This is a genomic window from Streptomyces sp. NPDC087270 (genome assembly GCF_044744625.1).
GTDB lineage: Bacteria > Actinomycetota > Actinomycetes > Streptomycetales > Streptomycetaceae > Actinacidiphila.
The window spans coordinates 113,668-169,526 of record NZ_JBIUYR010000021.1 but is presented as its reverse complement, the minus strand read 5'-3'; the positions used below and the strand labels follow the sequence as shown (position 1 = coordinate 169,526).

At 72.4% G+C, this 55,859-nt stretch carries 52 protein-coding genes and 1 pseudogene (2 of these 53 only partly in view); 36 read left to right on the top strand and 17 right to left on the bottom strand.

What is annotated here, in order from left to right:
- On the bottom strand, positions 1-1,238 hold the 5' portion of the coding sequence (locus tag ACIPAE_RS33310; RefSeq protein ID WP_329368090.1) for an ABC transporter ATP-binding protein. Its footprint begins 157 nt before the window's first position; only the first 1,238 of its 1,395 coding nucleotides appear in the window; the start codon lies at positions 1,236-1,238; its stop codon lies off the left edge, out of view.
- A 215-nt stretch (positions 1,239-1,453) separates the two neighbouring features.
- Between ACIPAE_RS33310 and ACIPAE_RS33305 the strand changes: the two genes are divergently transcribed.
- The 4 genes from ACIPAE_RS33305 to ACIPAE_RS33290 all read left to right on the top strand — a co-directional run bounded on the left by ACIPAE_RS33305 (position 1,454) and on the right by ACIPAE_RS33290 (position 5,976).
- The gene (locus ACIPAE_RS33305; protein WP_402450404.1) at positions 1,454-2,218 is read left to right on the top strand and encodes a DedA family protein; all 765 of its coding nucleotides are present in this window, start codon (positions 1,454-1,456) and stop codon (positions 2,216-2,218) included.
- Entirely contained in the window at positions 2,109-3,812 is a 1,704-nt protein-coding gene (locus tag ACIPAE_RS33300; RefSeq protein ID WP_402450401.1) for a threonine/serine exporter family protein, read from the top strand. The genes ACIPAE_RS33305 and ACIPAE_RS33300 overlap by 110 nt, the downstream gene beginning before the upstream one ends.
- A gap of 175 nt (positions 3,813-3,987) precedes the next feature.
- Positions 3,988-4,599 (top strand): TetR/AcrR family transcriptional regulator, encoded by a 612-nt coding sequence (locus ACIPAE_RS33295; protein WP_329368094.1) that lies wholly within the window; start codon positions 3,988-3,990, stop codon positions 4,597-4,599.
- A 72-nt stretch (positions 4,600-4,671) separates the two neighbouring features.
- Positions 4,672-5,976, top strand: a complete 1,305-nt coding sequence (locus tag ACIPAE_RS33290; protein ID WP_402450398.1) for an MFS transporter — start codon at positions 4,672-4,674, stop codon at positions 5,974-5,976.
- Between the two features lie 126 nt (positions 5,977-6,102).
- Here the strand turns inward: ACIPAE_RS33290 and ACIPAE_RS33285 are convergent, their stop codons facing one another.
- Complete coding sequence (locus ACIPAE_RS33285; protein ID WP_402450396.1) at positions 6,103-7,227, bottom strand: hypothetical protein; 1,125 nt, start codon at positions 7,225-7,227, stop codon at positions 6,103-6,105.
- Between the two features lie 409 nt (positions 7,228-7,636).
- Between ACIPAE_RS33285 and ACIPAE_RS33280 the strand changes: the two genes are divergently transcribed.
- The 3 genes from ACIPAE_RS33280 to ACIPAE_RS33270 all read left to right on the top strand — a co-directional run bounded on the left by ACIPAE_RS33280 (position 7,637) and on the right by ACIPAE_RS33270 (position 9,862).
- On the top strand, positions 7,637-8,662 hold the full coding sequence (locus ACIPAE_RS33280; RefSeq protein WP_402450395.1) for a C45 family autoproteolytic acyltransferase/hydolase: 1,026 nt from the start codon (positions 7,637-7,639) through the stop codon (positions 8,660-8,662).
- Between the two features lie 81 nt (positions 8,663-8,743).
- Complete coding sequence (locus ACIPAE_RS33275; RefSeq protein WP_328465322.1) at positions 8,744-9,085, top strand: YkvA family protein; 342 nt, start codon at positions 8,744-8,746, stop codon at positions 9,083-9,085.
- A 123-nt stretch (positions 9,086-9,208) separates the two neighbouring features.
- Entirely contained in the window at positions 9,209-9,862 is a 654-nt protein-coding gene (locus tag ACIPAE_RS33270; protein ID WP_402450392.1) for a hypothetical protein, read from the top strand.
- Between the two features lie 85 nt (positions 9,863-9,947).
- Here the strand turns inward: ACIPAE_RS33270 and ACIPAE_RS33265 are convergent, their stop codons facing one another.
- The 3 genes from ACIPAE_RS33265 to ACIPAE_RS33255 are packed head-to-tail and all read right to left on the bottom strand — an operon-like array spanning position 9,948 to position 12,415.
- Entirely contained in the window at positions 9,948-10,448 is a 501-nt protein-coding gene (locus ACIPAE_RS33265) for a hypothetical protein (protein WP_402450390.1), read from the bottom strand.
- Between the two features lie 11 nt (positions 10,449-10,459).
- A complete protein-coding gene (locus ACIPAE_RS33260) occupies positions 10,460-12,058 on the bottom strand; it encodes an alpha/beta hydrolase (protein ID WP_402450388.1) in 1,599 nt (532 codons plus the stop codon).
- 45 nt (positions 12,059-12,103) lie between these two features.
- The gene (locus ACIPAE_RS33255) at positions 12,104-12,415 is read right to left on the bottom strand and encodes a hypothetical protein (RefSeq protein WP_402450386.1); all 312 of its coding nucleotides are present in this window, start codon (positions 12,413-12,415) and stop codon (positions 12,104-12,106) included.
- Between the two features lie 400 nt (positions 12,416-12,815).
- Here ACIPAE_RS33255 and ACIPAE_RS33250 point away from each other — a divergent pair, with 400 nt between their 5' ends.
- From ACIPAE_RS33250 to ACIPAE_RS33235, 4 genes are all read left to right on the top strand, one after another.
- Complete coding sequence (locus tag ACIPAE_RS33250; RefSeq protein WP_402450385.1) at positions 12,816-13,673, top strand: helix-turn-helix domain-containing protein; 858 nt, start codon at positions 12,816-12,818, stop codon at positions 13,671-13,673.
- Positions 13,649-13,867: a DUF397 domain-containing protein gene (locus ACIPAE_RS33245; RefSeq protein WP_366412882.1), complete on the top strand. Its 219-nt coding sequence runs from the start codon at positions 13,649-13,651 to the stop codon at positions 13,865-13,867. Before ACIPAE_RS33250 ends, ACIPAE_RS33245 begins: the two co-directional genes overlap by 25 nt.
- Before the next feature lie 110 nt (positions 13,868-13,977).
- Entirely contained in the window at positions 13,978-14,652 is a 675-nt protein-coding gene (locus ACIPAE_RS33240; protein ID WP_366412883.1) for a maltokinase N-terminal cap-like domain-containing protein, read from the top strand.
- Between the two features lie 24 nt (positions 14,653-14,676).
- Positions 14,677-15,567, top strand: coding sequence for an RNA polymerase sigma-70 factor (locus tag ACIPAE_RS33235; RefSeq protein ID WP_402450383.1), 891 nt, complete (start codon positions 14,677-14,679; stop codon positions 15,565-15,567).
- A 30-nt stretch (positions 15,568-15,597) separates the two neighbouring features.
- On the opposite strand, the gene ACIPAE_RS33230 is transcribed toward ACIPAE_RS33235, so the two are convergent.
- The gene (locus ACIPAE_RS33230; protein WP_402450380.1) at positions 15,598-16,062 is read right to left on the bottom strand and encodes a hypothetical protein; all 465 of its coding nucleotides are present in this window, start codon (positions 16,060-16,062) and stop codon (positions 15,598-15,600) included.
- Between the two features lie 185 nt (positions 16,063-16,247).
- Between ACIPAE_RS33230 and ACIPAE_RS33225 the strand changes: the two genes are divergently transcribed.
- On the top strand, positions 16,248-17,018 hold the full coding sequence (locus ACIPAE_RS33225) for an SDR family oxidoreductase (protein ID WP_402450377.1): 771 nt from the start codon (positions 16,248-16,250) through the stop codon (positions 17,016-17,018).
- A gap of 358 nt (positions 17,019-17,376) precedes the next feature.
- On the opposite strand, the gene ACIPAE_RS33220 is transcribed toward ACIPAE_RS33225, so the two are convergent.
- On the bottom strand, positions 17,377-17,928 hold the full coding sequence (locus ACIPAE_RS33220) for a hypothetical protein (RefSeq protein WP_328465294.1): 552 nt from the start codon (positions 17,926-17,928) through the stop codon (positions 17,377-17,379).
- Between the two features lie 356 nt (positions 17,929-18,284).
- Here ACIPAE_RS33220 and ACIPAE_RS33215 point away from each other — a divergent pair, with 356 nt between their 5' ends.
- The 3 genes from ACIPAE_RS33215 to ACIPAE_RS33205 all read left to right on the top strand — a co-directional run bounded on the left by ACIPAE_RS33215 (position 18,285) and on the right by ACIPAE_RS33205 (position 21,955).
- Positions 18,285-19,292 carry a hypothetical protein gene (locus tag ACIPAE_RS33215; protein ID WP_402450375.1) on the top strand — a complete coding sequence of 336 codons (1,008 nt, stop codon included), beginning with the start codon at positions 18,285-18,287 and terminating at the stop codon, positions 19,290-19,292.
- Positions 19,293-19,408: 116 nt separating this feature from the next.
- A complete protein-coding gene (locus ACIPAE_RS33210) occupies positions 19,409-20,029 on the top strand; it encodes a TetR family transcriptional regulator (RefSeq protein ID WP_402450373.1) in 621 nt (206 codons plus the stop codon).
- Positions 20,030-20,191: 162 nt separating this feature from the next.
- Complete coding sequence (locus tag ACIPAE_RS33205; RefSeq protein ID WP_402450371.1) at positions 20,192-21,955, top strand: MFS transporter; 1,764 nt, start codon at positions 20,192-20,194, stop codon at positions 21,953-21,955.
- A gap of 118 nt (positions 21,956-22,073) precedes the next feature.
- Here ACIPAE_RS33205 and ACIPAE_RS33200 read toward each other — a convergent pair whose 3' ends face one another.
- Complete coding sequence (locus ACIPAE_RS33200; RefSeq protein ID WP_328465286.1) at positions 22,074-22,568, bottom strand: inorganic diphosphatase; 495 nt, start codon at positions 22,566-22,568, stop codon at positions 22,074-22,076.
- A 114-nt stretch (positions 22,569-22,682) separates the two neighbouring features.
- Here ACIPAE_RS33200 and dacB point away from each other — a divergent pair, with 114 nt between their 5' ends.
- From dacB to ACIPAE_RS33125, 15 genes and pseudogenes are all read left to right on the top strand, one after another.
- Positions 22,683-24,098, top strand: coding sequence for a D-alanyl-D-alanine carboxypeptidase/D-alanyl-D-alanine-endopeptidase (dacB, locus tag ACIPAE_RS33195; RefSeq protein WP_402450369.1), 1,416 nt, complete (start codon positions 22,683-22,685; stop codon positions 24,096-24,098).
- 743 nt (positions 24,099-24,841) lie between these two features.
- Positions 24,842-26,020 carry a zinc-dependent metalloprotease gene (locus ACIPAE_RS33190; protein ID WP_329368136.1) on the top strand — a complete coding sequence of 393 codons (1,179 nt, stop codon included), beginning with the start codon at positions 24,842-24,844 and terminating at the stop codon, positions 26,018-26,020.
- A gap of 318 nt (positions 26,021-26,338) precedes the next feature.
- Complete coding sequence (tilS, locus tag ACIPAE_RS33185) at positions 26,339-27,433, top strand: tRNA lysidine(34) synthetase TilS (RefSeq protein ID WP_328465280.1); 1,095 nt, start codon at positions 26,339-26,341, stop codon at positions 27,431-27,433.
- A 28-nt stretch (positions 27,434-27,461) separates the two neighbouring features.
- On the top strand, positions 27,462-28,016 hold the full coding sequence (gene hpt / locus ACIPAE_RS33180; RefSeq protein ID WP_328465278.1) for a hypoxanthine phosphoribosyltransferase: 555 nt from the start codon (positions 27,462-27,464) through the stop codon (positions 28,014-28,016).
- Between the two features lie 220 nt (positions 28,017-28,236).
- Positions 28,237-30,282, top strand: coding sequence for an ATP-dependent zinc metalloprotease FtsH (ftsH, locus tag ACIPAE_RS33175; RefSeq protein WP_329368139.1), 2,046 nt, complete (start codon positions 28,237-28,239; stop codon positions 30,280-30,282).
- Between the two features lie 200 nt (positions 30,283-30,482).
- A complete protein-coding gene (gene folE, locus ACIPAE_RS33170; protein ID WP_329368141.1) occupies positions 30,483-31,091 on the top strand; it encodes a GTP cyclohydrolase I FolE in 609 nt (202 codons plus the stop codon).
- A 235-nt stretch (positions 31,092-31,326) separates the two neighbouring features.
- Entirely contained in the window at positions 31,327-33,147 is a 1,821-nt protein-coding gene (locus tag ACIPAE_RS33165) for a phosphatidylglycerol lysyltransferase domain-containing protein (protein ID WP_402450365.1), read from the top strand.
- 61 nt (positions 33,148-33,208) lie between these two features.
- Complete coding sequence (gene folP / locus ACIPAE_RS33160) at positions 33,209-34,108, top strand: dihydropteroate synthase (RefSeq protein ID WP_328465270.1); 900 nt, start codon at positions 33,209-33,211, stop codon at positions 34,106-34,108.
- Positions 34,105-34,566 (top strand): annotated as a pseudogene (locus ACIPAE_RS33155) (nuclear transport factor 2 family protein); the annotation flags it as partial. The gene folP and the pseudogene ACIPAE_RS33155, both read left to right, overlap by 4 nt.
- A gap of 305 nt (positions 34,567-34,871) precedes the next feature.
- Positions 34,872-35,231 carry a dihydroneopterin aldolase gene (gene folB, locus ACIPAE_RS33150; protein WP_328465268.1) on the top strand — a complete coding sequence of 120 codons (360 nt, stop codon included), beginning with the start codon at positions 34,872-34,874 and terminating at the stop codon, positions 35,229-35,231.
- Complete coding sequence (gene folK / locus ACIPAE_RS33145) at positions 35,228-35,866, top strand: 2-amino-4-hydroxy-6-hydroxymethyldihydropteridine diphosphokinase (protein ID WP_329368147.1); 639 nt, start codon at positions 35,228-35,230, stop codon at positions 35,864-35,866. The genes folB and folK overlap by 4 nt, the downstream gene beginning before the upstream one ends.
- A gap of 95 nt (positions 35,867-35,961) precedes the next feature.
- Complete coding sequence (locus ACIPAE_RS33140; RefSeq protein WP_328465264.1) at positions 35,962-36,456, top strand: DUF3180 domain-containing protein; 495 nt, start codon at positions 35,962-35,964, stop codon at positions 36,454-36,456.
- 330 nt (positions 36,457-36,786) lie between these two features.
- Positions 36,787-37,413 (top strand): cysteine dioxygenase, encoded by a 627-nt coding sequence (locus tag ACIPAE_RS33135; RefSeq protein ID WP_402450362.1) that lies wholly within the window; start codon positions 36,787-36,789, stop codon positions 37,411-37,413.
- A 5-nt stretch (positions 37,414-37,418) separates the two neighbouring features.
- Positions 37,419-37,892, top strand: coding sequence for a rhodanese-like domain-containing protein (locus ACIPAE_RS33130; RefSeq protein ID WP_402450360.1), 474 nt, complete (start codon positions 37,419-37,421; stop codon positions 37,890-37,892).
- A 183-nt stretch (positions 37,893-38,075) separates the two neighbouring features.
- The gene (locus ACIPAE_RS33125) at positions 38,076-39,107 is read left to right on the top strand and encodes a hypothetical protein (RefSeq protein ID WP_402450359.1); all 1,032 of its coding nucleotides are present in this window, start codon (positions 38,076-38,078) and stop codon (positions 39,105-39,107) included.
- A gap of 58 nt (positions 39,108-39,165) precedes the next feature.
- Here the strand turns inward: ACIPAE_RS33125 and ACIPAE_RS33120 are convergent, their stop codons facing one another.
- Complete coding sequence (locus tag ACIPAE_RS33120; protein WP_402450357.1) at positions 39,166-40,308, bottom strand: NADH-quinone oxidoreductase subunit D; 1,143 nt, start codon at positions 40,306-40,308, stop codon at positions 39,166-39,168.
- An 85-nt stretch (positions 40,309-40,393) separates the two neighbouring features.
- Between ACIPAE_RS33120 and ACIPAE_RS33115 the strand changes: the two genes are divergently transcribed.
- Positions 40,394-41,380 (top strand): NAD-dependent epimerase/dehydratase family protein, encoded by a 987-nt coding sequence (locus ACIPAE_RS33115; RefSeq protein WP_366412895.1) that lies wholly within the window; start codon positions 40,394-40,396, stop codon positions 41,378-41,380.
- Between the two features lie 87 nt (positions 41,381-41,467).
- On the opposite strand, the gene ACIPAE_RS33110 is transcribed toward ACIPAE_RS33115, so the two are convergent.
- Entirely contained in the window at positions 41,468-43,690 is a 2,223-nt protein-coding gene (locus ACIPAE_RS33110) for a serine/threonine-protein kinase (RefSeq protein WP_402450354.1), read from the bottom strand.
- A gap of 163 nt (positions 43,691-43,853) precedes the next feature.
- Positions 43,854-44,816 (bottom strand): SAM-dependent methyltransferase, encoded by a 963-nt coding sequence (locus ACIPAE_RS33105; protein ID WP_402450419.1) that lies wholly within the window; start codon positions 44,814-44,816, stop codon positions 43,854-43,856.
- A gap of 194 nt (positions 44,817-45,010) precedes the next feature.
- On the opposite strand from ACIPAE_RS33105, the gene ACIPAE_RS33100 reads away from it, so the two are divergent.
- The gene (locus ACIPAE_RS33100; protein WP_329368161.1) at positions 45,011-46,060 is read left to right on the top strand and encodes a carbohydrate-binding protein; all 1,050 of its coding nucleotides are present in this window, start codon (positions 45,011-45,013) and stop codon (positions 46,058-46,060) included.
- A gap of 53 nt (positions 46,061-46,113) precedes the next feature.
- On the opposite strand, the gene ACIPAE_RS33095 is transcribed toward ACIPAE_RS33100, so the two are convergent.
- The 3 genes from ACIPAE_RS33095 to ACIPAE_RS33085 all read right to left on the bottom strand — a co-directional run bounded on the left by ACIPAE_RS33095 (position 46,114) and on the right by ACIPAE_RS33085 (position 49,393).
- The gene (locus ACIPAE_RS33095; RefSeq protein WP_402450352.1) at positions 46,114-47,049 is read right to left on the bottom strand and encodes a 1-phosphofructokinase family hexose kinase; all 936 of its coding nucleotides are present in this window, start codon (positions 47,047-47,049) and stop codon (positions 46,114-46,116) included.
- 200 nt (positions 47,050-47,249) lie between these two features.
- Positions 47,250-48,461, bottom strand: coding sequence for an N-acetylglucosamine-6-phosphate deacetylase (gene nagA, locus ACIPAE_RS33090; protein WP_402450351.1), 1,212 nt, complete (start codon positions 48,459-48,461; stop codon positions 47,250-47,252).
- Positions 48,461-49,393 (bottom strand): ROK family protein, encoded by a 933-nt coding sequence (locus ACIPAE_RS33085; RefSeq protein WP_402450350.1) that lies wholly within the window; start codon positions 49,391-49,393, stop codon positions 48,461-48,463. The genes nagA and ACIPAE_RS33085 overlap by 1 nt, the downstream gene beginning before the upstream one ends.
- 295 nt (positions 49,394-49,688) lie before the next feature.
- On the opposite strand from ACIPAE_RS33085, the gene ACIPAE_RS33080 reads away from it, so the two are divergent.
- The 3 genes from ACIPAE_RS33080 to otsB all read left to right on the top strand — a co-directional run bounded on the left by ACIPAE_RS33080 (position 49,689) and on the right by otsB (position 52,302).
- Positions 49,689-50,978 carry a sugar ABC transporter substrate-binding protein gene (locus tag ACIPAE_RS33080; protein WP_329368169.1) on the top strand — a complete coding sequence of 430 codons (1,290 nt, stop codon included), beginning with the start codon at positions 49,689-49,691 and terminating at the stop codon, positions 50,976-50,978.
- Positions 50,979-50,992: 14 nt separating this feature from the next.
- Entirely contained in the window at positions 50,993-51,310 is a 318-nt protein-coding gene (locus ACIPAE_RS33075) for a DUF3263 domain-containing protein (protein WP_402450348.1), read from the top strand.
- Between the two features lie 143 nt (positions 51,311-51,453).
- Positions 51,454-52,302, top strand: a complete 849-nt coding sequence (otsB, locus tag ACIPAE_RS33070; RefSeq protein ID WP_402450345.1) for a trehalose-phosphatase — start codon at positions 51,454-51,456, stop codon at positions 52,300-52,302.
- 31 nt (positions 52,303-52,333) lie between these two features.
- On the opposite strand, the gene ACIPAE_RS33065 is transcribed toward otsB, so the two are convergent.
- Positions 52,334-53,203, bottom strand: a complete 870-nt coding sequence (locus ACIPAE_RS33065; protein WP_402450342.1) for a nuclear transport factor 2 family protein — start codon at positions 53,201-53,203, stop codon at positions 52,334-52,336.
- Between the two features lie 119 nt (positions 53,204-53,322).
- Here ACIPAE_RS33065 and ACIPAE_RS33060 point away from each other — a divergent pair, with 119 nt between their 5' ends.
- Positions 53,323-53,940, top strand: a complete 618-nt coding sequence (locus ACIPAE_RS33060) for a TetR/AcrR family transcriptional regulator (RefSeq protein ID WP_329368177.1) — start codon at positions 53,323-53,325, stop codon at positions 53,938-53,940.
- Positions 53,941-53,972: 32 nt separating this feature from the next.
- On the opposite strand, the gene ACIPAE_RS33055 is transcribed toward ACIPAE_RS33060, so the two are convergent.
- Both ACIPAE_RS33055 and ACIPAE_RS33050 read right to left on the bottom strand, forming a co-directional pair.
- The gene (locus ACIPAE_RS33055; protein ID WP_402450339.1) at positions 53,973-54,974 is read right to left on the bottom strand and encodes an ArsR/SmtB family transcription factor; all 1,002 of its coding nucleotides are present in this window, start codon (positions 54,972-54,974) and stop codon (positions 53,973-53,975) included.
- Positions 54,975-55,340: 366 nt separating this feature from the next.
- Positions 55,341-55,859 carry the 3' portion of a trehalose-6-phosphate synthase gene (locus tag ACIPAE_RS33050; RefSeq protein WP_402450337.1) on the bottom strand. 906 nt of this gene lie beyond the right edge of the window, so only the last 519 of its 1,425 coding nucleotides appear in the window; the start codon falls outside the window, past its right edge; its stop codon occupies positions 55,341-55,343.

Here is a 55,859-nt window from a genome sequence, read left to right as displayed (position 1 = left end):
GTCTCCGGAGACCCCGCGGGCCGGTCGATCACGGCGGCCGGCGCTTGGCTGGGCCGGGGCGGTACCCCGTCCCCCGCACCGTCGCGCGCCGGTATCGACGCCTGGATGCGCCGGGCCGCCTTCTGCGCCAGCTTGCCGATGCCGCCACCCCCGCCGCCGGAACCGTTCGCGGCGCGGCGGCTGCCGGTCCTGGGCGCGGGTGCGGGCCGGGGCGCCTCCAGCTCGGGCACCACCGCGGGCCGCGACCCCGTGTTGAGGTGCACCAGCGACTCATGGCCCTGGTACTCCACATGCTCGACGATCCCGCTGATCACGACCTCGCCGGAGTGCGCCTGGCTGGGCTGGGCGATCCGTACCGCCTCCGAGCGCAGGCCGACGATGATCGGCCGGCCCTGCTGGATGCGCAGCATCTGGTGGTCGTAGCTGAGCGGCTCGGGCAGGCCCAGTCGCTGGCGGCCGAAGTCGATCCACATCCCTCCGCTGAGTGGAGCGATCACGGTCGCCTGGAGCAGGTTGATCCTGGGGGTGCCGACGAACGCGGCCACGAACACGTTCTCCGGCAGGTGATACGCGTCACGGGGGCTGCTGAGCTGCTGGAGCACCCCGCTGCGCATGATCGCCACCCGGTCGCCGAGCGACATCGCCTCGGCCTGGTCGTGGGTGACGTAGACCGTGGTGACGCCCATGCCGTGGGTGAGGCGGGCGATCTCGGCGCGCAGGTGCGCGCGCAGCTTCGCGTCGAGGTTCGACAGCGGCTCGTCCATCAGGAAGACCGAGGGGTGCCGGGAGATCGCCCGGCCCATCGCGACGCGCTGGCGCTCACCGCCGGACAGCTGCCCGGGGTAGCGGTCCAGGATCTCCTCGATCCCGAGGATGCGGGCGGTCTCGTCCACCCGGGGCCCGGGCTCCTCGCCGGGCATCTCGAAGCGCAGCGGGAAGCCGATGTTCTCCCGGCTGGTCATGCTCGGGTAGAGAGCGAAGTTCTGGAAGACCATGGCCATCTTCCGGTCGCCCGGAGCCAGGTCGTTGGAGTACTCGCCGTCGAGCAGCAGCTCGCCGGTGGTGATGTCCTCCAGGCCGGCGATCATCCGCAGGACGGTCGATTTTCCGCAGCCCGAGGGGCCGAGCAGCACCAGGAACTCACCAGGTGCGATGTCCAGCGAGAACCGGTCCACGGCCGGCGACGGCTGCTTCGGGTAGTACTTGGAAACTTCGTGCAGAGTGATGGCGCGAGTCATAACGGGAGCCGCCAGGTAGTTCGGGCACGGTGACGGGGCACGTGGGGGGAGGTTTTGCTCACAGGCGCCACACAGGTGCCGGTTGGGTGTGACGTGTGTGGCCTGCGTGACTTGCCAGACTTGCGAAGATGCGTGGTTGACGCTGCGCAGACGGTAGTGCACTACTCGTAGGTTGCGGAACGCTTGTATCAACACTGGATTGATACTTTTGACTCGTGACGAACCTCGCGCTCGGCCCGAGCTGGCTCGACCCGAACCATCTGATCAACACCTACGGCCTGTGGGGCGTGCTGTTGGTCGTGTTCGCCGAGTCCGGACTGCTGATCGGCTTCTTCCTGCCCGGTGACTCCCTGCTGTTCACCACCGGGCTGCTCGTCGCGTCCGGCACCCTGCACCAGCCGCTGGCCGTGGTCGCGGCGCTGATCGCGGTGGCGGCGGTGGTGGGGGAGCAGACCGGGTACTGGTTCGGCCGCAAGGTCGGCCCCTCGCTCTTCTCCCGGCCGGAGTCCCGGCTGTTCAAGATGGAGAACATCGAGAAGGCGCACGCCTTCTTCGAGCGGCACGGGCCGAAGGCGATCGTGATGGCCTGCTTCGTGCCCATCGTGCGGACCTTCACCCCGATCGTGGCCGGCGTCAGCCGGATGAACTACCGCACCTTCGCGACTTTCAACATCATCGGCGGGACGCTGTGGGGCGCCGGCGTCACCCTGCTGGGGTACTGGCTCGGACAGATCGCGTTCGTCCGCGACAACATCGAGGCGATTCTCGTCCTCGTGGTGCTCGTATCCGTGGTCCCGGTCGCCATCGAGTTCCTGCGCTCGCGCAAGAAGTCCGCTGCGGGTGAGGGTGCCGGGGCGGGTACGGGCACGGGTGCCGGCCTGGAGACCGGCGACGGGGCCGCGCCGGCCGCCGACCTGGGTGCCGAGTCGATCGCCGCCACCGCCTCCCGCGGTGGGCGGCACCGCGCGACGAAGCGCTGACGCCTTGGGCGAGGAGCAGCGGGGCCCGTCCGGCGGGTCACCGGAAGGGCCGGGACAGCCGGAAGGGCCGGGACAGCCGGAAGGGCCGGGACAGCCGGAAGGGCCGGAAGGCCCTGGGACCGACCCCGGCCCCGTCGATCTCGGGGCCGCGCTGACGCCCGCCGACGGCATACCCGTGATCACGCTGCCGCCCGAAGGCGGACTGTGGCAGGACCGGATGCGGGCGATGCTGCGGCTGCCGTCGACCGAGCGGCCCGCGCCGCCCGCGGACCGGCCGGGGGCGGCGGGCACGGCGAGCGGCGGTTCGGTGCCGCGCGTGCTCGACCTCACCCTGCGGATCGGGGAGCTGCTGCTGGCCGGCGGCGAGGGCGCCGAGGACGTCGAGGCGGCGATGTTCGGGGTGGCCTTCGCGTACGGGCTGGCCCGGGTGGAGCCGACCGTCACCTTCACGCTGCTGGGCATCTCGTACCAGCCGTCGCTGACCGAGACGCCGCACACGATGAGCCGTACGGTGCGCCGGCGGGGCACGGACTACACCCGGCTGGCGGCCGTCTTCCACCTCGTCGACGGGATCACCGCGCACGAGGTGACGCTGGAGGAGGCGTACCGCAGCCTCGCCGACATCCGCCGCAACCGGCACCCGTACAGCTCGTGGGTGCTCACCGGCGCGGCCGGGCTGCTGGCGGGGGCGGCGAGCGTGCTGGTCGGCGGCGGTCCGCTGATCTTCGTACTGGCCGCGCTCGCCGCGATGCTCGGCGACCGGCTGGCGTGGCTGCTGGCCGCGCGGGGGCTGCCGGAGTTCTACCAGTTCGCGGTCGCCGCGATGCCCGCCGCCGCGATGGGCGTGCTGGTCGGGCAGTACGGCCACTGGATACCGGGCGCGACCAACGTGCAGTCCTCGGCGGTGATCACCGGTGGGCTCTTCGCGCTGCTGCCCGGGCGGGCGCTGGTCGCCGCCGTCCAGGACGGCCTCACCGGGTTCTACATCACCGCCTCCGCCCGGCTGCTCGAAGTGGTCTACCTCATCGTCGGCATCGTGATCGGGGTCACCCTCGTCCTCTACGCGGGGGTCCACTCCGGGGCGCGGCTCAACCCGGACCAGGCGCTGCGGGCGTACGACCGGCCGTGGGTGCAGCTGCCCGCCGCGATGGTGCTCACGCTGGCGTTCGCGGTCCTGCTCCAGTGCGAGCGGAAGGTGCTGCTGGTCGCCACGCTCAACGGGGGCGTCGCCTGGACCGTCTTCGGGGTGCTCCATCAGCGGGCGGGCGGCAACCAGGTCGCCGCGACCGCCGCGGCCGCGGGGCTGGTCGGGCTCTTCGGGCAGCTCATGGCCCGCTACCGCTTCGTCTCCGTCCTTCCTTACGTCACCGCCGCCATCGGGCCGCTCCTGCCCGGTTCCGCGACCTACTTCGGGCTGCTCGCGCTCACCCAGCACCACCAGTCCGCCGCGCTCAGCCAGCTCACGAAGGCGGCCGCGCTCGCGCTCGCCCTCGCGATCGGGGTCAATCTCGGCAACGAGGTCGCCCGGCTCGCGCTCCGTGCGCCCGGGGCTTCCGCCCCCCGCCGCGCCGCGAAACGTACCCGCGGGTTCTGAGGGTGCCCCTGCCCCTCCGGGGTGGTGCGTTCCGTCGGTTCGGGGGCCACCTGTCGGTGGTGGCTCGGCCGCGCCCCCGCGCAGGTGCGGCTCCTTCCGCACGGGCGGGAACCGTGGCGGCGGGTTGCCGTACGCTCGGTGAACGTGGCGTTCAGTAAGGGTGGAGGGCGGCCGGATGGACGTGGAGGAGCTGGGGCACCCGGGGCGGACCGGCCGGCCTCGCAGCGAGAAGCGCAAAGCGGCGATCCTGGCGGCGGCGGGCGACCTGATGATGGAAGGCGGGCTGAAGGCGGCGACGATGGAGGCCATCGCCGCGCGCGCGGGTGTCGGCAAGGCGACGGTGTACAAGTGGTGGCCGTCGCGCGGCGCGGTGGCCCTGGAGGGCTTCATGCTCCGCGCGGCGGATTCGTGGACGCTTCCCGAGGGAGCCCCGGCCGCGGAGGCGCTGCGGGTCATCGCGGTGGCCGCGGTGCGGCTGTTCACGCGGAGCCCGGCGGGCCCGCTGATGCGCGCGCTCGCCGCGGACGCGCAGTCCGACCCGGAGATCGCGCAGGCGCTGCGCGAGCAGTGGCTGTCCCCGCGCCGCGCGGTGACGGCCGAGGTCCTGCGGGAGGGCATGCGTACGGGGGAGTTGCGGGCGGACCTCGACATCCCGGCGACGCTCGACCTGATCTTCGCGCCGGTGTACTTCCGGCTGCTGTTCGACCATGAGCCGCTGGACGAGGAGTTCGCGGAGCGGACCGTGCGGCAGGTGTTCGCGGGGATCGCCGCCGGCGGGAGGGAATAGCCGGCTCCGGATCGCCGTTGGCTCAAACTGAACGAAGCGTTCAGTAATAACCGAGCACCGGAGAGCCCCCGTATGACGACCAGCGGCCCGTCCCCGTCTGCCGCCCACGCCGCCCACGCCGCCGACGCAGCCCTGACCGAGTCCGAACCCGAACCCGAACCGGTGCCCATAGCCGGGGCCACCGCCGAGCCGGGGCGGGCGCTGCGCTGGGTGATCATCACCCTCGCCTTCGCGTGCGGCGCCAGCGTCGCGAACCTCTACTACGCGCAACCCCTGCTCGGCCTGCTCAGCAACTCCTTCGACGTGAGCAAGGGCACCGCCACCGTCGTGGTGACCGCCACCCAGATCGGTTACGCGCTCGGCCTCGCCCTGCTGATTCCGCTCGGCGACCTCCTGGAGAACCGGCGGCTGGCCTCCCGCACGCTGCTGATCACCGCGGTCGCGCTGGCGGTGGCCGCGTTCGCCCCGGACTTCTGGGTCTTCCTCGCGGTGTCGGTGCTGATCGGCGTCACCTCCGTGGTGGCGCAGATCCTGATCCCGCTCGCGGCGCACCTCGCGCCGGCCGAGTCGCGCGGGCGGCTGGTCGGGCAGGTGATGAGCGGGCTGCTGCTGGGCATCATGCTGGCCCGCTCCGTCGCCAGCTTCGCCGCCGCCGCGTGGGGTTGGCGCAGTATCTACGCCATCTCCGCCGTCGTCATGCTGCTCACCTCGCTGGCGCTGCTGAAGGTGCTGCCGGTCCGCAAGCCCGACCACTCCGCCCGCTACGGCACCCTGCTCGCCTCGGTGGCCGGCCTCGCACGCAGCGAACCGGTGCTGGTGCGGCGGGCGTTGACGCAGGCGTGCATGTTCGGCGCGTTCACCGCGTACTGGACGGCGGTGGCGTACGAACTCGCCGACCGGCATCACATGTCGCAGAACGGCATCGCGGTCTTCGCGCTGGTCGGCGCGGCCGGGGCGGCCTCCGCACCGGTCGCCGGGCGGCTCGGCGACGCCGGGCGCGGGGTGCCCGGCCGGGCCGTGGCGATCCTGCTCGGCCTGGTGGCCATGGTCGTGGCGGGGTTCGGTGTCGACAACCTCGTGCTGCTCGCGATCGGCGGCGTGCTGCTGGACTTCGCCGTCCAGGGCCACCAAGTGCTCAGTCAGCGCGACATCTACGCCCTGCGGCCCGACGCCCGCGCCCGCGTCAACTCCGTCTACATGACCACCGTCTTCCTCGGTGGTGCCGCCGCGTCCGCCGCGACCGGCGCGGTCCACTCCGCGTGGGGCTGGACCGGCGTCACCGTGATGGGCGCCGCCCTGACGGTGGTGGCGTTCCTGCTGTGGTCGGTCGAGCGGTTCCGCCCGGCGGCGGCTCGGAGCAGGGTGAACTCCCTCTAGAACACGGCCGGTTGGAGAGCTGCGGGGGCTGGACGCCGGAGGGGCCGTGTGCCCGCTGTCGCGGACGCACGGCCCCGGGTGGTGCTGACGCGCGGTCGCGGAATCGCGGCGCGGGCGTGCGGTTCGTCAGTTCTGGTACTGGAGCAGGACCGGTCGGGGCGCCTGCTCGCCGCCCGCGCCACCGCCGGCGATCACCGTGTCGGTGCGCGGGTCCGCGGCGATCGCGCGGACGTCGATCGGCGACGGGTCGGAGACCGCGGGCAGCGGCGACTTCGTCCACACGCCGTTGTCCAGGCGCAGGACGGTCTCGGCGACGCTGAGCCAGACGGTTCCCCCGGAGTACGCGGCCCCGCTGGTGTAGTCGGAGACCGCGGGGAGGGAGACGCCGGTGTTCTCCTTGTGCCAGGTCGTGCCGTCCCAGCGCAGGTAGCCGTTGGCCGTCGTGAAGTCGAAGACGTATACCTCGTTTGAGGACACCGTCACCGCGGACTGCTCGCTGTTCTTCGACGTCCAGGTCGACGGCAGCGTGGACTGGACCCACTTGGTGCCGTTCCAGTGGTAGGCGAGCGGGCCGAAGGGCGACGTGTTCGACGAACCCATGAGCCACAGGTCCTTGCCCGAGGTGCCCGTCACGATATCCGGGCTCGACACCGTGTCGGGCAGGGCGACGGTGTTCCACGAGGTGCCGTCGAAGTGGTGCGCGTAGTGGTAGCTGAAGTCCCACATGTCGTTCGCGGCGAATGCCTGGAAACGCATGGAGGGATAGGTGTCACCGGTGAGGGTGTGCTGCCACGTGGTGCCGTCCCAGTGCCACCGCCCCGGAGCGGTGTCGGCGCTCAGGGACTCCTGGTCGTAGATGTAGAAATCCGAACAGGAGATGCCGCCGAGGGAGGCGATGTAGTCGCTGTTGTGCATCTGCGGAATTCCGGGCTTGGGCACGACCTCCCAGCCCGTGCCGTTCCAGCAGCGGATGTCCTGCCCCGGGTCGGTGGCCAGCACATCGCCCGACACCGTCGACACGACGTCGTGGAAGGCGTGCATCTTGGCCGGCGTGGTGCCGACGTTCACTTCCTGCCAGTTTCCCGTCGCGGTCGTGGTCGCGGTCGCGGTCGCGGTCGCGGTCGGGTCGGTGGCCGCGGCCGGCTGACCGCCGTGGGCCTCGTCTGCCTGTGCTGAGGGCAGCAGGGCCGCAAGGCCCACGAGCAGTCCTGCCGCGGCGACGGCCGCACGACCGATATGGCTTCTTCGCAAAGCAGTCTTCTTTCATCCGGAATGAGATGATCCGCATCCGAAGGGAAGTGTTTCCATCTGCGATCGACCGCTACGCCTGCGGTCCGGCGTTCACTCGACCCGTGAAGTGGGATCGCGTGAAAGAGACGCGAGAGCGCACGTGGACCGATGCGAGAGCGCGTCGCTTGAGCGGAATGGCTGATTCCGTGGCGGGCCGGCGCAGGCCAAGCGTGATCGACGAAAAAATGTTCCCCGTGTGATTGGCTTCCGATCCTGCTTGGCTGTGAATTGCTTGTCAAATCACCAGTGGCCAGGGGGGATTCGCGCGCTCCTGGCACAAGGCGTGCCCGTAATGGCGAACAAATGCCGACATGGCGAAATCCCTCTACCATGGGGGGCGTTGGCGAAGTGCCGAGGGCAGGGGGATGCCATGCTGGATCATGCGGGCCGGGTCGAGAAGACGTTCAAGGCCGTGGACGTCGGTGACGGTGGGGACGGGCGCTGGGCGGCGCGGGTGCGGGAGGTCGCGAAGGAGAGCGACCCGGCCAAGTGGCTTGCGGACGAGGGCCGGACGCCGGAGGGAGCGGTGCGGGCGAAGGAGCTGTTCGCACGGCACATGCCCGAACTCCTGCCGGTGCTGGAGCGGTTGGCCGCGCAGGTGCCGGAGATGCGTGCCGGCGAGACGCTGTTGACGCACGCGGCGGCGAAACCGTTCTGGAGCGGCTGCACGCAGACCGCCCGCCCCGGACGGCTGCTGCGCAACTACGACTTCCCGCCCGAGGCGTGCGAAGGCACCATCGTCCGCTCGCACTTCCTGCGCCCGGTGATCGGGATGCAGGATGGCGCGTGGGGGCTGCTCGACGGGATGAACGACGCGGGCCTCGCCGTCTCCCTCACCTTCGGCGGTCGCTTCGTGCACGGTCCTGGCCTGTCCATCCTGATCGCGCTGCGCTACCTGCTGGAGACGTGCACCACGGTGGACGAGGCCGTCGAGCGCCTGCGCGCCCTGCCCATCTGCATCCCGCAGAACGTCACGCTCACGGACCCGGACCGCGCCGTCACCGTCCAGGTCGGCCCGGACATCCCGCTCACCGTCGACCCCGACCCGGTGGCGTGCGCCGCCAACCACCAACTCGCCGCGCCCGTCTCGCCCGAGCAGGAGGCCGGCAGCCGCACGCTCGCCCGGGTCGCGGCGATCCGCGCCGCCGGTCCTGACACCCCCGTCGCCACGATGCTGCGCCCGCCGCTGCACCGGCGGGAGTACGACGAGGGGTTCGGCACCCTCTACACCGCGGACTATCGCCCCACCGACGGGGAAGTCGGCTATCACTGGCCCGACACCGAACCCTGGACGCAGTCCTTCGCCGCCTTCCACGAGGGCGCCCGCACGATCGAGCTCGCTCCGGCGCCTGCCCTTCCCGAGCCCGCGGTCACCCCTGCCTCGTCGGCCGACTAGGGCCTTTCGAAAGCGGGTTCGGGGAGATTCGGGGCACGCGAGGGGGAGGAATGGTGCCTCGAATGTGGAGGGAGATGGTGGGTGGTGGATCGGGCGGAAGTGGGATGGCTGGTCGCCGCCGTGGTGGTCGTGGGAGTGGTCACGGCCGTGATCGCGGTGCGGACGCTGCTCAAACTGGTGCGGGCGCGACGGATGTTGAAAGCGACCGGGATGCCGCTGTCGACCAAGGCCATGTTCTGGGGCTCGATCGCGTATCTGATCTGGCCGGTGGATCTGCTGCCCGATCCGATCTACGTGGACGACATCGGTTTCCTGATGCTGGCCCTGCGTTCGGTGCACGCGGCGGCCACGCGGCTATCCGCGGAGCGGGCCGTCACCGGCGGCCGGGAAATCCGTACCAATCGGCATAAACGCGGTCGCTAAAGGGGCGGTTGGCCCCGTGTATAGTGGCCAGCTGTTGTCAGTATTCAAGTGAATGCGGCGACTTCGGGGGAGGCAATGGGGGCCGATTTCGATGCGCGCGCATTCGAAACGGGGTAGTACATCATGCGTGTTCGGGTTCATCCCAGTCTTCCGGTCATTGCCGCGATACTCGTCGGCGGCGCGCTGCTCACTGCGTGCAACGACGACTCCAGCTCGTCCGACGACGCGGGCTCCACGCCCTCGACCTCGGCCGCCGCGCCGACCACCACCAGCGCCGCGCCCACGACGAGCGCGTCCGCGACGACCGACGGCGGCGACGGCGGGTCGTCCGCCAGCCCGGTCACGGTGAACAAGTCGTTCACCGACGACGTGATGGGCGAGAAGGCGACCGTGCTCAAGTACGTGAGCGGGTACCAGCCGTCGGCCGCGTCCAGGAGCAAGTACTCGGCCCTCGCGGACGAGAAGGTCGTCCTGGTCAACGTGAAGGTGACCGCCAGCAGCAAGTACTACGACACCTTCGGCGCCGACTCCTTCTACCTCACGGGTATGTCCAACGGGATCGACCAGGCGAGCACCACGATCCTCGACGACGAGATCAAGGCCGCCGGCTACCCGCCGCTGCCCGACGCCGAGACCGGCAAGACCACCACCGGCTGGGTCGTGTTCACTCCGACCAAGGACACGACGAAGCTGGTGCTGCGCTACAAGCGGCTCGCCGCGAAGGCGTCGAACGGCACGAACATCACCGCGAAGAACTTCGACATTCCGCTCAACTGATCGACGTAAGTTCCCGACGGCCCGCCGGAATTACCCGGCGGGCCGTTTTGGCTCACCACCCCGAACGCAATTGCGAACGGCCGTCTCAAGCCTTCGTCTTGGGGTCGTGCCGGGTGAAAACGCAGTCGGAGTCCACTTCCAGGAGCAGCACTTTGGAGGTGCTGAGACCGAGTGCGACGGTCCACGTGGACTTGGGGATCGTTGCGCCGGCATGGCGGTCAGGGTAGGGCGTGTAGTCGGACTTGTAGCCCTCTTTGGCGAAGTAGGCGTGAGCTGCGGTGATAGCGGGCTTGACCTGGTTCGGCGCGACGGTCAGCTTCAGGATGTAGTCGTACTCGAACCGGTGCTGGCCGGGCGTCTCGGTCGTGCACTTGCTCCACCTGTCGCTGTAAACGCTGGTCGGTGCCGCGCCCGTCGAAGGGTGGATCGCGTCGAGGGTCTGCTGAGTGAGGGTGTGGGCTTTCTTCTCGACGGCGTCGGGTTGGACGTCGCCCTTGTCCACTGCCCCGCAGGCGCTGGTGAGGCTGAGGAGCAGGGCGACGACCGGCGTTGCGGCCATGCTTCCTGCGCGCGTGGTTCTGGTCATCGCTCCTGCTACTAGAAGAAGTCGGTCACGGTGTCGACGACGTTCTTGCCGCTGTCCACGACCGAGCTGCCCGCGTCCTTGAGGTCGTCCAACGTGCCGCCCGGATCGCCGGAGACGAGGTCGGTGACCGAGCCGAAGATGTCGTTCTGGGCCTGGCCCGCGTCGTGAAGCGCGTCCCCGGTGTCTTCCAGCGGTCGTCCCCAGTATCCGCCGATCGCATGACCGGCGTTCTGAAGACCTGCGCCCGCGAACTCCTGAAAGGTCGCCACCGGATCGGTGACGATGTCGGCGACATTCGGCAGCGGACCAGTCTTGTCCTCGGTCGGCATCTTGCTGACCTTGTCGGTCTGTCCGGTCACGATGTCGGTCATGTTGTCCAGGGACGGTCCCGCGTCCCAGTACTCGCTGTGCGCGTGCTTCACCGCGCTGCCGGGGCCGGAGTCGAAGGTCTTCGCTCCGAACTCAGTGGAGGTCGGGTCATTGCCGAACCGGTCGCTGTGGTCGTCGAGCCAGTGCAGTGGGTCGAGCGGCAGGCCGATCGGCGGGACGGGATCGAACTTCTTCTTGCTCGCCCAGACGTGGTCGGCCCCGATGCCGAGCTGTGATGCCTTCCCGGCCGTGACTCCCGGCGAGCCGACGAAGACCACATCATTGGGCCGCATGCCGAAGTGGGCGCATGCGTCACCTACGAGCGTGCTGCCGTAGCTGTGCCCGATCACCGTCAGGTGGCCACGGCCGGTGTGATTGGACTGCAAGGACTTCACGAACGCGGTGAGCTTGGGTGCGCCGTCGTTGGCGAAGCCCTGCAGTGTGGGGCCGCCGGGGAGCTCGCCGAGGCTGGGCGCGTCGTAGCCGAGCCAGAGAACAGAGGCAGTTGAGCCTGGCTTCTGTTGATTCGCTGATGTGTACAGCGTCATGGCGCGGTTCATGTCTCCCTCCGCGCCATTCAGGTCAGCGCCGGTGCCGGGTACGTAGACCGCGGTACTGGTAGCCGTGTCCGGGTTGCCGAACGACGCTGCGACGTGTCCGTTGCCCTTGGTGTCGAACCCGAGCAGATATACGTCGGTGGCGGTCTGCTTGTCCAGGTACGCAGACAGCTTCTTCAGCGAATCCGGGCAGTCCTTCTCCTTGAGGCGCTCCGCCAGTCGCAGCCGGTTCAACTTGTCCGCATCAGTGGCTGGTAGTCCCTGGAACGCGCTGATGTCGTCCGGGGACGCATCGGCGTACGCCGTGAGGAAGGCGGGGTCGTTCAGGTTCTCGCTCAGATCGCTCTTCACCAGGGCGAGGCCGGCCGCGTCGTGGTCCTTCGTCGCCTGCTGGAAGAGGTAGGCGTCGGCCGCCGCGACGGAGATCGGTTCCGGGACCTGGACGTGGTCGCCCCCTGCGCCGATGTGCACGGCGAGCGCGTGTCGCCGGCGTAGGTCGGGGAGTTGGTCGCGGGTCCAGGAGGCGATGGCGCTGAGCTTGCGCAGGTTCTCGGTGTCGAGCCCGTACTTGGCGAACTGGCCGCTGAGCGAGGCGCAGTGGGTGGACAGTGCCTGTGCGCCCGTGTCCATCTGCTGGATGGCGTGGGCGAGTACCGCAACGTCCACGGCTGCGATCTTGGTCATGTTCCCCCCCGGGAGTGGTGTTGAGGCGAGGGCCGCGGCGATGCGTCACCAGTCGTGCTGATGATCCATCTGCATCTGCCGGGCCTGGCTTTCCGTGACCTTCAGCGGCTCGGCACGGAGCGCGTCGGCGACGACGTCCCGTAGCCCGTTGGTCAGGGTGTGGACGGAGCTCTTGCGACCCGTGATCTCGGCCTGGAACTTGGTCGCCGCCTCCGTCCCGATCCACGCCTTGCCGCTGCCGAAGTCGGCGGCGGGCTTGTCGAGTACGGGCCGCATGGCCTCAAGCGTCGCGTCCATGGTGGACAGCAAAGTCTGGAGCCAGGCGCGCCGCGGGTTGTCGACCATCTGTCCGGACATCTCGAACGCCCCCCGTGTTTCGCGTCAGATGGCCAAGAACGTAGGGACGTCCGAAGCCTGGGGCAATGGTGACGCGGCGTTGTGAAGCTCACACGGAAAGAGATGGCCGAGAGTGCATGTGCCCGACGGGCGGGGCGGATGGGGGCAGAGATGATCGAAGTTCAGCACTTTGTGAGCGATTACTGACATTCCGTGAACATGAGTGGGTGTCAGACCCTACGATCGGTTTCAGGTGAGCCTTTGTCCGGGCAAAGGGGCTTATTTGCCTATGCCCGCAGGCAATGTGGCGAGCCGTCAGGGATCGACTCGGAGGAAGAAGGCCAGGTCGGAGGCTCGACTGCCGTGCGCGGGCGGGCTCTTGACATGGCTTTCCGACAACTGGAAGGGAATGGAACCCCCCATGAATGACAGCGACAGCAACGCGGCTGGTGCGCAGGGGCCTTCGGCACGGCGGATCTACGCGAAGGAACTGGCGAAGCTGCGGGAGCGTGCGGGTCTGACGTTGGTACAGCTCGGCGAGCAGACCAGGTACGAGCAGTCGTATCTGCACCGGCTGGAGAACGGCGAGCGGCTGGGCTCGTCGGACGTCCCCAAGGTGCTCGACAGGTTCTACGGCACCGGTGACCTGCTCGCCGACCTGTGGAAGCTCGCCAAGCGGGAGAAGAAGCAGGGCCGGTACGAGGGCTTCATGGACGTCGAGGCCGAGGCCAGGAACATGCAGCAGTTCGTGGCCGGCCTGATCCCCGGGCTGTTGCAGACCGAGCGGTACGCCGCATCGCTGCTGAGTTCCGACCTGTCGGCTTCCCTGGCGGAGGTGAACCGGCGGGTGCAGGAGCGGATGGCCCGGCAGGCCCGGCTGTTCGGGAAGACGAACCTGCTCGACTACCGCGGGCAGATCCACGAGTCGGCGCTCCGCAGCGGGCTCAAGGACCACGACGCGTGGACCGAGCAGCTCGAACGGCTCATCGAGGCAGCCGGGCTGCGGCATGTCTCGCTGCACGTCGTGCCGTTCAGCGCCGGTCCGCACTTCATGTTCGGCGCCTCGCTGAGCATGCTGTGGCTGCCCAGCGGGCGCAACATCGCCTACGTGGAGGGCAGTCTCAGCGGCGAAGTCATCGAGGACGCGGAGGAGGCGGAGCAACTGCGGTTGACCTACGATCAGTTCAGGGACCTCGCGATGACTCCTGAGGGGTCCCTGGACCTGCTTCGCACCGTACTGGAGGAGCACACGTCATGTTCATCGCTGCCAAGGACCTGAGCGGCGCCGCCTGGCGCAAGTCGTCGTACAGCAACGGCAACGGGGGCGACTGCGTCGAGGTCGCCGACGGCTTCACCGGCGTGGTGCCGGTCCGCGACTCGAAGGACCCGCACGGACCCGCGCTGGCGTTCTCCGCGGACGCGTGGGCGTCCTTCGTGGGCGCGGTGCGCGCCGACGAGTTCCCCACCGTCTGAACCGCCGAACCGGTTCGTCCCCCGTGGCGCAAGCGGACCACCGCGTGTCCGCTTGCGCCACGGCGTGCGCCGCCTTGACCTGCTGGGGCGTTTTCGGATGAGCTGAGGCAATGGCTGTCATCCACAAGACCACGCTGGTCCCCGGCAAGCTGGAACTCGTCGCGCCCTGGCTGGCGGCGCAACCGTGGTACGTCGGTACCGGGCGGGCGCCCGAACTCGGCAAGTCCGGCGGGTTCCGGCTCGACGACCCCGAGGGCGAGGTGGGCATCGAGTTCCTGGTGGTCACCGACACCTCGGGCGAGGACGAACCGCGTGCCTACCTCGTACCGTTGACGTATCGCGCCGAATCGCTCGACGGTGCCGACCACGCGCTGATCGGCACCACCGAGCACGGCGTGCTCGGGCACCGCTGGGTGTACGACGGAACCCACGACCCGGTGCTCCAGGCGCAGTTGCTCGCGTTGATCCAGGACCGGGCCGAGCCGCAGGCGCAGTCCGCCTCCGACACGCCCGACCCCACGGTGGTCCCGACCCTCAACGGCCCCGCGCTGCCCGTGGACGCCGTCGCCACCACCGTCTCCCACGGTCCCGACGGCACCGAACTCGCCGTCGAGATCCCGGCGTACGCCGCCCACACCCTCCACCTCGTCCGCGCCCTCGACCCGAACTCAGCCGCCCCGGCCGACCCCGCCCTCCGCGCCCACCTCACCGCGGAATGGCAGGCCCCCGACGCCGACCACCGCGTCACCGGCCTCCTCGCCGTTCTGCGGCCCACCGCGAGTTGAGCGCGATGTGGGACGCTGGGCGGCGTGACGTCAGGGACCGCCGAGGAGTTCACGGAGCACCGCCGGAGGATGTTCGGGCTGGCCTACCGGCTGCTCGGGTCCGCCGAGGAGGCGGAGGACGCGGTGCAGGACGCGTACCTGCGGTGGAGCCGCGCGGACCGGGAGGCGATCGAGCAGCCGGGGGCGTGGCTGGCCAAGGTCGTCACCAACCTCTGCGTGAACCGGCTCACCTCCGCCCGCGCCCTGCGCGAGCGGTACGTCGGGCCGTGGCTGCCGGAACCCGTGGTGACGCGGGACGGCGCGCTCGGCCCGCTGGAGTCCGCGGAGCAGCGTGACGCCGTGTCCACCGCGATGCTGGTGCTGCTGGAGCGGCTGACCCCGACCGAGCGCGCGGTGTACGTGCTGCGCGAGGCGTTCGGCTACAGCCACCGGGACCTCGCCGGCGTGCTGGAACTCACCGAGGCCAACTGCCGCCAGGTGTACCGCAGGGCGGTGAAGCGCGTGGCCACACAGGAGACCCGCTTCACGCCCGCGGTCGAGCGGCAGCGCGAACTCGTCGAGTCCTTCGTCACGGCCGCACGCGAGGGCGACCTCGCCCGCCTCGAACGGCTCCTCGCCGAGGACGTCACCTGGTGGAGCGACGGCGGCGGCAAGGTCAGCTCCGCACGGCGCCCGATCCTGGGCCGGGAGAAGGTCGTCCGCTTCATCTCCGGCACCGTCCGCAAGTTCACCGGCGCCCTCGCGGTCGACATCGTCGAGGCCAACGGCGCGCCGGCCCTGGTCGTCCGGGTCAGCGGCCACCTCTACACGGTCATCGCCCTGGACGTCCGCGACGACGCCATATCCGGCGTCTGGTCCGTCCTGAACCCGGAGAAACTGTCCTTCGTGCAGCGCCAGTTGGCAACGACGGCGTAGGTCGCTCCGGGTGGTGCGGCCGGCTCGTGGTCAGTGGGTGGCGGGGATGACCTGCCAGGCGAGGACGCCGGTCGGGACGTCGGTGAACTCCTTGGCGAAGAAGAAGTTCTCAAGTTTGTTGCCCGTGAAGGGGAACCGCAGGACGTCGCCGTCGCAGTACACGTCCGGCATGATGGCGGGATCGGGGGCATTCATCTCCCAGGCGAACCACACGGCCCCGGTCCCGGCGCAGGCTGCTTCGAGGACGTAGGCGTGGGCGTCCTTGAAGTGGGGTTCCGTCTTCATGATCCGCATGTTCTTGTTCACGGTGCCGGTCCAGTGCATTTTCACCTGGGACGACTTTGTGAGCTTCGCCTGTGCCTGCTGGCGGAGTTGGGCCTCGCTCCGGGGTGGTGTGGGTGTCGGTTTGTCCTTGTGGCCGCCGGAGGAGCATCCGCTCAGCACCACGGCGATCGCTGCGGCGACGCCCAGGGCCCGCCACCGGCGTTTCACCATCGCGAGCCCCCTGCCCCTGTGTACGCGACACCCTCTGGTCCTCAACGTATCCGACGCCCGTTGGCCGCACTGGTGCTCCTGCGAGCTGCCCGGGGGCGTTGTCACGTTTGCGGGGGCCGGGCGGTTCTGAGGGGGTGACGGGCGCTCCGGTAGGGGGCGCCCCCGGCGGAGGGACGGCGAGCGGGATGACGGTGACGGGGAAGACGACGATGGTGACCGGGGGCACCGGGACGCTCGGGCGGCTGGTCGTGGAGCGGCTGCGGGCCGGCGGCGGCGAGGTGCGGGTGCTCAGCCGGCACGCGCCGCCGCCGTACGCCATCGACCTGCGCAAGGGCGGCGCGGGTCTGGTCGAAGCGCTCACGGGCGCGGACACCGTGGTGCACTGCGCGTCCAACCCGCGCGGGGGCGACGAGGAGGCGGCCGGCCACCTGATCGAGGCGGCGCGGGGCGCCGAGGTGCGGCACCTGGTGTACATCTCGATCGTCGGCGTCGACCAGGTGCAGTTCGGCTACTACCGCAGCAAGCTCGCCGTCGAGCGGCTGATCGAGGAATCGGGGCTCGGCTGGACCGTCCTGCGTACGACGCAGTTCCACGACCTGGTGCTCCAGGTGCTGTCGGCCTTCGCGAAACTGCCGGTCATGCCGGTCCCGGTCGGCCTGGTCGACCAGCCGATCGACAGCGGCGAGGTCGCCGTACGGCTGGCCGAGCTCGCGGCGGGCGAACCGGCCGGCCGGGTACCGGACATGGGCGGACCTGAGGTGCGGACCTTCGCCGACCTGGCCCGCGCCTACCTGCGCGCGAGCGGGCGCCGCCGCCCCCTGCTCAAGGTCCCGCTGGCGGGCCGCACGTACCGTTCCTTCCGGGCGGGCGGGCACCTGGCGCCGGAACGGAACGTCGGCGTGGGCACGTTCGAGGACTTCCTCGCGGGACGTTTTCCTCCTGCGGAAACTCGCTAGCCCGCGGCCGCGCGGGAGCCCCACTCTGGCCGAGGGGACACGTCCACCGGGGAGACGTGTCCCGGTCGGCCGGACCGGCCGACCGGACGAGATCCGGCCGGCCGGGTCGTCCACCGCCCTACGGCGCCGCTTCGAGCACGGCGCCGTAGCGGCGTGTTGTCCCGAAGTCCCTTCCGCCACGGGCGCGTACGTGGACCCGAGCAAGGCGAACATCCGGGCGGCCTTCAATTCCCTGGTGCACCGTTGAGCGGTTCCCATCCAGTCAACGGTGCGCCGTAGGCACGAAAATGCCGCCGCCCCCACCCGCACGGTGGGAGCGGCGGCACTTTCGCGAAGAGCGCTGCCGGGCCGGGCCCGGCTACTGGCCGATCCGCGGCAGGTTGCCGAGCGGGCCGGGCAGCTCGGTGCCGGTCTGCTGCGCCCGCAGCAGCGCGATGACCGCGCCGACGCCCGCGAGGATCAGGCTGACCCAGAAGCTGAAGCCGTGGCCGCCGGCCGGGCCGAAGTCGGAGTGCGCGAAGATCGCGATCACGTAGAGCACGAAGCCGATGCCGAAGCCCAGGAAGGTCAGCGCCCTGGCCGGGGTGGGCAGTTGGATCTGCGGGGCGAAGAGGCTCGCGGCCAGCGCGCCGGCGCCGAGCACGGTCAGCACCATCGCGAACCAGGCTATGAACAGCCCGTGGTCGAAGTGCCAGGCGCTCCAACTCACACTTCCGAGGTGCACGCCGTACGCGCCGAAATCCCAGGAGTAGTAGTCGAAGAACGAGAAGATGAGGACGATGAACCCGATCCCGAGAATCGCCCAGTCGAGCCGGTTGACCGAAGCGGGGTCGAATGAACCCCCGGACGGTCCACCCGCGTGCGGCGGCGGGGCCGGCGAGCCGGGGGGCGGCGGCACGTCGTGCGTCATGGTGTCTTGTCTCCCTGGTGACATGCGTGAACGAAGAACTCCGGGCGGCTGAGACTAGCGGTCCGCCGCCTGCTCCGTAAGCAAGTCGCGGCGGCATGCGTCGGGTGGGTCCAATTGGTCGTACGGATACGGGAGAAACCCCTGTGGCGGGAAGTGCCTTTCCTGGTGTGCGGGTTTTCGTGGTGCGGACGGATAACACCCGTGATGTCGGTTGGCGAGGTTCAAACGGTGGCAAATGAGCCGGAGTTCATCGGAATTCGGCGGAGCCGGCGACCGGCGACGGGGCAGCCGGAACGGCAGGGGGTTCGCTAAGTTCGGCTGTCTGAATCCGAGTTGAGGCGAGCGTGGAGGCGGACATGGCGGACGGCACGCGGCAACCGGGCCAGCGCGGCGCTTCGTGGGTGAGGCTCCCCGACCCCGTGGACATCCTGACCAGCCAGGACCTGGTGCTCGACTTCGACGGCGCGATGGAACTCGCCCGCGCCTACCTCGACGTGGACGCCCGGGAGCACGCCGCCGCCGTCGCCGTACGTGCCGGGGGCTCCGGCGAGGCCGACGTGCGGGTGGCCGGCGAACTCGTCACCGCGCTGATCCACCTCGCCGAGGGCGAGTCCCGGCAGGCGGTCAAGTGCCTCAAACCGCTGGACGGCTTCTCCGACCTGGACGTCGCCGCCGAGGTCTTCCTCGTGCGCGGCATGGCCATGGAGGCGCGCGGCAAGCGGGGAGACGCCGACGCGAACTACCGGCTGGCGATGGGCCTGCCGCGGGCCATCAGCGCGGGCCTGGCCGCGATCCGGCTCGCCGGGATGGCCCTGGCCACGGACGACCTCGACGAGGCCGGCCGGATGCTCCAGGCCGCGATGGGATGCGGCGTGCCGGTCGTCACCGCCCGGGCCGAACTCGAACTCGCCCTGCTCCTCGAACGATCCGGCAACCAGGAAGCCGCCATCAAGCGTTACCGCGCCGCCATCGACAGCCCGCAGCAGAAGACCGCGCTGCACGCCGCGTTCAACCTCGCCGGGCTGCTCCGGGAGACCGGCGACAGCCCCGAGCAACTCGCCGAGTCCCGGCACTACTTGGAACAGGTGCACGCCTCCGGGCACCCCGGGTACGCGCCCAAGGCCGCGGTCGACCTCGCTGTCTCGCTGCTCGAAGAGGAGCGCGCCGACGAGGCGGTGCCGCTGCTCGAAGAGGGAACCGCCGCCGCCGACCCCGCGGTCTGCGCCCTCGCCCACTTCCACCTCGGCATCATCCTCATCGACGCCGAGCAGGCCCGACGCCACCTGCGCACAGCGCAGAAGACCGGCACCGGCGAGGTGAAGACCCGCGCCGCGGAAGCGCTGAGGCTGCGCCGCGACCGCTGAGACCCGTACGGCGCAGGCCCGTTCAGCAGGCGCCCGCACGACGCCCGTACGACGCCCCGCACGGCGTCCGTACGGCGTCGCTACGGAGCCTGGGCCACGGCGCTAGCGTGGGGACGGTGACAGATGAACCGCCCCGGCGGGGGCGCCGGCCGGGGGCTTCGGACACGCGCGGCGCCATCCTCGCCGTCGCGCGGCAGAAGTTCCTCGAACACGGCTACCAGGCGGTGACCCTGCGCGCGATCGCTGACGAAGCCGGCGTGGACGTCGCCCTGATCAGCTACTACTTCGGCTCCAAGCGGGGGCTGTTCGGCGCGGCGATGGCACTGGTGGCGAACCCGGCGGACGTGCTGACGCGGGTGCTCGACGGCGACCCCGCCACGTTCAGCCTGCGGGCGCTGCGCGCCTTGGTGACCATCTGGGACTCCTCCGACACCCGGCCCGCCCTGGAGGCGATGGTCCGCAGCGCGGCGGCCGACGAGGCACTCGCCGCGCTCCTGCGGGAGATGCTCGAACGCGAGGTGTTCGGCCGGATCGCCGAACGTATCGGCGGGGCGCACGCCCAGGCGCGGGCGATGGCGTTCGGCGCGCAGATGGCGGGCATCATCATGACGCGGTACGTGCTGCGCCTGGAGCCGATCGCGTCCATGTCGGTGGACGACATCGTCCGGCACTTCGGCCCCTCCCTGCGGCTCGCCCTTCAGGGCCCGCCCACCCGTAAGCGGCGGTCGTCCAGGTAGCGGGGCGGCCGGCCTCGGGAATTCATCAGGGCCGGCGGATTCGGGCGGTGCGTCGGACAGGAGCCCCGTACGACCGGCGGCCGGAATTCATCAGCATGGCGAGTGGCCGACCCCGGGCGGGACCGTGAGCAGGACAGCGACATCCCGTAGGAGGAGGCTCCCATGCGCACCGTGGACTCGCGGAGCGGCACCCCACCCGCCGAACCCGCCCGCCCCGCTCACCCCGCCTCACCGGCAGGCCCGGCCGTCCGGCACGGTGTGGTCCTGTTCGTCACGTGCCTCGCGCTCGGCGCGGTGGTCTCGGCGATGGCCTCGCTGAACGTCGCGCTGCCCAGCCTGGCCCGCGAAACCCACGCGAGCCAGACGCAGTTGTCGTGGATCGTGGACGCCTACAGCCTCGCGTTCGCCTCGTTGCTGCTGCCCGCGGGGGCGTTGGGCGACCGGTTCGGGCGGCGGCGGGCACTGGTGGCCGGCCTCGTGGTCTTCGCCGTGGGATCGGTGCTGGCCGTGTTCACCAAGGACGCCAACGAACTGATCGCGCTGCGGGGCCTGTTGGGGGTGGGCGCGGCACTGGTGATGCCGGCGACGCTGTCCACCATCACCAGCACCTTCCCGCGTGAGCAGCGGACGAAGGCGGTGAGCGCGTGGACCGCGGTGGCCGGCGCGAGCGCCGTCGTCGGCCTGCTGACGTCGGGCCTGCTGCTCCAGGAGTGGTCGTGGCGCTCGGTGTTCCTGCTCAACGTGGTGCTCGCGGCGGTCGCCGCGGTCGGCACGCTGGTCTTCGTACCGGAGTCGGCGGAGGCGGAGCGGCCTCGGCTCGACGCGGTGGGCGCGCTGATCGCGGTGCTCGGCCTGCTCGCCCTCGTCTACTCGGTGATCGAGGCGCCCACCCGCGGCTGGGCCGACCCGCTCACCCTCGGCGGCATCGCTCTCGGCGTGCTGGTGCTCGCCGCCTTCGTCGGATGGGAACTGCGCCGGGAGCAGCCGCTGTTGGACCCGAGGCTGTTCCGCAACCGGCGGTTCTCGGCGGGCTCGGTGTCGGTCACGCTGCAGTTCTTCGTCTTCTTCGGCTTCATCTTCGTGGCCATGCAGTATCTGCAACTGGTCCGTGGGGACAGCCCGTTGGTGGCCGCGGTGAGCGTGCTGCCGCTGGCCGGCGCGCTGGTGCCCGCCACCCGGCTGACCCCGCGGCTGGTGGCCCGGGTCGGCGTGCGGCGGCCGTGGGTGGTGGGGCTGGTGCTGGTGGCGGTCGCGATGGCGGTCCTCTCACGGCTGGGCACCGACAGCCCGTACTGGCTGGTCGTCGCCGGACTGGTCCCGCTCGGGGCCGGGATGGGCCTGGCGATGACGCCGGCGACCACCGAGATCACGGACGCGCTGCCGCGGGCGCTGCAGAACGTCGGCTCGGCGATGAACGACCTGTCGCGCGAACTGGGCGGGGCGCTCGGCATCGCGGTCCTCGGGAGCCTGCTCAGCGCGGGCTACCGCACGCACCTGCACCTGCCGGCCGGGCTGCCGCCGCGGGCGGCGGACGCGGCCCGCTCCTCGCTGGCCGGGGCGAGCGGCGTCGGCGGCCCGGTCGCCGACGGAGCACGGCACGCCTTCGTGGACGGCATCCACCAGACGCTGCTGGCGGGCGCGGGCGTGGCCCTGCTCGCGGCGGTCGTCGTCGCCCTGCTGCTGCGGGGCACGCGGTCGCGTTCCGCCGGGCGCGGCGAGCAGGTCGGTGAGCAGGTCGGCGAGCAGGCCGGCGCGGCGGATGGGACGGCTTCCCTGCCGGACGGCGCCGTTCCCCGGCCGGGCAGTACGGGCTCAATGCCGGACGGCACGGGCCCAATGCCGGGCAGCACGGGCTCAATGCCGGACGGCACGGGCCCTCAGCCGGATGGCACGTACACCGACAAGCGCCAGCCGCAGCCCCGTTGACCCACCCCGCCTGATCCGTCCCGCTCGACCCGCTCCGCCGTGCGCCCCCTCCTCCACCCGCACGGCTCGGGCCCGCGGCCGATGACGGCCGCGGGCCCGTAGTGCGGGAGACCGGGGGTCAGTGACCGCCGTTGTGCTCCTTCAGGCGGCGGAAGGACTCCTCGATCTCCGCCTCGGCCTCGGTGCGGCCGACCCAGTTCGCGCCCTCGACGGACTTGCCGGGCTCCAGGTCCTTGTAGACCTCGAAGAAGTGCTGGATCTCCAGACGGTCGAACTCCGAGACGTGGTGGATGTCCCGCAGGTGCTCCACGCGCGGGTCGGACGCGGGCACGCACAGCACCTTGTCGTCGCCGCCGGCCTCGTCGGTCATCCGGAACATGCCGATGGCGCGGCAGGTGATCAGGCACCCGGGGAACGTCGGCTCGTCCAGGATGACCAGCGCGTCCAGCGGGTCGCCGTCCTGGCCGAGGGTGTTCTCGATGAAGCCGTAGTCCGCGGGGTAACTCGTGGACGTGAAGAGCCTGCGGTCCAGGCGGATACGACCGGACTCGTGGTCCACCTCGTACTTGTTTCGTGAACCCTTCGGGATCTCGATCGTGACGTCGAACTCCACGGCCCTACTCCTCAATGATCAGCACACAGTGTGGGTGGTTAAGTGTCTCCCACGCATCGGGGTGGTCGCGAAAGGGGCTGGTCGGCTGTGCCGCTCGGCAGGACGTGGCAGGTCGTGGCGGTATCCGCCGGGATGGGCGTGGTCGTCGCCGCGGGGGCGGCGGCCGCGGCCGGGCCGTGGCAGGGCGGGCAGCGCACTGCGGAACGGAACTTCGCCGCCACGCGGGACGCCGAGGCCGGACCGGGCGGGAAGCCGAAGGCCACGCCCGGCCCCGCATCCACGGCCGCCTCCCCGGGCGGACCCGGGGGCATATCGACGGCCGTGCCGTCCGCGGCGCCCGTCCTGCTGCCCGTCGGCGGCTCCGCGGCGCCCCTGCCGGCCGGCCTCTCCGTCGAGCTCGCCCGCAAGCTCGACCCGCTGCTGACGGCGTACGGCATGGGCCCGGTCCGCACCGGCGCCGTGATCGACGTGAGCAGCGGCAGCGTGCTCTACGACCACCAGGACGGCACCGCGACGACCCCCGCGTCCACCACCAAACTCGCCACCGCGACGGCCGCGCTGGGCCTGCTCGGCCCGGAGAAGCGGCTGACCACGCGGGTGGTGGCGACCGGGACCACCGGGAAGGGTGACGTGGTGCTGGTCGGCGGCGGTGACCCCACGCTGGAGTTGGGGCAACTCGCCGAGGACACCGCGAAGGCGCTGAAGGCGGCCGGGCGGACGAAGATCGCGCTCGGGTACGACACGTCGCTGTACAGCGGGCCGGCGCTGCACCCCATCGGGCACAACGAGAACCTCGCGCCGGTCACCGCGCTGATGGCCGACGAGGGGCGGCTCGACGGGAGCAGCAGCGGCCCCGCGTCCCGCGCGTGGGACCCGGCGGCGAGCGCGGCGGGGGACTTCGCGCAGCTGCTCGGCAAGCAGGGGATCACCGTGACCGGCGTCGCGCACGAGCACGCGGGGACGGCGGGGAACGTGGCCGGCACCACGCTCGCCACGCACGTGTCGGCGCCGCTGGCCGACCTCGTGGAACGCATGCTCACCAACAGCGACAACGACCTCGCGGAGGCGCTGGCGCGGCAGGCCGCGATCGCGAGCGGGCGGCCGGCGAGCTTCGCGGGGGGTGCGGCGGCGATCAGGGCGGCGCTGGTGCGGTACGGGGTGCCGCTGCCGCGGGCGTCGTTCCACGACGGGAGCGGGCTCGACCACGACGACCGGCTGGCGCCGGTCACCCTCGCGCGGTTGCTGGCGCTTGCGGCGAGCCCTGAACACGCCGAGCTGCGCTCGATCCTCACGGGGGTGCCGGTGGCGGACTTCACGGGGACGCTGGCGGCGCGGTTCCACGGGTCGCCTGCGGCGGGCCTGGTGCACGCGAAGACGGGGACGCTCACGGGGACCAACACGATCGCGGGGACCGTGGTCACCGCCGGCGGGCGGCTGCTCGCGTTCTCGTTCATGACCCAGGGCGGATACGACCCCGTCGCCACCGAGCGCGCCCTCGACGCCCTCGCGACAGCCGTAGCCACCGCCTGACCCTGCGGGGCTCCCCCGTTCTGTCGGCCCAGGGACCACCTCCCGGTGAGAGCCGGCCCCTGCGGGGTGGCTGCCTCGTCCTCGTCTGCGGGCCCGTTGTGGTTGGTCGCGCAGTTCCCCGCGCCCCCCTGCGGGGTGGCTGCCTCGTCCTCGTCTGCGGGCTCGTTGTGGTTGGTCGCGCAGTTCCCCGCGCCCCTTCGGGCTTGCGCCGTTGTGGGTTCGGTCTGCTTCCCGTCTGCGGGCTCGTTGTGGTTGGTCGCGCAGTTCCCCGCGCCCCCCTGCGGGGTGGCTGCCTCGTTCTTGTCTGCGGGCTCGTTGTGGCCGGTCGCGCAGTTCCCCGCGCCCCTTCGGGCTTGCGCCGTTGTGGGTTCGGTCTGCTTCCCGGCCGCGGGCTCGTTGTGGCTGGTCGCGCAGTTCCCCGCGCCCCTTCGGGGGGCCGCCGTCGCGGTGGCGGTTGGCTCCCGAGTGCCGGCCGGCGGCCTGCTGTGCGCTGCGGAGCAGCCGCACATACTCAGGGGCGCGGGGAACTGCGCGACCAGCCACGTCCGGCGGGCAGGTAGGTGCCCACAGCAAGGGGCCGTCACCCAGGGGCGCGGGGAACTGCGCGCTCGGCCACGACGGGCCCGCGGACGAGGACGAGGCGGCCACCCCGCAGGGGCCCGCGGACGGATCGGAGCCCTGAGAACGGGGGCGGAGAAGCGTTAGGCACCCCCAAAGCGGGAGCGGCAACGTACCGTGAAGGTATGACGAGCATCGGTGGAAGCGAGATGGTCGACTGGAACCTCGCCGTGGCGACCGCGCAGCGGCTGACGCGGCCCGGGCCGGAGGTGAGCCGGGACGAGGCACGCGCGATCGTGGCCGAGTTGCGGACCCACGCGGAGGAGTCGGAGAACCACGTCAGCGCGTTCACGCGGATGTACGGCGACGGCGGGGCCCGCCCGCACGGCACCCCCGTGCTGATCGTGGACCGCCCCGGCTGGGTCCGCGCCAACGTCGCGGGCTTCCGCGAGGTGCTCAAACCGCTGCTGGGCAAGATGCAGGCCCGCCGCCCGGGCGGCCCGGGCGGCGTCATGCTGGGCACCGTGGGCGGCAAGGTCACCGGCGTCGAGGTCGGGATGCTGCTGAGCTTCCTGTCCTCCCGGGTGCTCGGCCAGTACGAGACGTTCGCCCCCGCCACGCGGGAGATGCCCGCGGGACCGGTGCAGCCGGGCCCGGGGGAGCCCAGGGCCGGGCGACTGCTGCTGGTCGCCCCGAACATCGTGCACGTCGAGCGCGAGCTGGACGTCGACCCGCACGACTTCCGGCTGTGGGTGTGCCTGCACGAGGAGACCCACCGCACCCAGTTCTCCGCCGTGCCCTGGCTGCGCGACCACATCGAGGGCGAGATCCAGTCCTTCCTCGGCGAGACCGAACTCGACGCCTCCACGGTCGTGGAGCGGGTCCGGCAGGCGGTGCAGACCTTCAGCGGCGCGGGCAAGGACCGCGAGGAGGGCGAGGAGGGGGCCGACGGCGAGCCGGACGACGGCCGCAGCCTCGTGGACCTCGTGCAGACCCCCGCGCAGAAGGAGATCCTCACCCGGCTGACCGCCGTGATGTCGCTGCTGGAGGGGCACGCCGACTACGTGATGGACGGCGTGGGCCCCGAGGTGGTGCCGAGCGTCGCGGAGATCCGGGAGAAGTTCGGGCAGCGCCGCGCCAGCGGCGCGGGCCGGCTCGACCAGGCGCTGCGCCGGCTGCTGGGCCTGGACGCGAAGCTGCGGCAGTACCGCGACGGCGAGCGGTTCGTGCGCGGCGTGGTCAAGGACGTCGGCATGGACGGCTTCAACCGCGTGTGGACCTCGCCGAACACGCTGCCCACCAAGGCGGAGATCGCCAAACCCGCGGAGTGGGTGGCGCGGGTGCACGGCCGCACCGACGGCTGAGCCGGGCGCCGTACCGTACCGCCGTGGACGCGGGCGGGCTCGTTCGCAGGAGCGCGAGCCCCGGCCGCGCCTCCGCGAGCCGTGGCCGTTCGCATCCTCCGCCTCACCCGTACCGGCCGTGCCGCCCCGCTGAGGGTGGTCCGGCCGCTGGTTTTGCGCCCGGTTCACCCGTCCGAGGGACCGCTGGCGTGGGGTGCCGCGTGCGATGCTCGGGTTATGCCCGGGCTTCTGTCACCATCTGAATACCCTGCGTCAACCTGTCTCGCAGGGCTTCTCGCTCTGCCCGCCCCACCCAGCCTCCCCAGGAGGGAACCGGACATGGGACCCCACCCCACGGTCGCGGCGATACGTCTGGCGGTCCGCCGCGTCCTGCACGACGTGCTCGCAGCCTCCGCCGACGCGTCCGCCGCGCCGTCCACCGCCACCGCGGGCGCCGCCGGCCCGCTCGTACTCGCCGCGTGCAGCGGCGGCGCCGATTCGATGGCGCTGGCCGCCGCCCTCGCCTTCGAAGCGCCCCGGCTCGGCATGCGCGCCGGCGCCGTCACCGTCGACCACGGCCTGCAAAGCGGCTCGGCCCGCCGCGCCCAGGAGGTCGTGGAGCGGCTGCGTGCCCTCGGCCTCGACCCGGTCGACGCGATCGGCGTGACCGTCGGCCGGCAGTCCACCACGGCCGCGCACGGCGGCGCGTACGTCGGCACCGCGGGCACCGGCACCGGTCGCCGGGTCGGCCCCGAGGCCGCCGCGCGCGACGCGCGGTACGCCGCGCTGGACACCGTCGCCGAACGCCGCGGTGCCGCCGCGGTGTTGCTCGGCCACACCCGGGACGACCAGGCGGAGACGGTGCTGCTCGGCCTCGCCCGCGGCTCCGGCACCCGCTCGCTGTCCGGCATGGCCGCGGTCTCCGGCACCGGCGGCCGCTACCGCCGGCCGTTCCTGCTGCTCGACCGCGACACCGTCCGCCAGGGCTGCCTCGCCCAGGGCATCACCGTGTGGGAGGACCCGCACAACCACGACCCCGCGTACACCCGCTCCCGGGTCCGGCACGAAGCGCTGCCGGTGCTGGAGAAGTCGCTCGGCAAGGGCGTCGTGCAGGCGCTGGCCCGTACCGCCCAGCTCTCGCGCGACGACGCCGACGCCCTCGACCAGTGGGCCGCCGACGCGCAGGCCGACGTGGCCGGCGACGACGGCAGCCTCGACGTGGCGCGGCTGCACCGGCTGCCCGCGGCGGTCCGGCGCCGGGTGCTGCGCAGAGCGGCGGTGGCCGCCGGGTCCCCGCCCGGCTTCCTCTTCGCCCGCCACATCGAAGAGGTGGACCGCCTGGTGACGGGCTGGCGCGGGCAGAAGGCGCTCAACCTGCCGGGCGGCGTCGCCGTCCGAAGGGCGGATGGCAGACTGGTGTTCTCGCCGTCGTAGAGCCGCAGACCTGAGGACGTACCGCGTAGTGAACGAGACCGACATGGGCGCCGACCTTGAGAAGGTGCTCATCGCCAAGGCAGACATCGACGCGAAGCTGGGGGAGCTGGCCGCCGAGATCGATCGGGACTACGCGGGCAAGGACCTGCTGATCGTCGGTGTCCTCAAGGGCGCCGTCATGGTGATGGCCGACCTGGCCCGAGCCCTGTCGAGCAACGTGACCATGGACTGGATGGCGGTGTCCTCCTACGGCGCCGGCACCAAGTCCTCCGGCGTGGTCCGCATCCTCAAGGACCTCGACACCGACATCGCCGGACGGCACGTCCTGATCGTCGAGGACATCATCGACTCCGGGCTGACCCTCTCCTGGCTGATCAGCAACCTCGGATCGCGCGGCCCGGCCTCCCTGGAGGTCTGCACGCTGCTGCGCAAGCCCGAGGCGGCGAAGGTTCGCATCGATGTCAAATACACTGGCTTCGACATCCCCAACGAGTTCGTGGTCGGTTACGGCCTGGACTACTCCGAGAAGTACCGCAACCTGCCGTTCGTCGGCACCCTCGCACCGCACGTCTACGGGGGCTGAGGCCGCACTGAGACCACCCTCACGGCGGCCCGGGGAACCCCTGTCGGTTTCCCGCCGTTGGAGCAGGGGAAAGCCGGATTGTTAACGGTCGGCGGCAACCTCGGGTCACAATGCTGGGGTACCGTCCGAAGGATCGGGTCATACACCGGATGCACACGCCGCCCACCAGCGGCTGTGCCTCACTGCGGCAGGAGGGACGGGGCGTTTACGCCCCGCATGGATGGACGTGAAGCGCTATTTCCGTGGGCCGGTCATGTGGATCGTGCTGGCTGTCCTTGCCGTGGTCGTGTTGATGGAAGTCGTCGGCTCCGGCGGCGGCTACAAGACAGTCGACACAGGCCAGGTACTGCACGCGATCAACACCAACCACGCCAGTTCCGCACAGCTGACCACTGGGGACGACAACTCCATCAAGGTCCAGCTCAAGGACGGCTACAAGATCAAGGGCAGCTCGAAGGTCCGCGCCAGCTACATCGGCAACCAGGGCTCCTCGATCGCCGCAAACCTGCAGAAGATCCAGGACGGACAGGTCAAGGGCGTCGCACTGCCCGACGGCTACACCGTCTCGCCGTCCAAGCAGAACGCGTTCGTCAGCATCCTGCTGTCGCTGCTGCCCTTCGTCCTGATCGTGGTGGTCTTCCTCTTCCTGATGAACCAGATGCAGGGCGGCGGTTCGCGCGTCATGCAGTTCGGGAAGTCCAAGGCCAAGCTGATCACCAAGGACACCCCCAAGACCACCTTCGCCGACGTCGCGGGCTGCGACGAGGCGGTGGAGGAACTGCAGGAGATCAAGGAGTTCCTGCAGGAGCCGGCGAAGTTCCAGGCCGTCGGCGCCAAGATCCCCAAGGGCGTGCTGCTCTACGGCCGTCCCGGCACCGGTAAGACGCTGCTGGCGCGAGCCGTGGCCGGCGAGGCCGGCGTGCCGTTCTACTCGATCTCGGGTTCCGACTTCGTCGAGATGTTCGTCGGCGTCGGCGCCTCCCGGGTCCGCGACCTGTTCGAGCAGGCCAAGGCGAACGCCCCGGCGATCGTCTTCGTCGACGAGATCGACGCTGTCGGCCGGCACCGCGGTGCGGGCCTCGGCGGCGGTCACGACGAGCGCGAGCAGACCCTCAACCAGCTGCTCGTCGAGATGGACGGCTTCGACGTCAAGGGCGGCGTGATCCTCATCGCCGCGACGAACCGGCCGGACATCCTCGACCCGGCGCTGCTGCGCCCGGGCCGGTTCGACCGGCAGATCGCGGTCGACCCGCCGGACCTCAACGGCCGGCTGGAGATCCTCACCGTGCACCAGAAGGGCAAGCCGATCGCGCCGGACGTCGACCTCATGGCCGTCGCCCGCCGCACCCCCGGCTTCACCGGTGCCGACCTGAGCAACGTGCTCAACGAGGCGGCGCTGCTCACCGCGCGCAGCGACAAGAAGGTGATCGACAACAGCGTGCTGGACGAGGCCATCGACCGTGTGGTGGCCGGCCCCCAGAAGCGCACCCGGATCATGTCGGACAAGGAGAAGAAGACCACCGCTTACCACGAGGGCGGACACGCCCTGGTCGCGGCGGCCTCACCGAACTCCGACCCGGTCCACAAGATCACCATCCTGTCCCGCGGCCGTGCCCTCGGCTACACGATGGTGCTGCCCGACGAGGACAAGTACTCCACGTCGCGCAACGAGATGCTCGACCAGCTCGCCTACATGATGGGCGGCCGGGCGGCGGAGGAACTGGTCTTCCACGACCCGACCACCGGCGCCTCGGACGACATCGACAAGGCCACCACCACCGCCCGCGCCATGGTCACGCAGTACGGCATGACCGAGCGGCTCGGCGCGATCAAGTTCGGCACCAGCGACTCGGAGCCGTTCCTCGGTCGTGAGATGGGTCACCAGCGCGACTACTCGGAAGAGGTCGCCGGGCTGGTCGACGAGGAGGTCAAGAAGCTGATCGAGACGGCGCACAACGAGGCGTGGGAGATCCTCGTCGAGAACCGCGACGTCCTCGACAACCTCGTGCTCGCGCTGCTGGAGCGGGAGACGCTCAACAAGGAGGAGATCGCCGAGATCTTCGCCCCGGTGGTCAAGCGTCCGCCGCGCCCGGCCTGGACCGGTTCGGCTCGCCGGACCCCGTCCACCCGGCCGCCGGTGCTCTCCCCGAAGGAGCTGGCACTGACCAACGGCGCCCAGGCGATCAACGGAAGCGGCCCCTCGCCGGTCTCCACCACCAAGCCCACCGAGCCGGTCGACCTGCCGGAAGACCGCCCGGAGAGCTGAACATCACACCGATCCACCCCGTTTCGGGCACTGTCCGGAATGCGATTCGCGGCCCCAGGGTTCTAGCCTTGGGGCCGCGGCCGTGTTTTCGACCGGCTGCGTTTCCCTACCGGCCGCGATGGCAGCAGCAAGACGCATCAGCAAGGCGGCACCGGCGAGGCGGCACCGGCCAGGTGGCGCCGGCAGGAGGAGCGAGGCCCATGACCGACCCCGTGACGCTCGACGGCGACCAGATCCCCGGCGAGTTCGACGAGAAGCGGGCCGAGGCCGCGATCCGTGAGCTGCTCTACGCGGTGGGCGAGGACCCCGACCGGGAGGGCCTGCGCGAGACCCCGAGCCGGGTGGCCCGCGCCTACCGGGAGATATTCGCCGGGCTGTGGCAGCAGCCCGAGGACGTACTGACCACCACCTTCGACCTCGGTCACGACGAGATGGTGCTGGTCAAGGACATCGAGGTGATGTCCTCCTGCGAGCACCACCTGGTGCCCTTCGTCGGCGTCGCCCACATCGGGTACATCCCGGCGAGCAGCGGGAAGATCACCGGACTGTCGAAGCTGGCGCGGCTGGTGGACGTGTACGCGCGGCGCCCGCAGGTGCAGGAGCGGCTGACCACGCAGGTCGCCGACGCGATGATGCGGATACTGGAGCCGCGCGGGGTGATCGTCGTCATCGAGTGCGAGCACATGTGCATGACGATGCGCGGGGTGCGCAAGCCCGGGGCGAAGACCATCACGTCGGCGGTGCGCGGCCAGCTGAGGGACCCCGCGACGCGCTCCGAGGCGATGAGCCTGATCATCGGCCGCGGGTAGCTGCTCGGGGGAACCGGGGCAGCCAGGCATCCGGGGGATCTGCCCGGGTAACCGGAAGCAGCCCGGGGGGAAGGTTTCCGGTCGTACCGGCGGGCTGTCGAGCGCGCCCAGCCGAGAGATCGTCGCGGATTGACACGACTCGCGCGCAACCCGTAGACGGATGATTCCGTCCTAGTGGGCGCAACCGTCCCTCATACCGGAACCTGTGAGCACCTTGTCCGCTGACCGCGCCCGCATGACGCACCACCGCCTGATGCCGCACGCCTCGTCCGTACCGAAGATCTTCGGTACGGCGGCGGCCGTGATCGGCCTGCTCGACGTGGTCTCCGCGGTGTTCCCCGCCTTCCGCAACCGGCGGATGCACGAGCTGGCCGCGGTCTTCCCGGGCACCGTCAGCTCGCTCGCGGCGGCGACGGCGGTGGTCACCGGCATCCTGCTGCTGATGCTGGCGCACGGCCTGAAGCGGGGCAAGCAGCGCGCCTGGTGGGCGGCGGTACTGCTGCTGCCGCTCGGCGCCGCCACCCAGATCGTCTACCGGCACTCGATCTTCGGCGCCGTGGTCTCGCTGGGCCTGCTCACCCTGCTGATCAGGTACCGCGGCGAGTTCACCGCGCTCTCCGACCCGCGCACCCGCTGGCGGGCCGTGGTGAACCTGGTCGGCCTCAGCACGCTGGCGTTCTGCCTCGGCCTGGTCATCACCAGCGCCCACCCCGCCTCCGAGCGCGGCAACCCCGGCATCACCGACCGCTGCCTGCACGTGCTCTACGGGCTCTTCGGCTTCTCCGGCCCGGTGCACTACACCAGCGACCGGGTCGGCGACGTGGTCGGCTACTCGCTGGGCGGCCTCGGCCTGCTCATCGCCTGCTCCACCGCCTACCTGGTGCTGCGGCCGGCCCGCCCGGTCGCCGAGCTGAGCGAGGACGACGAGCAGCGGCTGCGGGTCCTGCTCGCCCGGCACGGCGCCCGCGACTCCCTCGGCCACTTCGCGCTGCGCCGCGACAAGTCCGTGGTCTTCTCGCCCAGCGGCAAGGCCGCGATCTGCTACCGGGTGGTCTCCGGCGTGGCGCTGGCCAGCGGCGACCCGATCGGTGACGTGGAGGCGTGGCCCGGCGCCATCGAGTCCTACATGGACCTCGCCCGCGCGCACGCCTGGCTGCCCGCCGTCGTCGGGTGCAGCGAGACCGGCGGCGAGGTGTGGACCCGGGAGACCGGCCTGGACGCCCTGGAACTCGGCGACGAGGCGATCGTGGACGTCGTGGACTTCACGCTGGCCGGGCGGGCGATGCGGAACGTACGGCAGATGGTCAAGCGGATCGAGCGGTGCGGATACGTCTGCCGGGTGCGGCGGGTGCACGAGCTGACCGAGGAGGAGAAGCAGCGGGTGCGGCTCGCCGCGGACGCCTGGCGCGGCACCGACACCGAGCGCGGCTTCTCCATGGCGCTCGGCCGGTTCGGCGAGGAGACCGACGGGGACTGCGTGGTCGTCACCGCCCACAAGGAGTGCGAGCCGGACGCCGCGCACCCCGAACTCGGCGACCTGCGGGCCGTCCTGCACTTCGTGCCCTGGGGGGCGGACGGCATGTCCCTGGAGCTGATGCGGCGCGACCGCGCCGCCGACCCCGGGCTCAACGAACTCCTCATCGTGGCCGCCCTGCAGAAGGCGCCCGAGCTGGGCGTGAAGCACGTCTCGCTGAACTTCGCGATGTTCCGCTCGGCACTGGCCCGCGGCGAGCGGATCGGCGCCGGGCCGGTGCTGCGCGGATGGCGCGGGCTGCTGGTGTTCCTGTCCCGCTGGTTCCAGATCGAGTCGCTGTACAAGTTCAACGCCAAGTTCCAGCCCCAGTGGGTGCCGCGGTTCCTGGTCTTCCCCAACTCGCGCGACCTGCCCCGGATCGGCTTCGCCATCATGCAGGCCGAGGGCTTCGTCACCCTGTCGCTGCCGTTGCCCGACGCCCTCCAGCGCTTCCTGCCCGGCCGCGCCGCCCGCCCCGCCCACCGCCACAAGCCCGGCTACGCCTCCCTGGAGGACGCCCCCGAGCGGAAGTTCGTGGCATAGCGCCCGGCCCGGCGCCCGGAGGCGAGTCGGCGGCGTAGGGACAGACCCGTACGCTGGGCGCATGAGTACGTCACAGGCGCGGAGCGGACCGGTCGGACTGCCGCGGTGGGATCGCTGCGCCGTCATGGGTGTGGTGAACGTCACGCCCGACTCGTTCTCCGACGGCGGGCAGTGGTTCGATCCGGAACTGGCGGTGAAGCACGGCCTGGACCTGGTCGCGCAGGGCGCTGACCTGGTCGACGTGGGTGGGGAGTCCACCCGGCCCGGAGCGGCGCGGGTGGACGAAGCGGAGGAGCTGCGCCGGGTGATCCCGGTGGTGCGCGAGCTGGCGGCCTCCGGGGTGCTGGTGAGCGTGGACACGATGCGCGCGTCCGTCGCCGAGCAGGCGGTCGCGGCCGGCGCCCGGCTGGTCAACGACGTCAGCGGCGGCCTGGCCGACCCGGCGATGGTCCCGGTGGTCGCGTCGGCCGCGGTGCCGTTCGTGGTGATGCACTGGCGCGGCCGCAGCATCGACATGAACAACCGCGCGGTCTACGGCGACGTGCTCGGCGAGGTGCTCGCCGAGCTGCGGACCGGGCTGACCCGGGCGCTGGAGGGCGGCATCGCGCCCGAACGGATCGTGGTCGACCCGGGCCTGGGCTTCGCGAAGACCGCCGAGCACGACCTGACGCTGCTCGCGCACCTGCCCGAACTGGCCGCGCTGGGCCGCCCGCTGCTGGTCGCCGCCTCCCGCAAGCGGTTCCTCGGCCGGGTGCTGGCCGGGACCGCGCAGGCCGCGCCGCCGCCGGCCAGGGAACGGGACGCGGCGACCGCCGCGGTGACCGCGATCGCCGCGCGCGAGGGCGCGTGGGCGGTGCGGGTGCACGAGGTGCGGGCGAGCGCCGACGCGGTACGGGTGGCCCGCGCCATCGAGGCCGCCGGCTCCGGCGCGGTCGCCGAGACCCCCGAGGGACAGGCGTGACGGGGCGTACCGCGGAGTCGCGCGCGGTCGAGCGGGCCAACCAGGCGTTCTACGACGCGATCGAGCACTCCAACCTCGACGAGCTGGAGGCGGTCGTGCTGACCGGCCCGCTCGCGGAGTCCGTCTCGACGGTGCACCCCGGCTGGCCGGTGCTGCGCGGGCGGCGCGAGGTGATGCGCTCGTACGCGCTGATCATGGCGAACACGGAGTACATCCAGTTCTTCCTCACCGACGTGGAGGTCGCGGTCGACGGCGACGCCGCGCTGGTGACCTGCACCGAGAACATCCTCACCGGCGGCCCCGCCGAGGAGGACGGCTCCGCGGGCGCCCTGGTCGGCGGCCTGGTGGTCGCCACGAACATCTTCCGGCGCACCTCCGAGGGCTGGCGGCTGTGGGCGCACCACGGCTCCCCGGTGCTCGCGGAGGAGGATGACGACGACGAGGACGACGACATCGCGGCCGACGACGTCGACGCCGCCATAGAGGACGTGCTCGGCGAGGTCCTGGAGGCCGCGAAGGCCGACGACGAGGACCTGGACGGCGGCGCCAACGGTGCCGACGACGGCGCCAACGACAACGGTGGCGGCGACAACGACGGCGGCGACGGTGGCGCCACCGACGGGCACGGCGAAGAGGCCGGCGACGGCACCACCAAGGCCGATGACGGCGACGACGGCAAGGACGACGGCGACCACGGCGACGACGGCGGCGAGGACGGCCGCGGCCGGCGCGGCGCCGGCGACGGTACGGAGGAGTGAGCAGCGTGGACCGGGTCACACTGCGCGGGCTGAGCATCCGCGGCAACCACGGCGTGTTCGACCACGAACGGGCGGACGGCCAGACCTTCGTGGTCGATCTCGCGCTCGGCCTGGACACGTCCGCGGCGGCGGCCGGTGACGACCTGACGCGTACCGTGCACTACGGTGTGCTGGCCGAACAGGTCGCGGCCGTCGTCTCCGGCGAGCCGGTCAACCTCATCGAAACCCTCGCCCAGCGCATTGCCGACACGTGCCTGGGGCACGCTCAGGTGGAGGAGGTGGAGGTGACCGTGCACAAGCCGGACGCGCCGATCACCGTGCCGTTCGACGACGTGACCGTGACGATCACCCGGAGGCGCCCGTGAGTGCGGAGAATCCCGACGACAGCACCGGACACGCCCCTGAGTTCGGGGTGGCCGATCCGACCGTGCAGCCCGTGCCGGCCGAGGTGACCGCCCGGGTCGACGCCGCCGACAGCACCCTGCAGAACCCGCGCACCGCGGTGATCGCGCTGGGCGGCAACCTGGGCAACCGCCTGGAGACCCTGCAAGGCGCCGTGGACGCCCTGGAGGACACCCCGGGGGTGCGGGTCAAGGAAGTCTCCCCGGTGTACGAGACCGAGCCGTGGGGCGTCCCCGAGGGCAGCCAGCCGGCGTACTTCAACGCGGTCGTGGTGGTGCGCACCACGCTGCCGCCGGCCTCCCTGCTGGAGCGCGCCCACGCCATCGAGGAGGCGTACCTGCGGGTGCGCACCGAGCACTGGGGCCCGCGCACCATCGACGTCGACATCGTGGCGTACGACGCCTGCGTGTCCGACGACCCGGTGCTGACCCTTCCGCACCCGCGGGCGCACGAGCGGGCCTTCGTCCTCGTGCCGTGGCACGACGTGCAGCCGGCCGCCGTGCTGCCCGGCCGCGGCCCGGTCGCCGAACTGCTGGCCGCGGTCGGCGACGGCGGCGTACGGCGGCGCGGCGACGTGGAACTGCGGCTGCCCGAATAATCGTTGGGACCTGCGCCGGCATATTCGGCGAGTACGTACGCGAATCCCGTATCCGCGTACCGGAACGTGTGGAAAGACGTGGAGGCGGACACCCGGTGAGGACCCTGCGGATCAGGACGCTGGCCGGCATCTTCGTGGTCGCGGGTGTGCTGTCGTGGGCGGCGGCGAAGTTGTGGGACACCTTCGGGACGCTGCCGGGGGTGCCGCTCGCCGCGCCCGTCGTGCTCGCGCTGATCGCCGCCGCGCTCTTCGCCACCGCGCTGTCGATAAGGTCCCGGCTGCGGGCCCAGCGTGAGCGGCAGCCCGGCGCGAAGGGCGTCGATCCGCTCGCCGCCGCCCGCGCGGTCGTCTTCGGGCAGGCCAGCGCGCTGGTCGCGTCCCTCGTGGTGGGGATGTACGGCGGCACCGGGATCTTCCTGGTGATGTACAAGCTCGACATGGACCCCCGGCGGCAGCAGGCCATCTACGCGGGGCTGGCGGTGCTGGCCGGGATCGCGGTGGTGGCGGCGGCGCTGTTCCTGGAACGCGTCTGCCGGCTTCCCGAGGACGACGACCGGCAGCACGGCACGCCCGCGCAGCGCTCCCGCTGAGCCGGACCCGGCAGGCGGTCCGGCGGGGCGGAGTCCTCGGCGGTGGATCGGCGGGGCGGACCCGGCGCGGACTCTCGTGGTGGATCGGCTGGGCTGATCCAGTGAGCCGGTCCCGTGCGGGCGAGCCGCGTGCGCCGGGCCGCCGCCCGGTTCGGCCGGAGATGGTTCAGTCCGTTCCGTGAACGGCACGCGCCTGCTTCTGCACCGGAGGGTCCATCTCGACCTCCTCCGGTACGCGGGCTGCGTGTGTACGGCCGCGCGCTGACGCGCGCCCTCGGCCCACCGTTCGCCCGCGCGTCGTCCGCGCATTCCTCCCTTCGGGTGGTACCCATGTCCGCCGTTCCCGCTGCCTCTCCCGTGTCCTCCGCCGGCTCCACGGCCGTCGCTCCGGCGACTTCCGCTCCGGCGACTTCCGCTCCGGCGGCTCCCGCCGAGGGACTTCAGGCCCCCGCGCCGGCCGTGTCCCCGGCGCCCACCGCCGCCGAACTCCTCGACTTCGCCCGCTCGATCGCCGCCGACGCCGCCGTCGTGGCCGAACTCCCGCTGGACGCCGAAGGCCGCACCTGGCGGCGGCTGGAAGGACCCGGCGGGGCCGAGGCGTGGCTGATCGGCTGGCCGCCCGGCGCCGAGACCGGCTGGCACGACCACGGCGGCTCGTACGGCGTCTTCGTCACCGCCGCGGGCGAGTTGACCGAGCACTCGCTGGCGGTCCCGCTGCCGACCGAGGGCTGGCGGTCGCTGGAACTCGCCGACGGCGTGGACCGGCGCCGCGTCCTGCCCGAGGGCAAGGGCCGCGCGTTCGGCCGCGAGCACGTGCACCAGGTGGTGAACGTGTCCGAGACCACCCACGCGGTGTCCGTGCACGCGTACTACCCGCCGCTGCCGCTGATGCGCCGCTACAGCCGCAAGGACAGCACGCTGCGGCTGGAGTTCGTCGAGCGCCCCGAGGAGTGGTGACACGGATGACCGGCGCACAGGGCGGTCCTTCCGGGGTTCCCCGCTCGATAGCGGACCATCTGGCCGCCATACGCACCCGGTTGGCCCGGCTCTCCCCGGCCGAGGCCGCCGCGGCCGCCCGCGACGGCGGCGCGCTGCTGGTGGACATCCGCTACGGCGCGCTGCGCGACCGCGACGGCACCGTGCCCGGCGCGGTCATCGTGGAGCGCAACGAACTGGAGTGGCGGCTCGACCCGGAGGGCTCGCACCGCCTCCCGCACGCCACCGGCCACGACCTGCCCGTCATCGTGTTCTGCAACGAGGGTTACGCCTCGTCGCTGGCGGCCGCCTCCCTGCAGGACCTCGGCCTGCACCGCGCGACCGACCTCGTCGGCGGCTTCCAGGCGTGGCGCGCGGCGGGCCTGCCGGTCACCCCGCCGGACGGCCGTCCGACCGTTCCGCACCCGCCGATCGCGCCGGGCGCCCACCCCGCGCGGTGACCCCCCGACCGGCGGTCCTGACGCGTGGGGCCCCGGGTGACCAAGATCCAATATGTCCGTGCGCACGTGCCGTGTCCGATCGTGCGCGGTGGGTGACGAACGTGCGCAACGGTACGGCCAAACCCCCCGAAAATTAGGGCCCCGGGCCCCCACGGAAGCCTTGCGCACGCTAAATTTCTGGCCATGCCCCGTGGACGTCACCGCCATTCCCAGCCGCTGCACCGGATGATGCCGCCGCTGACCGTCGCAGGCACCGCGGCCGTACTGGCCGTCATATCAATCTTCGCCGGTGATACGGAGCTGCTGCGGGTGCTCGCGGTGGCGATCGCGCTCGTCGCGGTGGCCGGGGCGCTGCTCGCGCGGACCTGGGACCGTTCGGCCGGGCGCGAGGTGGCGGAGCTGATCGCGCTGCGGACCCGCGACGAGTGGAAGACCGACGAGCGGGTGGCCGAGCTGGAGACCGACCTGGAGGAGTCCAGGGAGATCCGCGGCCGGCTGGAGAAGAAGCTGCGCGGCAAGCGGTCGGAGCTGGCGCGGCTGCGCTCGGAGCACGCCGATCTGCTGCGGCGCTACGCCACCGCGGAGAGCGAGCGGGCCCGGGCCCTGGAGGCGCGGCGCCGGCTCCAGCGGGAGGGCGCCACGCCGCCCCGGATCGCGCTGGGCACCGGGGTGGCCGCGGTCGGCCCCGCCGCCTACCTCAAGGCCGCGGACGCGCTGCGCAACCTCGCGCGCAACTCCGCCACCCAGCAGGCGCAGCGCACCGTCGAGGACGCCCGGCGCCGGGACGCCGCGGCCGCGGACGAGCCGCAGGGCAAGCACGCGTCGGGGTCGCAGGCGCTCCCGGTCCGCGAGCACCGCCTGGTGCCCGCGGCCACCGCGGCGGCCGTCCTGCCCTACGCCCAGCCGGGCCGCTCCACCGCCGCCCAGGCCCATCGCGCGGTCGGCGGCTTCGACTTCTTCGGTACCCACAAGTCGCTTCCCGCGGCCGCCCCGGTGCCGCTCGCCGCGCCCGCCGCGATCCCCGCGCCGGCCGCCGAGCCCGAGCCCGCCGCCGAGCCCGAGGCAGTCACCGCGTCCGAGGCCGTCACCGCGCCCGCGTCCGCGCCGGCCGCCACGCCCGACCACGAGCCGGCCGCGGCCGAGGTGATCGACCTCACCGCCCACGACGACACCGAGCAGCTCGACGTCAGCGACCTGCGGGGCGCCGCGCGCTGACCGCCGAGGCGCGCTGGCCGCCTCCGCCGGGACGGCGGCAACGGCGCCCGGGCACCGGCTACTTGTCGATGTCGCCGACGACGAAGAACATCGAGCCGAGGATCGCGACCATGTCGGCCACCAGCGTGCCCGGCAGCAGCACGTTCAGCGCCTGGATGTTGTTGAACGACGCCGAGCGCAGCTTCAGCCGGTACGGGGTCTTCTCGCCCTTGGACACCAGGTAGTAGCCGTTGAGGCCGAGCGGGTTCTCGGTCCAGGCGTAGGTGTGGCCCTCGGGCGCCTTGAGGACCTTCGGCAGGCGCTGGTTGACCGGGCCGGGCGGCAGTTCGGCGAGCCGGTCCAGGCAGGCGTCGGCCAGCGCCAGCGCGTTGTGGGTCTGCTCCAGCAGCACCTCGAACCGGGCCAGGCAGTCGCCTTCGGTCCGGGTGGCCACCTTCAGGACGTCGCCCAACTCCCCGTACCCGAGGTACGGTTCGTCGCGCCGCAGGTCGAAGTCGACGCCGGAGGCGCGGGCGATCGGCCCGCTCACCCCGTACGCGTGCACGTCGGCCGCCGACAGCACCCCCACGCCGCGGGTGCGGCCGCGGAAGATCTCGTTGCCGACCACCAGGTCGTCGAAGCGGCCCATCCGCGACCGCACGCCGGCCACCGCGGCCCGCGCCCGCCCGGTCCAGCCGTTCGGCAGGTCCTCCTTCAGGCCGCCGACCCGGTTGAACATGTAGTGCATCCGGCCGCCGGAGACCTCCTCCATCACACGCTGCAACTCCTCGCGCTCGGTGAACGCGTAGAAGATCGGCGTGATCCCGCCCAGCTCCAGCGGATACGACCCGAGGAACATCAGGTGGTTCAGCACCCGGTTCAGCTCGGCCAGCAGCGTCCGGAGCCACACCGCGCGCTCGGGCACCTCCATGCCGAGCATCCGCTCGACCGCGAGCACCACGCCCAGCTCGTTGGAGAACGCCGACAGCCAGTCGTGCCGGTTCGCCAGCATGATGATCTGCCGGTAGTCCCGCGCCTCGAAGAGCTTCTCCGCGCCGCGGTGCATGTACCCGACGATCGGCTCCGCGGTCCTGATCCGCTCCCCGTCCAACACGAGCCGCAACCGCAGCACCCCATGCGTCGAGGGATGCTGAGGCCCGATGTTCAGCACCATGTCCGTGCTCTCGGCCGCCCCACCGACCCCGACCGTCGTCTCCGTCATGCCCCCATCCTCTCAGGCCGCCCGACCGGCTACGCCGTCGGCGGATTCGCTGGGACGGGGACCGGGGTGGAGGGAGGGTGGGGGGATGGAACTACTTGTGCTGGGTGGGACGGAGTTCGTCGGGCGGGCCGTGGTCGAGGACGCGGTGGAGCGCGGGTGGGGGGTGACGGTGTTCAACCGGGGAAACCGGGAGGTGCCGCCGGGAGCGCGGGGCCTGCGCGGGGACCGGGCGAAGGGGGAGTTGGGGGAACTGGCCGCGGGGGAGTGGGACGCGGTGGTGGACACGTGGTCGGGGGACCCGGCGGCGGTGCGGGACGCGGTCCGGGTGCTGGGCGGTCGGGTCGGCCGGTACGGATACGTGTCGAGCCGGTCGGTGTACGCGTATCCGGCGGGCGCGGGCCTGGACGAGCACGGCGCGCTGGTCGACGGCAAGGGCGACGACTACGCCGACGTGAAGCGGGCCGGCGAGATCGCGGCGCAGGAGGCGTACGGCGACGCGGCGCTGCTGGTGCGGGCCGGGCTGATCCTGGGGCCGTACGAGAACATCGGGCGGCTGCCGTGGTGGCTGCGGCGGATCGCCCGCGGCGGTGAGGTACTGGCGCCCGGGCCGCGGGATTTGGCCCTGCAGTACATCGACGTACGGGACCTGGCCGGCTGGACGCTCGACGCGCTGGCCGCGGGCCTCGGCGGGCCGTACAACCTGGTCAGCCCGTCCGGGCACACCACGATGGGCGAGCTGCTGGAGACGTGCGCGCGGGTGACCGGCTCGGACGCGGCGCTGCGCTGGGTGGCGCCGGAGGTGGTCGAGGCGGCCGGGATCGAGCCGTGGACGGACCTGCCGGTGTGGCTGCCGCCGGGCGAGCTGCACGACACGCTGCACCGCGGCGACGTGCGGAAGGCGCTGGGCGCGGGCCTGCGCTGCCGTCCGGTCGGGGAGACCGTCGCGGACACCTGGCGCTGGCTGGAGGGCATCGGCGGGGTGGCGCCCCAGCGGCCGGACCGCGAGCCGGTGGGGCTCGACCCGGAGGTGGAGCGCAGGGTGCTCGACGGGCTCGGCGAACTCGCCGGCTGACGCACGGCATCCGGCGCACGGCGTCCGGCGCACGGCATCCGGTCCGCTCAGGTCCGCGCCGGTCCGCTCCGGCGCACTCCGCTCCGCTCAGCCGGACTGGTAGATCGTCGTGCACAGCAGCGTGCTGCCGTCGTTCACCAGCCAGGCCCAGTACCGGGTCCGGTCGCTCGCCCCCTGCACGCAGTTGTTCGCGGAGGCGCCCGACGGGGCCCGGTAGACGCCCGATATCCACATGACCTGGTTGTACGGCACCGGGACCTGCTTCGCGGTGCAGTCCACGGCCGTCATCGGGCCGATGCTGATGGAGTCGCCGGACTGCGTGCCGAGCAGGCAGTAGTGCGGGAGGAAGACGCGGGTGAGGCACAGCCGCGTGGTGTCGCCCGAGGACGCGGAGTAGTAGCTCCACGACGACTTGCCGGTGCCGCTCGGGCAACTGCCGCCGGTGCGGCTGGTGACCTGGACCAGGCCGCCCCACTGGCCCGAGCAGGACACCGGGCTCGGCGGGACGGAAGCGCTCCACGCGATGGTGCTGCCACCGCGGCCGGTGTCGTAGACCGGCAGGCAGTCGCCGACCGGCACGGCCTTGAACGCCTCTTCGGTCGGATCGGGCGGCGGGGTCGTGGTGGTGGGTGCGGGAGGCGTCGTGTCCGGGACGGTGTCGCCGTCCGAGCCGTCCGAGCTGCCGACGGAGCCGCCCGAGTCGTCCGAGCCGCCGTCCGACGCGGTGCCGGCGTCGTCGCCGCCGGTGCTGTCCGAGGCGGCGCCGGCGTTGCCGGTGTTCGGGTCGTCGGACGAGAGGCCGCTCCCGCCGGACGAGAACGCGTTCGCCGACGCGTTGCCCGTCGCGCCGGCGGTCGAGCCCGAGCCGTGGTGGCCGGTCCAGGGATGCCAGGCCACCAGCGCGACCAGAAGCACGACGGCCAGCAGCATGCCGCTGACGGACTCCCCCTGCTTCGACTTGGCCGCGGCGGCACGGCGTTCGGCCGCGCGCTGGTCGGCCTTGCGCTGCTCGGCCTTCTTCTGCTCGGCTGCGCGCCGCTCGGCGGCCAGTTCCTCGGCTCTGCGCTGCTCCGCCCGGCGCTGTTCCGCTCCGCGCCGCTCGGCCTTCTCGCGTTCCGCCTTCTCGCGCTCGGCCTTCTTCCGGGCCGCCTCCGCGGCGGCCGCCGCTTCCGCCGCCTCCTGTTCGGCCCGCCGCTGCCGCTCGGCCTCGGCCGCCTTCGCCCGTGTCGCCGCGGCCAGTTCGCGCAGCTCCCGCTCCCGCTGCTCGCGCGCCTGGCGGGCCTGCTCCTCCCGCTCCCGGCGGGCCGCCCGCTCCCGGGTGTCCACGAGGGTGGGCGCCGGCGGCGGCAGCGGGCGGGTGTGCTCGTCGGCCATCGCGACGGCGCCGCCCTCGTCCAGGTCCAGCGCCCGACCGTGCGCCTCGTACGCGTCGATCAGCGCCGTCCAGCGCACCGGCAGCCGGTGCTGCGCGCCGCGCGCCGCGGGCGCCCGGTCGGCCTCGTCGATGAAGCGCACCAGGAGTTCGCCGAGGGTGGGGCGCGCCTCGGGTTCCGCGGCCAGGGTCGGGTGGATCAGCGGGGCCAGCGCCGGCGGCAGACCGGACAGGTCGAGGGTGCCGGCCTGCACCCGGGCCAGCCGTTGCAGCGGGCCGTCGTCGGTCTCCGGGTAGGGCGCGCGGCCGACCGTGAGGTGGAAGAGGGTCGCGCCCAGCGAGAACACGTCCGACGCCTGGGTGGAGCGCCGGCCGAGCGCCTGCTCGGGCGAGGTGTAGTCGATGGTGCCCAGCGTCAGCGAGGTGGTGGTCTTGTCGATCGCGTGCGAGATGCCGAAGTCGATGACCAGCGGCCCGGTCAGCGGCAGCAGGATGTTCTGGGGTTTGACGTCGCGGTGCACGACGCCCTTGTCGTGCAGGGCCAGCAGGGCCTGTACGGTGCCGGCCGCCAGCCAGGGCAGCGCCTCGGGCGGCAGCGGGCCCGCCGCGCGGACCAGGTCGCCCAGCGACGGCGCGGGCACGTAGTCGATGGCCATCCAGGGCCGTTCGGCCCGGGCGTCGGCGTCGAGCAGGCGGGCGGTGTAGGAGCTGTCCACCCGCCGGGCCAGATCCACCTCGCGGGCGAAGCGCTTGCGGTCGGGCTCGCTGACCACGCCCTCCGCCAGCAGCGTCTTGACCGCGACGAGCGGGCCCTCCCGCTGGGGCCTGGCCAGGTAGATCCGCCCCATGCCGCCGGTGGTCAGCCGCCACAGCAGCCGGTACGGTCCGAGCCGCCTCGGGTCGTCCTCGCCGAGCGGCCTGATGCCGATACCGGCCATGCCCCCGCCTCCCCCTGGCCCCTGCTGACCCGTCCCGCGTCCCTGGGTGACACGACGGTCGCGCCCTGCGCGGTTGCAGACGGGGCGGACGAACGCGGGGAGGAGAAAGGGAGGAAGGGTGAACGACCCGCGGAGGGAAGCCTGTCGGCGGGCCGGGCGGCGCTCAGTCCGCGGCCGGCGGCCGCAGCAGGTCCGCGCACCCGGCGCCGACGGCCGTGGCGAGCCACAGGAAGTCGCCGAGGCCGCCCTTCGCGGTCAGCTCGGCCGCTTCCGTGGCGGCGGCCAGCGCCCGCAGATAGGCGGGCGCGTCCTGCGCGGCCAGGGCGAGCGGGGGCCGCTGCCCGCGCACCCCCAGCGCGTGCAGTGCCTCGCGCTGCGTGGTCAGGGTGCCCGGGAGCGCGTCCATCGCCACGTGCGCGGTCAGGTCCATCGAGCCGTCCGGCACGGCGACGGCCTGGCGGCCGTCGCGATACCCCGTCAGGGTGCCCAGCGCCGGGCGGGCCGCCGCGGTGTGGCCGTAGTCCACCGCCACCGCCAGGCCCGCGGCCAGCGCGGCGACGGCCCGCCGCCAGGCCGCCTCACGGTCGCGGCCGATCTCCGCACGCCGGTCCGGCCCGCCGCCTGCGCCCAGCGGCCACCACCGCTCCAGCCACCTCGCGTCCTCGCCGCTCACCCGGGCGCCCAGGCGTTCCGCGCCGTCCGCCCGCCGCACCTCGACGTAGCGGGCGTGGCCGTCGGGGCCGGGCGCGGCGACCGGCAGGGGAACGTTGTCCAGCCATTCGTTGGCGAACAGCAGGCCGCGCGCGCCCGCGGGAGGCTCGGCGGTCCAGGCGACACGGGGGTCGAGCCCGGCCGGGCGGGCGGAGCGCTCGACGGCGTGCACGCGTACGCGGGCCGCGAGCGACGGCGGGAGGGCGGCCAGCACACCGGCGGCGAGTTCGCCCGAGCCCGCCGCCATGTCGACGAAGTCCAGCTCCGCGGGGTGGCCGAGCGCGGTGTCCACCCGGGCGAGGAGTTCCGCCACGGCGCCGGCGAACAGCGAGGACGCGTGCACGGAGGTGCGGAAGTGATCGGCGGGCCGCTCCCGGCGGAAGAATCCACCGGGGCCGTAGAGTGCCAGCTCCATCGCGTCCCGCCAGGGCAGCCACCCGGGCACGCGGTCCTGATCCGGGCCCGGACCCGGATCGGGGCGGCCGGAACCCGTGGCGCTGCTCACAGGGGAACCTTACCGACCTGCCCATGCGTCGAAGAGCGTGGGAGGTGTGTCGTCCGAGGCCGGTAAGGTGCCTGGCATACCACAGTCGAGGGAGTGGACAGCGGATGACTGCCGGAAACGACGGCACGCCGGAGAACGACGACCCGTTCGCGTATCTCTACCGGTCGGAGGGCGACGACCAGCCCGACCCGGCCGGCGGCCAGCCGGCGGCCGGACAGCCCGGCGTGCCCCGCACCTCGTACCACCAGGTGCAGCGGGTCGGTGAGCGGCGCCCGGCGACCGGTGGCTACGGCTACCCGCCGCAGGCCCCGCCCCAGCAGCAGGGCGGCGGCGGTTACGGCTACCCGCCCCAGGCGCCGTACGGCTACGACCAGGGCCGGCAGCAGTACGCGGGCCAGTACGGCGGGCCGACCGCGCAGTACCCGCAGGCGCAGGGCCAGCCGCAGCAGTCCGGCCCGCCGCCGTACGACCCGCAGCAGGGCCCGCCCGGGGGCCGCAGGGCCGGTGGGCCGGGCGGCCAGGACGGCTCCGGCGCCCCGAACCGCAGGGGCCTGCTGATCGCGGCCGTCGCGGTGGTCGCCGCCGTCGCGATCGGCATCGCGTTCGCGATGACCAACAGCTCGGGCGACAAGAAGAAGCAGGCCGACGACAAGCCGACCGGCGCGACCAGCGCGAGCACCGCGCCGAGCCAGTCCGCGTCGCCGTCCGCGACCCCGGCGCCGTTCGACTCGAAGAAGGTCGACGCGTCCACGCTCGCGCTGACCGGCGGCGCCGCGAAGAGCACCGAGCACCCGGGCGCGAACGCGTCGGGCGGCACCTACGTCGACAGCATGGGCACCCAGGGCGCCACAGTGAGCTGGACGGTGGTCGTGCCGAAGGACGACGCCTACACGTACTTCGTCAGCTACGCGAACGCCGGCCCCGACGCCACCCTCACCCTCGGCGTGAACGGCAAGCCGCGCACCGACCCGGTGAAGCTCAAGAACTACGGCAACGCCACCGACTGGGCGAAGGCGTGGAACATGACGACCTTCAACTACGTGAACCTGAAGAAGGGCGCCAACGTCCTGACGCTGTCCTGCACCCCGGCCGACAGCAACTGCGGGGCCAACCTCGACCAGGTGTGGCTCAAGGAGGGCACGGTCACGAAGTAGGCGGACCGCTCCGCAGGGCCGGCGCTCCCGGCCCTGCCGCCCGCCTCGGCCGCCTACCCCGCCGGGACGACCTCCACCTTCGGCAGCAGCTCCTCGTACCCGGCCTCGTCGTACTCCCCGGCGGCCGGTGCCAGCACGGTCGCCGCCGACAGGGCGACCGCGCGGGCCAGCCGGTCCGGCCACGGCAGCCCCTCCACGTGCCCGGACAGCAGTCCGGCGACCGCCGAGTCGCCGGCGCCGGTGGGGTTGCCCGCCAGCCGGCCCGGCGGCAGGGCCCGCCAGGCGCCGTCCTCGGTGACAGCGAGCATCCCGTCGGCGCCGAGCGACGCGGCCACCCCGCGGGCGCCCCGCCGCCTGGCGTCGTGGGCCGCGCGGGCGGGCTCGGAGAAGCCGGTCAGCCCGGCCAGCTCGGCCGCGTTGGGCTTGATCAGGTCGGGGCGGGCGGCAAGGCCGCGGCGCAGCGGCTCCCCGCTGGTGTCGAGCAGGACGTAGACGCCCGCCGCGCGCGCCTCCCGGACCAGTTCGGCGTACGCGCCGACCGCCAGGCCCGGCGGCAGGCTCCCGCACAGCGCGACCGCCTCGGTGTCGGGGCCGGCGAGCAGCTCGCGGTAGACGTCGAGGAACGCCGCCCACTCGGCGGGGCCGACGGTCGGCCCGGGCTCGTTGAACATGGTGGTGTCGCCGGTGGCCGCGTCCACCACGCCGACCGTGCGCCGGGTGCTGCCGGCCACCGGTACCAGGGCGTCGGTGAGCCGGTCCGCGTGCGGCACCGCCGCGAGGCCGCGGCGCAGCTCGTCGCCCGCCGGGCCGCCGGCGAAGCCGGTGACGGTGGCGCGGTGGCCGAGCGCGGCGAGCACGCGGGCGACGTTGAGTCCCTTGCCGCCGGGCCGTTCCACCGCCTCCAGCACCCGGTGGGTGGCATGCGGTATCAGGGACGGGACCCGGTAGGTCACATCCAGGGCGCTGTTGAGCGTGACGGTGATGATCACCTGTTGATTTTGGCAAACGGACGGCGGCGGGCCCAGAGCGGGACGGCCGCTTTTACCGGGAAGTTGAAGACGGGACGGGCGACGGGCGCCGGGCGGGCGGCCCGAAGCAGCCCGTGGCGGCCCCGCGGCCGGGGAGGGCCGACGGGGCCGCACGGGCGACGGGCGGGAGGGCTGGGGCGCATGGCGGGCCTCGGGTTCCGCTACGACCGCTCGGCGGGAGCGGCCGAGGCGGGGGACGCGGGGGAGGCGGAAGCGGGCGGCTCGACCACCCACGCGCCCTTGTGCATGACACCCACCAGGTCGTACGCCTCGTCCAGCACCACCAGGTCCGCGTCCTTGCCGGGCTCCAGCGAGCCGATCCGGTCCGACAGGCCCAGCAGCCGGGCCGGGTTGACCGAGATCGCCTGCACGGCGTCGGTGAGCGAGAGCCCGTCAATGGTGAGCGCGCGCTTGAACGCGGTGTCCAGGGTGAGCGTCGACCCGGCGATCGAGTCGCCCTCCGCCAGCCGCGCCACGCCCTGCCGTACCTCGACCTTCAGCGGCCCGAGGTCGTACATCCCGTCGCCGAAGCCGGCCGCGTCCATCGCGTCGGTGATGAACGCGACCCGGGCGGCGCCGGCGCTGCCGAAGGCGAGTTCGAGCACGGACGGGTGCAGGTGGGTGCCGTCGTTGATCAGCTCCACCGTGATCCGCTCGTCCTCCAGCAGCGCCGAGATCGGGCCCGGCTCGCGGTGGTGGAGCGGCGGCATCGCGTTGAACAGGTGGGTCGCCACGGTCGCGCCCGCGTCGATCGCCTGGCGGGTCTGCTCGTAGTCGGCGTCGGTGTGGCCGATCGCGGCGATCACCCCGAGGTCGGCGAGCAGCCGTACCGACTCGATGCCGCCGGGCAGTTCGGCGGCGAGCGTGACCATCCGCACCGCGCCGCGGCCGGCCTCGATCAGCTTGCGCACGGTCGCCGGGTCGGGGTCGCGCAGCAGCGTCGGGTCGTGCGCGCCCTTGCGGCAGGGCGAGATGAACGGGCCCTCGTAGTGGATGCCGGCCAGGTCGCCCTGCTCGACGATCTCGGAGAGCAGCGCCGCCTGCCGGGCGAGCGCGTCGAGGTTCTCGGTGACGGTGGAGGCGACCACCGTGGTGGTGCCGTGCTCGCGGTGGGTGCGCACGCCGGTGAGGATGTCCTCGGCGGTGCCGGAGGTGAAGGACGCGCCGCCGCCGCCGTGGTTGTGGATGTCCACGAACCCGGGCACCACCGTGTAGCCGCGCCCGGCCAGGTCGTGGGTGGCCTGCTCGGCCTGCTCGTCGGCGGCGATCCGGGCGCCGTCGACCGTGATCCGGCCGCTGTTCACCACGCCGGACGGCAGCACCACGCGGGCACCCGTCAGGACGGTGCGCTGCGTTGTCGTTACGGGGGCCATCAGGCGGATACCTCCACGGAGATCAGATCCCAGGCGAGCAGGCCCGCGCCCAGGCAGCCGGCGGTGTCTCCCAGCGCGGCAGGGACGATGAGCGGGAGTTTCTGGAAGGTGATGCGCGCCTCGACGGCCGCCCGCAACGGGCCGAAGAGGGTGTCGCCGGCCTCGGCGAGGCCGCCGCCGATGACCAGCACCCGGGGGTCGAGCAGGGTCAGTCCGGTGACCAGGCCGTCGGCAAGCGCGTCGATCGCCTCCCGCCACACCTCGATCGCCGCCAGGTCGCCGGCCTCGACCGCCCGCGCGCAGGCGGCCGCGTCGGCGGCCGGATCGCCGCTGGCGGCGGCCCAGGTCCGGGAGACCGCGCCGGCCGAGGCGTACGCCTCCAGGCAGCCGCGCTGCCCGCAGCCGCACTCCCGGCCGCCGGGGCGGACCACGATGTGGCCGATCTCCCCGGCGTAGCCGTGCGCGCCGGCCTCGATCCGGCCCTCGATGCCGATGGCGCCGGCGATGCCGGTGCCCAGCGGCAGGAACAGGAACCGGTCGGCGCCGTTGCCCGCGCCGATCCGCCCCTCGGCCAGGCCGCCGGCCCGCACGTCGTGGTTGAGCGCCACCGGCAGGCCGTCCAGCCGCTCGGAGAGCAGGTCGCGCAGCGGCAGGTCCTTCCAGCCCAGGTTGGCGGCGTAGACGGCGATGCCGGCCGCGGCGTCCACGATGCCGGGCACCACCACGCCGGCGGCCGCCGCGCCTTCGCCGTACTCGGCGCGGCCGTGCTCGCGCAGGTCCGCGGCGAAGTCGAGAATCGCGGTCACCACGGCCTGTGCGCCGCGCTCGCGGCCCGTCGGTCGGCGTGCCTGGTGCAGCAGCGTGCCGTCTTCGGCGACCAGCGCCGCCTTCATCCCGGTGCCGCCCACATCGAGGGCGATGACATGTCTCACGTGGACAGTCTCGCGTCTCACCCCTATAGAGGTCTAGTCCACTCGGCCCGGAAGATCGATTCTCAGGAAAGATGCATATTGCCGGGCAGGTCAGAGGGGTGCGGTCGGGGAGGCGAAAAAGCCCGTCACGAGGCGGGCGGCGGCCGCAGGATGGGGCCCGCCGTCGAAGAGATCTCACTCATGGTGTAGACCTTGGCTAAAGATATGGGGAAGACTCGGCTCTTTCTGCGGTGGCCCGGCGGGCGGCCCCGCCCGCATCCCGATCTTTCCCGAAGTCCCAAGGGTGGTAGGAACAGTGCAGCGGCGACGACTTCTCGGCCTCGCGGCCGGCCTCACTTCCGCGCTGGCCCTGACGGGTGTCAGCGCCTGCGGCGGCTCCACGGCGCAGAGCAAGGACGTGACGCTGCACCTGGTGGCCGCGGACTACGGCGACGCGAAGACCGACAACAGCTCGCTGGTGTACTGGAACGACATCGTGCACGGCTTCGAGAAGCAGTACCCGGACATCAAGGTCGATGTGCAGGTACTGAGCTGGAACGACGTGGACGACAAGGTCGCCGCCATGGTCAAGGCCGGCAACCCGCCGGACATCGCGCAGATGGGCTCGTACGCCGACTACGCCGCCAAGGGCCAGCTCTACAGCGCCGACCAGCTCTTCACGGTGAGCCAGCAGGCCGACTTCATCCCCTCGCTGGCCCAGGCCGGATCGGTCGACCGCACCCAGTACGGCCTGCCGTGGGCGTCCAGTTCCCGGATGTTCTTCTACAACAAGGACCTGTTCAAGCACGCCGGCATCTACAAGGCGCCCAGGACCTGGGACGACCTCGCCGCCGACGCGAAGCTGCTCAAGGCGGACGGCGTGAAGGTCCCCTACGGGCTGCCGCTCGGCCCGGAGGAGTCGCAGGCGGAGTCCCTGATGTGGATGCTCGGCGCCAACGGCGGCATCACCGACACGGTCGGCAACTACACCTTCGACTCCGCCGAGAACGTCGAGGCGTTCACCTGGCTGAAGAAGAACCTCGTCGACGCGAAGCTGATCGGCGGGAAGGACCCCGCCAAGACCAACCGGCAGGAGGTCTTCGACGACTTCATGTCCGGCAACGCGGGCATGATCAACGGCCACCCGACGCTGCTGGCGCAGGCCCGCGCGCGCGGCGTCGACGTCGGCGTCGCGCCGCTGCCGGGCAAGGACGGCCCGGACCAGGACACCCTCGGCGTCGCCGACTGGGCGATGGCCTTCAAGCAGAACGGCAACCTCGACGCCGACCGCAAGCTGCTCCGGTACGTCTACCAGACCAAGAACACGGTCAAGTTCCTCGACGAGTACGGCCTGCTGCCGGTGACCACCTCGGCCTCCCAGGTCATGCAGGGCGAGAAGCGCGACGCCGACCTCGTCCAGTTCCTGAACCTGCTGCCCGAGGCGGTCTTCTACCCGGTGGACAAGACCTCCTGGACGAAGGTGAACGACCGGGTGAAGAAGGTCATCGGCACGGCGGTGCACAGCGACCCGAAGACCGTACTGTCGCAGTTGCAGAACTTCGCGGAGGTCCAGGACGGGCAGGGGCTGACGTCCCAACCGCAGTAGGGGGTGCGATCGAGGTGACCGAGCAGGGCGGCGAAGCCGCACGGACGGACCCCGGTGCGGATACGGATACGGCTGCGGATACGGCTGCGGACACGGTCGGCGGTTCCGCCGGGCTCTCCGCGCGGGACCTGGCGGTGCTCGACCTCGCCGGCCGGAACTGGACCGGGCCCGGTCCGCGCGACCGGGCGATCCGGGAACGGCTCGGCATCTCCCCGACCGCGTTCTTCCAGCACCTCAACGCCCTCCTCGACGACCCCCGCGCCCTCCGGGCCGCCCCGACCACGGTCAACCGCTGGCGCCTGACGAGACAACGCCGCTCAGAAAACCGCTGAGCCGGCTGCCCTGGGTGACCCTCTTCTCGCGGGAGGGGCCGCACGAATCCAGGGGCGCGCGGAACGGCGTGCGCAACCACCGACAGGTGGCCCCCGGACCGACAGCACGGACCACTCCGGAGGGTTCCGCTAGGCTCGACCGCATGGCTTACGCCGAGACGTTCACCCCGCACACCCCCGAGGGCAAGGACGCTCTGACCGCGTTGCTGGCCCACCCCGAACGTGCCGTCGTCGCGCTGGACTTCGACGGCACGCTCGCCCCCATCGTGCCGGACCCCGAACAGGCCCGTGCGCACCCGGGCGCGGCAGGAGCGCTGGCCCGGCTCGCCCCGCACCTGGCCGCGGCGGCGATCATCACCGGCCGCCCGGCGGGGGTCGCCGTACGGTACGGCGGCTTCGCCGGGGTCCCCGGCCTGGAGCACCTCGTGGTCCTCGGCCACTACGGCGCCGAGCGCTGGGACCCCCGCAGCGGCGAGGTGCACGCGCCCGCCGCGCACCCCGGCGTCACCGCCGTCCGTGCCGAACTGCCCGGCTTCCTGGAGTCGATCGGCGCGTGGCGCGGCACCTGGATCGAGGACAAGGGCGGCCGCGCGGTCGCCGTCCACACCCGCCGCACCGAGGACCCGGACGCCGCGTTCGAGGCGCTGCGCGTGCCGCTGGGCGAACTCGCCGCGCGGCACGGCCTCGTGGTCGAACCCGGCCGCTACGTCCTCGAACTGCGCCCGCCCGGCGTGGACAAGGGCGTGGCCCTCGCCGCGTACCTCCGCGAGGTCGGCGCGGGCAGCGTGCTGTACGCCGGCGACGACCTCGGCGACCTCGCCGCCTACGCCGCCGTCGCGGAACTGCGTGCCCAGGGCCTGCCCGGGCTCCTCGTCGCCAGCGCGGGCGCCGAGGAGACCCCCAAGGAGGTGCTGGCGCAGGCCGACCTCACCGTCGAGGGCCCGTCCGGCGTCGTCGCCCTCCTCAACCACCTGGCCGACGAACTGGGTTGACCCGGCCGTCGACCCGGCGCCGCGGGGTCCGTCACCGCGAGGTGATCCTGCGGTGCGTGACGCGCCAACCGCGCGGGCCGCGTACGAGGGTGTCGTCGTAGGTGACGCTCCCGCTGGTGCCGTCGGCCATGACACCGATCCCCTTGGACCGGGCGTAGGCCCGGTCCGCGTGTTCGCCGGCGCGGACGACCGTGTTGGTGACGTGGTGGCCGACGGGGTTGGCCGGGCCGAGGGCGTGGGCGGCGTCGACGAGGGCGTCGAGCCCGTGCAGGGTGCCGCGGGCCGGGGTGAGTCCGGTGAGGTCGTAGACGACGTCGGAGCTGAACACCTCGTCCAGCCGGTCGAGTTCACCGGCGTCGGTGAGGTGGCCGTGCAGGGCCAGCAGGTCGGTGACCGCGACCCGGTCCTCGTCGCTGACCACGCCGGCCGGGCTCGCGGTGGTCGGGTCCGGCCCGGGTGCCGGCGCCCCCAGGGCTGTGAGGAGTTCGGGCAGGCGGCCGAGTGCCTTCGCCCCGGCCAGCGGGTCGGCGTAGTCGCGGCTGTGCACGATGTGGCCGTCGCGGATGGTCAGGAACATCGCGAAGGAGAGGGTGAAGGGCGCGTCGCCGGCGAGCAGGCGGCCGTCCAACGTGTACTCGGCGACGACCAGTTCGGGGTCGCCGGTCTCGTGCAGCCGTACGTCCCGCACGGTCTCGTAGCGGCGGACGGCCGCACCCGCCCGGAACCGGGACCGTAGCTCCTCGCGGGTGGTCTCGGTGCGGGCCGGATACAACTCGGGCGGGGCGAAGGGCATGTCGATGACGACGTGCGGGGCGTAGAAGTCGGCGAGGGCGCCGGGGTCCTCGCCGATGGTGGCGGCGAGGAACCCCTCGACGGTCTCGCGGGGCGTGCGCGTGGGCATGGCTGACGTCCTCCCGGGGCACCGTAGAATCGGAGAGTGCGCCCCGGTTGTCACCGTACCGGAGAGTGCTCTCCAGTTGAAGTGGTACCCGGGACCGGGTACGGGAAGGGGCGATCGACGTGCCGGAGACGAGGCCGCTGCGGGCCGACGCGCAGCGCAACCGGGACCGGCTGCTGGAGGTCGCCCGGGAGGCGTTCGCCACCGAGGGCATCGCGGTGCCGCTCGACGTGATCGCCCGGCGCGCGGGGGTGGGCCCCGGCACCCTCTACCGGCACTTCCCCACGAAGGAAGCCCTGTTCGAGGCCGTCGTGCACGACCGGCTGCACCAGCTCATCCACCGGGCCCGCGAACTCGGCGACGCGGACGGCGACTTCGGCGGCGACCCCGGGACCGCGCTGGCCGCGTTCCTCGACCACCTGCTGCGCGAGTCCGCGCCCAAGCAGGACCTCGTCGACGCGCTGGTCGGCTCCGGCGTCGACATCCAGGACGCGGTGCTGGCCACCGCCGCCGTCCTCCGCGAGGAGATCGCCGGGCTGCTCGCGCGCGCCCAGGCCGCCGGCACCGTCCGCGCCGACCTCACCGCCGCCGACCTGATGGCGCTGGTCTCCGCCTTCCTCCACGCCATGCGCCCGCGCTCGGCCACCCCCGCCGACCCGGCCCGGCTGCTGTCGGTCCTCCTCGACGGCCTGGCCCCGAAGCCCCCGGTTTCTGAGCCGGCTGTCGACGCCGGCTCCTGACGCGGGGTCCGCCCCGGTGTCCGGGGCGTGGGCTACGCGCCCGCGCCCGGGACGGAGTTGAGCAGGTGCACGGCCGCGGGGGTGAGGGTGTGCCAGACGTGCTCGCGCTCGCGACGGGAGGTGAGCAGGCCCGCCTCGCGCAGCACCGTCGCGTGCTTGCTCGCGCTCGACGCGGAGATGGCCAGCCGGCGCGCCAACTCCCCGGTGGTGGTGCCGTCGTCGACCGCCTCCAGTACCGCGGCGCGGGTGTGGCCTAGCAGCGCGGCCAGCGCCGAGCGCCGTGCCGACGGCGGCGGGGCGAGGACGCGGGCGACGTCGGACGACTCCAGCGGCACCGGGTGGATCAGCACGGCCTCACCGCCCTCGGTGGGCCTGAACATCTGCGGGGTGTCGCAGAAGAACGACGGCACCAGGGCCAGGCCCTGCCCGTCCAGCCGAACGTCTCTGGTGCTCCAGGCCGGTTCGGCGGCGATCTCCAGCACCGGCGGCGACCAGCGCAGCCACGGCCCGAGCCGCGCGAACAGCGCGTCCACCCCGCCGCTCGCCATCGCCCGGCCGTACGAGGCCAGTTGACCGTACAGCGCACCGTGCAGCCGGTCCCAGTAAGGGCCGATCGCCGTCGAGAAGGCCGAGTTGAGCGCTCCCGACACCCGCGCCGCCGAGGCGCCGCCACCCCCGATCCCGCTCATCAGCCAATCCGGCTGGCGTTCCAGGAACTTGGGCGGATACAGCCTGAGCTCCTCCCGTAACCGGCGCGGTCCTGCCAGCAGATCCGCTATGCCCTCGTCCAGTTCGGCGTCCGCGCCCAGGGCCGTGAACAGGTCCAGCGCCCGCCGCGGCTCCGCCCAGGCCAGCGCCAGCGTCCGCGCGTCCGGCGGCAACCTGTCCCGCACCCGCGCGCGCCACCCGCCCAGCAGCGGTGCGCGGCAGGGCAGTTGTGCCGTCGACAGCGCGACCATGCACTCCGTCAACGGCCCGGCGGGCGCCACCCGCAGCCGTGCGACGTCCCCGGCGGTGAAATGGACCCTCAGCACTCCGGACTCCCCCGTCGAAGCGTCGGCTTCCCCTCCCACGCTAGCGCCGTGCCCGGAAAGGTTCACCGGTTCGCGGCGCCCGGCACGGCACCTCGCCGCGTTGTCGGAGTCGTCCGAGTACGCCCAGTACGAGGACGATCCTCCGCCTTGCGATGCACCGCACCGGACACCGCGAACCAGGCAAACCTATCCGGGCACGGCACTAGCGCCGTGCCCGGAAAGGTTCACCGGTTCGCGGCGCCGCCGCGTGGCGCCACCGGTTGTATCCGCTCCGCCGGCCGCCGTCCCACCGCGGCCGTGACGTCGAGGACGGCGCCCTCCTCGCGGGATGGCCCGGAGGAACCGGAGGGCCCGGATGGCGTCCGACTACCCGCCGAGCGCGTGGAGTTGGTCGAGGAACCACTGGCTCGGGGGGAGCGCGGTGGCTGCCGCGGCGAGGCGCTTGGTGCGGTCGGCGCGGTCGGCCTCGGGGAGGGTGAGCGCGAGGTTGAGGGCGACGGCGGTCGCGCGGATGTCGTAGGGGTTGACGGTGAAGGCGTCGTCCCCCAACTCCTCGAAGGCGCCCGCCTCGCGGGACAGCACGAGCGCGACCCCCTGGTCGGAGACGACCGGGACCTCCTTGGCGACGAGGTTCATGCCGTCGCGGATCGGGTTGACGAGCGCCACGTCGGCGAGGCGGTAGGCCGCGAGCGAGCGGGCGAAGTCGTCGTCGACCTTGAGGATGACCGGCGTCCACCCGTCGGTGCCGAAGTCGTCGTTGATCGCGGTGGCCACCCGGGAGACCTCCGCGGTGTACTCCCGGTAGATCGCCAGGTCCTGCCGCGACGGGTAGGCGAAGGCGACGTGCACCACGCGCTCGCGCCAACCCGGGTGCTCGGTGAGGAG

What these genes read in the sequence shown, in the direction of transcription:
- ACIPAE_RS33255 (WP_402450386.1), bottom strand. Translation starts at nt 12,415, where the DNA reads ATGTCCGGACAGATGGTCGACAACCCGCGGCGCGCCTGGCTCCAGACT.
- ACIPAE_RS33250 (WP_402450385.1), top strand. Translation starts at nt 12,816, where the DNA reads ATGAATGACAGCGACAGCAACGCGGCTGGTGCGCAGGGGCCTTCGGCA.
- ACIPAE_RS33265 (WP_402450390.1), bottom strand. Translation starts at nt 10,448, where the DNA reads ATGACCAGAACCACGCGCGCAGGAAGCATGGCCGCAACGCCGGTCGTC.
- ACIPAE_RS33205 (WP_402450371.1), top strand. Translation starts at nt 20,192, where the DNA reads ATGCGCACCGTGGACTCGCGGAGCGGCACCCCACCCGCCGAACCCGCC.
- ACIPAE_RS33215 (WP_402450375.1), top strand. Translation starts at nt 18,285, where the DNA reads ATGGCGGACGGCACGCGGCAACCGGGCCAGCGCGGCGCTTCGTGGGTG.
- ACIPAE_RS33165 (WP_402450365.1), top strand. Translation starts at nt 31,327, where the DNA reads ATGACGCACCACCGCCTGATGCCGCACGCCTCGTCCGTACCGAAGATC.
- ACIPAE_RS33135 (WP_402450362.1), top strand. Translation starts at nt 36,787, where the DNA reads ATGTCCGCCGTTCCCGCTGCCTCTCCCGTGTCCTCCGCCGGCTCCACG.
- ACIPAE_RS33125 (WP_402450359.1), top strand. Translation starts at nt 38,076, where the DNA reads ATGCCCCGTGGACGTCACCGCCATTCCCAGCCGCTGCACCGGATGATG.
- nagA (WP_402450351.1), bottom strand. Translation starts at nt 48,461, where the DNA reads ATGGCCCCCGTAACGACAACGCAGCGCACCGTCCTGACGGGTGCCCGC.
- otsB (WP_402450345.1), top strand. Translation starts at nt 51,454, where the DNA reads ATGGCTTACGCCGAGACGTTCACCCCGCACACCCCCGAGGGCAAGGAC.
- ACIPAE_RS33130 (WP_402450360.1), top strand. Translation starts at nt 37,419, where the DNA reads ATGACCGGCGCACAGGGCGGTCCTTCCGGGGTTCCCCGCTCGATAGCG.
- ACIPAE_RS33260 (WP_402450388.1), bottom strand. Translation starts at nt 12,058, where the DNA reads ATGACCAAGATCGCAGCCGTGGACGTTGCGGTACTCGCCCACGCCATC.
- ACIPAE_RS33105 (WP_402450419.1), bottom strand. Translation starts at nt 44,816, where the DNA reads ATGGAGCTGGCACTCTACGGCCCCGGTGGATTCTTCCGCCGGGAGCGG.
- ACIPAE_RS33240 (WP_366412883.1), top strand. Translation starts at nt 13,978, where the DNA reads ATGGCTGTCATCCACAAGACCACGCTGGTCCCCGGCAAGCTGGAACTC.
- folE (WP_329368141.1), top strand. Translation starts at nt 30,483, where the DNA reads ATGACCGACCCCGTGACGCTCGACGGCGACCAGATCCCCGGCGAGTTC.
- ACIPAE_RS33190 (WP_329368136.1), top strand. Translation starts at nt 24,842, where the DNA reads ATGACGAGCATCGGTGGAAGCGAGATGGTCGACTGGAACCTCGCCGTG.
- ACIPAE_RS33270 (WP_402450392.1), top strand. Translation starts at nt 9,209, where the DNA reads ATGCGTGTTCGGGTTCATCCCAGTCTTCCGGTCATTGCCGCGATACTC.
- ACIPAE_RS33065 (WP_402450342.1), bottom strand. Translation starts at nt 53,203, where the DNA reads ATGCCCACGCGCACGCCCCGCGAGACCGTCGAGGGGTTCCTCGCCGCC.
- ftsH (WP_329368139.1), top strand. Translation starts at nt 28,237, where the DNA reads ATGGACGTGAAGCGCTATTTCCGTGGGCCGGTCATGTGGATCGTGCTG.
- folP (WP_328465270.1), top strand. Translation starts at nt 33,209, where the DNA reads ATGAGTACGTCACAGGCGCGGAGCGGACCGGTCGGACTGCCGCGGTGG.
- ACIPAE_RS33110 (WP_402450354.1), bottom strand. Translation starts at nt 43,690, where the DNA reads ATGGCCGGTATCGGCATCAGGCCGCTCGGCGAGGACGACCCGAGGCGG.
- ACIPAE_RS33225 (WP_402450377.1), top strand. Translation starts at nt 16,248, where the DNA reads ATGACGGTGACGGGGAAGACGACGATGGTGACCGGGGGCACCGGGACG.
- ACIPAE_RS33295 (WP_329368094.1), top strand. Translation starts at nt 3,988, where the DNA reads ATGGACGTGGAGGAGCTGGGGCACCCGGGGCGGACCGGCCGGCCTCGC.
- ACIPAE_RS33230 (WP_402450380.1), bottom strand. Translation starts at nt 16,062, where the DNA reads ATGGTGAAACGCCGGTGGCGGGCCCTGGGCGTCGCCGCAGCGATCGCC.
- ACIPAE_RS33245 (WP_366412882.1), top strand. Translation starts at nt 13,649, where the DNA reads ATGTTCATCGCTGCCAAGGACCTGAGCGGCGCCGCCTGGCGCAAGTCG.
- ACIPAE_RS33100 (WP_329368161.1), top strand. Translation starts at nt 45,011, where the DNA reads ATGACTGCCGGAAACGACGGCACGCCGGAGAACGACGACCCGTTCGCG.
- ACIPAE_RS33120 (WP_402450357.1), bottom strand. Translation starts at nt 40,308, where the DNA reads ATGACGGAGACGACGGTCGGGGTCGGTGGGGCGGCCGAGAGCACGGAC.
- tilS (WP_328465280.1), top strand. Translation starts at nt 26,339, where the DNA reads ATGGGACCCCACCCCACGGTCGCGGCGATACGTCTGGCGGTCCGCCGC.
- ACIPAE_RS33220 (WP_328465294.1), bottom strand. Translation starts at nt 17,928, where the DNA reads ATGACGCACGACGTGCCGCCGCCCCCCGGCTCGCCGGCCCCGCCGCCG.
- ACIPAE_RS33115 (WP_366412895.1), top strand. Translation starts at nt 40,394, where the DNA reads ATGGAACTACTTGTGCTGGGTGGGACGGAGTTCGTCGGGCGGGCCGTG.
- ACIPAE_RS33280 (WP_402450395.1), top strand. Translation starts at nt 7,637, where the DNA reads ATGCTGGATCATGCGGGCCGGGTCGAGAAGACGTTCAAGGCCGTGGAC.
- ACIPAE_RS33290 (WP_402450398.1), top strand. Translation starts at nt 4,672, where the DNA reads ATGACGACCAGCGGCCCGTCCCCGTCTGCCGCCCACGCCGCCCACGCC.